Annotated in this window: 48 protein-coding genes and 1 pseudogene (1 of these 49 running past the window's edge); 16 read left to right on the forward strand and 33 right to left on the reverse strand. The window is 69.8% G+C overall.

Annotated elements, in window-relative coordinates; genetic code table 11:
* Positions 1-1199, reverse strand: a 1199-nt coding sequence (locus Amac_RS42955; protein ID WP_170322945.1) for a beta-ketoacyl [acyl carrier protein] synthase domain-containing protein, incomplete at its 3' end; no start/stop codon positions are given.
* Between the two features lie 593 nt (positions 1200-1792).
* Between Amac_RS42955 and Amac_RS42960 the strand changes: the two genes are divergently transcribed.
* A complete protein-coding gene (locus Amac_RS42960; protein WP_155360203.1) occupies positions 1793-2356 on the forward strand; it encodes a hypothetical protein in 564 nt (187 codons plus the stop codon).
* An 8-nt stretch (positions 2357-2364) separates the two neighbouring features.
* Positions 2365-3735 (forward strand): condensation domain-containing protein, encoded by a 1371-nt coding sequence (locus tag Amac_RS42965; RefSeq protein WP_155360204.1) that lies wholly within the window; start codon positions 2365-2367, stop codon positions 3733-3735.
* Here Amac_RS42965 and Amac_RS42970 read toward each other — a convergent pair whose 3' ends face one another.
* From Amac_RS42970 to Amac_RS42980, 3 genes are read right to left on the reverse strand one after another with little or no spacing between them, the layout of a single operon-like run.
* A complete protein-coding gene (locus Amac_RS42970) occupies positions 3736-4938 on the reverse strand; it encodes a pyridoxal-dependent decarboxylase, exosortase A system-associated (RefSeq protein WP_155360205.1) in 1203 nt (400 codons plus the stop codon). It abuts the gene before it with no gap.
* Positions 4938-6569, reverse strand: coding sequence for an AMP-binding protein (locus Amac_RS42975; protein ID WP_155360206.1), 1632 nt, complete (start codon positions 6567-6569; stop codon positions 4938-4940). The genes Amac_RS42970 and Amac_RS42975 overlap by 1 nt, the downstream gene beginning before the upstream one ends.
* A gap of 3 nt (positions 6570-6572) precedes the next feature.
* On the reverse strand, positions 6573-6830 hold the full coding sequence (locus tag Amac_RS42980; protein ID WP_155360207.1) for a phosphopantetheine-binding protein: 258 nt from the start codon (positions 6828-6830) through the stop codon (positions 6573-6575).
* Between the two features lie 186 nt (positions 6831-7016).
* On the opposite strand from Amac_RS42980, the gene Amac_RS42985 reads away from it, so the two are divergent.
* From Amac_RS42985 to Amac_RS42995, 3 genes are read left to right on the forward strand one after another with little or no spacing between them, the layout of a single operon-like run.
* A complete protein-coding gene (locus Amac_RS42985) occupies positions 7017-8366 on the forward strand; it encodes a condensation domain-containing protein (protein WP_155360208.1) in 1350 nt (449 codons plus the stop codon).
* Positions 8363-9253 (forward strand): LPD16 domain-containing protein, encoded by an 891-nt coding sequence (locus Amac_RS42990; protein ID WP_155360209.1) that lies wholly within the window; start codon positions 8363-8365, stop codon positions 9251-9253. Before Amac_RS42985 ends, Amac_RS42990 begins: the two co-directional genes overlap by 4 nt.
* Position 9254: 1 nt before the next feature.
* The gene (locus tag Amac_RS42995) at positions 9255-10421 is read left to right on the forward strand and encodes a cysteine desulfurase family protein (protein ID WP_155360210.1); all 1167 of its coding nucleotides are present in this window, start codon (positions 9255-9257) and stop codon (positions 10419-10421) included.
* 37 nt (positions 10422-10458) lie between these two features.
* Here the strand turns inward: Amac_RS42995 and Amac_RS43000 are convergent, their stop codons facing one another.
* The 18 genes from Amac_RS43000 to Amac_RS43085 are packed head-to-tail and all read right to left on the reverse strand — an operon-like array spanning position 10459 to position 26772.
* The gene (locus Amac_RS43000) at positions 10459-11460 is read right to left on the reverse strand and encodes a hypothetical protein (RefSeq protein WP_155360211.1); all 1002 of its coding nucleotides are present in this window, start codon (positions 11458-11460) and stop codon (positions 10459-10461) included.
* Positions 11461-11471: 11 nt separating this feature from the next.
* On the reverse strand, positions 11472-12614 hold the full coding sequence (locus tag Amac_RS43005) for an ABC transporter permease (protein ID WP_155360212.1): 1143 nt from the start codon (positions 12612-12614) through the stop codon (positions 11472-11474).
* The gene (locus tag Amac_RS43010; protein WP_155360213.1) at positions 12611-13789 is read right to left on the reverse strand and encodes an ABC transporter permease; all 1179 of its coding nucleotides are present in this window, start codon (positions 13787-13789) and stop codon (positions 12611-12613) included. Before Amac_RS43010 ends, Amac_RS43005 begins: the two co-directional genes overlap by 4 nt.
* A 1-nt stretch (position 13790) precedes the next feature.
* Entirely contained in the window at positions 13791-14729 is a 939-nt protein-coding gene (locus Amac_RS43015; protein WP_155360214.1) for an ABC transporter ATP-binding protein, read from the reverse strand.
* On the reverse strand, positions 14726-15730 hold the full coding sequence (locus Amac_RS43020; protein WP_155360215.1) for a right-handed parallel beta-helix repeat-containing protein: 1005 nt from the start codon (positions 15728-15730) through the stop codon (positions 14726-14728). Before Amac_RS43020 ends, Amac_RS43015 begins: the two co-directional genes overlap by 4 nt.
* Positions 15721-16182: a 4'-phosphopantetheinyl transferase family protein gene (locus Amac_RS43025; protein ID WP_155360216.1), complete on the reverse strand. Its 462-nt coding sequence runs from the start codon at positions 16180-16182 to the stop codon at positions 15721-15723. The genes Amac_RS43020 and Amac_RS43025 overlap by 10 nt, the downstream gene beginning before the upstream one ends.
* Positions 16179-16964: an alpha/beta fold hydrolase gene (locus tag Amac_RS43030; protein ID WP_155360217.1), complete on the reverse strand. Its 786-nt coding sequence runs from the start codon at positions 16962-16964 to the stop codon at positions 16179-16181. The genes Amac_RS43025 and Amac_RS43030 overlap by 4 nt, the downstream gene beginning before the upstream one ends.
* Before the next feature lie 11 nt (positions 16965-16975).
* Positions 16976-17809 carry an ester cyclase gene (locus Amac_RS43035; RefSeq protein WP_155360218.1) on the reverse strand — a complete coding sequence of 278 codons (834 nt, stop codon included), beginning with the start codon at positions 17807-17809 and terminating at the stop codon, positions 16976-16978.
* Positions 17809-18219, reverse strand: coding sequence for a holo-ACP synthase (locus Amac_RS43040; RefSeq protein ID WP_155360219.1), 411 nt, complete (start codon positions 18217-18219; stop codon positions 17809-17811). The genes Amac_RS43035 and Amac_RS43040 overlap by 1 nt, the downstream gene beginning before the upstream one ends.
* On the reverse strand, positions 18216-19121 hold the full coding sequence (locus tag Amac_RS43045; RefSeq protein WP_155360220.1) for an ACP S-malonyltransferase: 906 nt from the start codon (positions 19119-19121) through the stop codon (positions 18216-18218). The genes Amac_RS43040 and Amac_RS43045 overlap by 4 nt, the downstream gene beginning before the upstream one ends.
* The gene (locus Amac_RS43050; protein WP_155360221.1) at positions 19121-19990 is read right to left on the reverse strand and encodes an alpha/beta fold hydrolase; all 870 of its coding nucleotides are present in this window, start codon (positions 19988-19990) and stop codon (positions 19121-19123) included. The genes Amac_RS43045 and Amac_RS43050 overlap by 1 nt, the downstream gene beginning before the upstream one ends.
* Positions 19987-21216, reverse strand: a complete 1230-nt coding sequence (locus Amac_RS43055) for an FAD-dependent oxidoreductase (protein ID WP_155360222.1) — start codon at positions 21214-21216, stop codon at positions 19987-19989. The genes Amac_RS43050 and Amac_RS43055 overlap by 4 nt, the downstream gene beginning before the upstream one ends.
* Positions 21213-21935 carry a nitroreductase family protein gene (locus Amac_RS43060; RefSeq protein WP_155360223.1) on the reverse strand — a complete coding sequence of 241 codons (723 nt, stop codon included), beginning with the start codon at positions 21933-21935 and terminating at the stop codon, positions 21213-21215. The genes Amac_RS43055 and Amac_RS43060 overlap by 4 nt, the downstream gene beginning before the upstream one ends.
* Positions 21932-24133 (reverse strand): beta-ketoacyl-[acyl-carrier-protein] synthase family protein, encoded by a 2202-nt coding sequence (locus Amac_RS43065; RefSeq protein ID WP_155360224.1) that lies wholly within the window; start codon positions 24131-24133, stop codon positions 21932-21934. The genes Amac_RS43060 and Amac_RS43065 overlap by 4 nt, the downstream gene beginning before the upstream one ends.
* 27 nt (positions 24134-24160) lie before the next feature.
* A complete protein-coding gene (locus Amac_RS43070) occupies positions 24161-25225 on the reverse strand; it encodes an aminomethyl transferase family protein (protein WP_155360225.1) in 1065 nt (354 codons plus the stop codon).
* A 3-nt stretch (positions 25226-25228) separates the two neighbouring features.
* Positions 25229-25702, reverse strand: a complete 474-nt coding sequence (gene fabZ, locus Amac_RS43075) for a 3-hydroxyacyl-ACP dehydratase FabZ (protein WP_155360226.1) — start codon at positions 25700-25702, stop codon at positions 25229-25231.
* The gene (locus Amac_RS43080; protein ID WP_155360227.1) at positions 25699-25989 is read right to left on the reverse strand and encodes an acyl carrier protein; all 291 of its coding nucleotides are present in this window, start codon (positions 25987-25989) and stop codon (positions 25699-25701) included. Before Amac_RS43080 ends, fabZ begins: the two co-directional genes overlap by 4 nt.
* 30 nt (positions 25990-26019) lie before the next feature.
* Positions 26020-26772, reverse strand: coding sequence for a 3-oxoacyl-ACP reductase family protein (locus Amac_RS43085; RefSeq protein ID WP_246269068.1), 753 nt, complete (start codon positions 26770-26772; stop codon positions 26020-26022).
* A gap of 139 nt (positions 26773-26911) precedes the next feature.
* On the opposite strand from Amac_RS43085, the gene Amac_RS43090 reads away from it, so the two are divergent.
* On the forward strand, positions 26912-28465 hold the full coding sequence (locus tag Amac_RS43090; protein ID WP_218041636.1) for an FAD-dependent monooxygenase: 1554 nt from the start codon (positions 26912-26914) through the stop codon (positions 28463-28465).
* Here Amac_RS43090 and Amac_RS43095 read toward each other — a convergent pair.
* A complete protein-coding gene (locus Amac_RS43095; protein ID WP_218041637.1) occupies positions 28446-29912 on the reverse strand; it encodes an AfsR/SARP family transcriptional regulator in 1467 nt (488 codons plus the stop codon). The two genes, Amac_RS43090 and Amac_RS43095, sit on opposite strands and share 20 nt — an antisense overlap.
* A gap of 315 nt (positions 29913-30227) precedes the next feature.
* On the opposite strand from Amac_RS43095, the gene Amac_RS43100 reads away from it, so the two are divergent.
* Positions 30228-31139, forward strand: coding sequence for an aldo/keto reductase (locus Amac_RS43100; protein ID WP_170322946.1), 912 nt, complete (start codon positions 30228-30230; stop codon positions 31137-31139).
* Here Amac_RS43100 and Amac_RS43105 read toward each other — a convergent pair.
* The 3 genes from Amac_RS43105 to Amac_RS43115 form a co-directional block, all read right to left on the reverse strand.
* Positions 31115-31783 (reverse strand): response regulator, encoded by a 669-nt coding sequence (locus Amac_RS43105; RefSeq protein WP_155360229.1) that lies wholly within the window; start codon positions 31781-31783, stop codon positions 31115-31117. The two genes, Amac_RS43100 and Amac_RS43105, sit on opposite strands and share 25 nt — an antisense overlap.
* Positions 31764-32723: a sensor histidine kinase gene (locus Amac_RS43110; RefSeq protein WP_155360230.1), complete on the reverse strand. Its 960-nt coding sequence runs from the start codon at positions 32721-32723 to the stop codon at positions 31764-31766. Before Amac_RS43110 ends, Amac_RS43105 begins: the two co-directional genes overlap by 20 nt.
* 217 nt (positions 32724-32940) lie before the next feature.
* Positions 32941-33873 (reverse strand): UbiA family prenyltransferase, encoded by a 933-nt coding sequence (locus tag Amac_RS43115; protein WP_155360231.1) that lies wholly within the window; start codon positions 33871-33873, stop codon positions 32941-32943.
* Positions 33874-34084: 211 nt separating this feature from the next.
* On the opposite strand from Amac_RS43115, the gene Amac_RS43120 reads away from it, so the two are divergent.
* The 3 genes from Amac_RS43120 to Amac_RS43130 are packed head-to-tail and all read left to right on the forward strand — an operon-like array spanning position 34085 to position 39279.
* Positions 34085-34831, forward strand: a complete 747-nt coding sequence (locus Amac_RS43120) for an AfsR/SARP family transcriptional regulator (protein ID WP_155360232.1) — start codon at positions 34085-34087, stop codon at positions 34829-34831.
* The gene (locus tag Amac_RS43125) at positions 34828-36567 is read left to right on the forward strand and encodes a 2-isopropylmalate synthase (RefSeq protein ID WP_155360233.1); all 1740 of its coding nucleotides are present in this window, start codon (positions 34828-34830) and stop codon (positions 36565-36567) included. Before Amac_RS43120 ends, Amac_RS43125 begins: the two co-directional genes overlap by 4 nt.
* 12 nt (positions 36568-36579) lie before the next feature.
* Positions 36580-39279 carry a helix-turn-helix transcriptional regulator gene (locus Amac_RS43130; RefSeq protein ID WP_246269069.1) on the forward strand — a complete coding sequence of 900 codons (2700 nt, stop codon included), beginning with the start codon at positions 36580-36582 and terminating at the stop codon, positions 39277-39279.
* Here the strand turns inward: Amac_RS43130 and Amac_RS43135 are convergent.
* Entirely contained in the window at positions 39276-40682 is a 1407-nt protein-coding gene (locus Amac_RS43135; RefSeq protein ID WP_155360234.1) for an acyl-CoA carboxylase subunit beta, read from the reverse strand. The two genes, Amac_RS43130 and Amac_RS43135, sit on opposite strands and share 4 nt — an antisense overlap.
* Positions 40683-40938: 256 nt before the next feature.
* On the opposite strand from Amac_RS43135, the gene Amac_RS43140 reads away from it, so the two are divergent.
* The 3 genes from Amac_RS43140 (at position 40939) to Amac_RS55605 (ending at position 44862) form a co-directional block, all read left to right on the forward strand.
* Complete coding sequence (locus Amac_RS43140) at positions 40939-44130, forward strand: GH92 family glycosyl hydrolase (protein WP_155360235.1); 3192 nt, start codon at positions 40939-40941, stop codon at positions 44128-44130.
* Positions 44131-44283: 153 nt separating this feature from the next.
* Positions 44284-44616, forward strand: a complete 333-nt coding sequence (locus Amac_RS43145) for a DUF6247 family protein (RefSeq protein WP_155360236.1) — start codon at positions 44284-44286, stop codon at positions 44614-44616.
* On the forward strand, positions 44617-44862 hold the full coding sequence (locus tag Amac_RS55605; RefSeq protein WP_218041638.1) for a hypothetical protein: 246 nt from the start codon (positions 44617-44619) through the stop codon (positions 44860-44862). It begins immediately after the preceding gene.
* Positions 44863-44993: 131 nt separating this feature from the next.
* On the opposite strand, the gene Amac_RS43150 is transcribed toward Amac_RS55605, so the two are convergent.
* A complete protein-coding gene (locus Amac_RS43150) occupies positions 44994-46313 on the reverse strand; it encodes a type 2 periplasmic-binding domain-containing protein (protein WP_155360237.1) in 1320 nt (439 codons plus the stop codon).
* Between the two features lie 572 nt (positions 46314-46885).
* Between Amac_RS43150 and Amac_RS43155 the strand changes: the two genes are divergently transcribed.
* Complete coding sequence (locus tag Amac_RS43155; protein WP_155360238.1) at positions 46886-47989, forward strand: serine hydrolase domain-containing protein; 1104 nt, start codon at positions 46886-46888, stop codon at positions 47987-47989.
* 836 nt (positions 47990-48825) lie between these two features.
* Here the strand turns inward: Amac_RS43155 and Amac_RS58485 are convergent.
* Positions 48826-48897 (reverse strand): annotated as a pseudogene (locus Amac_RS58485) (PIN domain-containing protein); the annotation flags it as partial.
* Between the two features lie 475 nt (positions 48898-49372).
* On the opposite strand from Amac_RS58485, the gene Amac_RS54105 reads away from it, so the two are divergent.
* The gene (locus tag Amac_RS54105; protein WP_246269070.1) at positions 49373-51544 is read left to right on the forward strand and encodes a tetratricopeptide repeat protein; all 2172 of its coding nucleotides are present in this window, start codon (positions 49373-49375) and stop codon (positions 51542-51544) included.
* 46 nt (positions 51545-51590) lie between these two features.
* On the opposite strand, the gene Amac_RS43165 is transcribed toward Amac_RS54105, so the two are convergent.
* Genes Amac_RS43165 through Amac_RS43180 form a run of 4 tightly spaced genes read right to left on the reverse strand, consistent with a single transcriptional unit; the run spans position 51591 to position 56655 of the window.
* Positions 51591-53579: a glycoside hydrolase family 2 protein gene (locus tag Amac_RS43165; protein WP_155360239.1), complete on the reverse strand. Its 1989-nt coding sequence runs from the start codon at positions 53577-53579 to the stop codon at positions 51591-51593.
* A gap of 21 nt (positions 53580-53600) precedes the next feature.
* Positions 53601-54434 (reverse strand): carbohydrate ABC transporter permease, encoded by an 834-nt coding sequence (locus tag Amac_RS43170; protein WP_155360240.1) that lies wholly within the window; start codon positions 54432-54434, stop codon positions 53601-53603.
* Positions 54431-55300, reverse strand: a complete 870-nt coding sequence (locus tag Amac_RS43175) for a carbohydrate ABC transporter permease (protein ID WP_155360241.1) — start codon at positions 55298-55300, stop codon at positions 54431-54433. The genes Amac_RS43170 and Amac_RS43175 overlap by 4 nt, the downstream gene beginning before the upstream one ends.
* A complete protein-coding gene (locus Amac_RS43180; protein ID WP_155360242.1) occupies positions 55300-56655 on the reverse strand; it encodes an ABC transporter substrate-binding protein in 1356 nt (451 codons plus the stop codon). Before Amac_RS43180 ends, Amac_RS43175 begins: the two co-directional genes overlap by 1 nt.
* A gap of 138 nt (positions 56656-56793) precedes the next feature.
* Here Amac_RS43180 and Amac_RS43185 point away from each other — a divergent pair, with 138 nt between their 5' ends.
* A protein-coding gene (locus Amac_RS43185) for a LacI family DNA-binding transcriptional regulator (RefSeq protein ID WP_155360243.1) crosses the window boundary here: on the forward strand, positions 56794-57671 show its 5' portion. The gene runs 136 nt beyond the window's last position; 878 of the gene's 1014 nt are visible here — the first part of the coding sequence; it begins with the start codon at positions 56794-56796; its stop codon lies beyond the right edge, outside the window.

Genomic DNA, 57671 nt, shown 5'->3' on the forward strand with positions numbered 1-57671 from the left:
GGCCATGGGCGGGATGACTCGACGACCTGGAGGGCTAGGTCGGTGAGCGGGATGTCGGGGTTCGGGGTCTCGTAGTTGAGGCTGGGTGGGAGTTCGCGGTTCTTGAGGCTGAGGACGGTCTTGAGCAGGCCCGCGATGCCCGCCGCGCCTTCGAGATGGCCGATGTTCGTCTTGACGGAGCCGACCAGCAGCGGGTCGCTCGCCGGGCGGGATCCGGCGTGGGCGGCGCCGAGGGCGGCGGCTTCGATCGGGTCGCCCACCTTCGTGCCGGGGCCGTGCAGCTCGACGTACTGGACGTCGGCGGGAGCGACCCCGGCGGAGCGGCGGGCCAGCGTGATGACCTCCTGCTGGGCGCGGACGCTGGGCACGGTCAGGCCGTCGCCGCCGCCGTCGTTGTTGACGGCTCCGCCGAGGATCACGCAGTGCACAGCGTCCCCGTCGGCGAGGGCTGCCGCGAGCGGCTTGAGCACGACGAGCGCGCCGCCCTCGCCGCGCACGTACCCGTTCGCGCGGCTGTCGAAGGTGAAGCAGCGCCCGTCGGGCGAGAGCGCGCCGAAGCTGCCGATGGCGGCGGTCGTCTGGGCGAGCAGGTTCAGGTTGACGCCGCCGGCCAGCGCCAGGCCGGTCTCGCCCCGGCGCAGGCTCTGGCACGCCAGCTCCACGGCGACCAGCGACGACGACTGCCCGGCGTCCAGGGTGAGGCTCGGACCGCGCAGGCCCAGGAAGTACGAGACGCGGTTGGCGATCATGGCGCGGTTGGCGCCGGTGTAGGTGTGCCGCCCGGGTTCGCCGAGCAGGGCGGCGTGGTCGTTGGAGATCGCGCCGAGGAACACGCCGGCCGCCGCGCCACGCAGCGCGGTGGGGGCGAGCCTGGCACTTTCCAGCGCCTCCCAGGCGAGTTCCAGCACGAGCCGCTGGTGCGGGTCCATGGCGGCGGCCTCGTTCGGGGAGATCCCGAAGAAGGCGGCGTCGAAACGATCCACACCGTCGACGAACCCGCCCCGGCCGTAGTCGAGCGCGCCGGCGTCCGTCCACCGGCCGGCGGGGACCGCGGTTACCGCGTCCACGCCGCCGGTGAGCAGGCGCCAGAAGCGCTCGGGGGTGTCGGCCTGGGGGAGCCGGCAGGACAGGCCCACCACAGCGACCGGTTCGACCGGCGAATCCCGCCGGGCGTCCGATTGAATCGACTCACCAACCATGAATGCGCCACCTCAAGCCTCGGGTGTCTCCGGCATACCTCGCCGGTTTCTCTAAACCCATCAGAAGAAAATGAGGGTTATTCAAATAGTCACCGCTGGAAGTTACTGCGACCCTAAGGGCGGCTCCCGGCCCCGGGCCACGATCGCGTGCTGGCACCTTGTTGCCAGTAGCTAGCTGTCATCGCCACCCCGTGGTAGCGCCTTGACATCGCGGGGGGCGAGCTCAGATGCTGGTACGACACGCTATTATTGGCCGAAATCGAATACGCGCTATTCGCGAAATTCATCTCTTTGGAGCAGAGGCCGGGATGAGCGACCAGCAGAACGCACCGGACTCCAGAATGGCAACCCCTATTTTCGATCCGGCCGATGTCGCCGATCGGTTGGAAGAGCACGTGCTGCCAGCGTGGCGGCCCCCACGCGTCGGCGAAAATCCTGTTCTCGAACCGGCCGATGCCACTGATCGGGCGGAAGAGCACGTGCTGCCAACGTGGCAGCCCCCACATGTCAGCGAAAATCCGCATCGCCCCGGCCGAGGTTCGCTTCGCCCAGGTCACCGCCTTGGGCTCGCCGGTGCCACGACCGCGGGCCTCGTGCCCACCAGGTCCGCGCTGATATGGGCCGGTTTGGCCGGAGTGGGGCTGGTCGGGGAGAGCGTGCTGGTCCTGGTTCGCGGGATCGATCCGGTCGGGGTGGCCGCCTGGGTGGTCGAGCTGGTGGTCGTCGGGCTGCTGGTCTGGACGCGGCGGGCCGAGCCGGAGCCGGTGTCGGCGATCCGCTGGGGTTCCTTGGTCAGCCTGGCCGGGGGTACGGGCGCACTCGCTATCGGCGGAAATTTCACGTTGTTTCTGGCGATGCAGGCGCTGCCGGTGGTCGTGCTGAGCGCCGCGGTGCTCCGGCCGCTGGCCCGCCGTACCGGCTGGGTGTGGTCTGGCCAGGTCAGGGTGCGGCTCACGTGGACCGTCACCGGGACGTACGCCGGCCTGATCGCGTTCAGCCTGATGCAAGATCGGCGGGGATTGCCGCTGATCCATCCCGATGTGGCGAGCCTGGTCACGCTCGGGACCATGTTCGAGACGGCGGTCACCGTCGCCATCGCCGTGATGTGGCTGGGGCGGCGGCAGCCGCGCCAGGACCCGGCGGAAACTACTCGCTAGGAGAATCGATGCCCGCCGACGCCCCCCTCAGCCACGGACAGCTTTTCAGCTGGCGCGAGATCGCACGGTATCCGGACGACTGGATGCAGGACGCGAACCTTCCCACCGTCTGGGACCTGCGGGGGCTCCCGCTGGCCCGGGTCGAGAACGCGCTGCGCGCGCTGATGGACCGGCACGAGGCGCTGCGTACCACCTACCACGTGGTGGACGGGCAGCCGGTGCAGCGCGTGCACGAATCGGCGGAGCCGCCGATCGAGCGGGTGGACCGGGTGGTCCCCGACCGGCAGGACCCGGAGGACACCAAGGACGCGCTCTGCGCGGTGCCGTTCCCGATGGAGGGCGGCCTGTGCTGGCGCGGGCAGCTGGTCACCACCGACGGGTCGCCGGTGTTCCTGGCGCTGTCCTTCTCGCACCTGATCCTGGACGTGTGGTCGATCAACCACCTGACCGACCAGTTCCGCGCCCTGGTCGCCGACCCGGAAGCGGTCGCAGAACTCGGGCCGACGCCGAGCGAGCTGGCCCGCGAGCAGCGGACCGAGCTGTGGCGGGAACGCAAGGAGGCGTCCGAGCGGTACTGGCGGCGCACCCTCGGCGACGTCCTGGCCGACCCGCTGCCGACCCTGCCGGCCCGGGTGAAGCGCAACCGCGTCGAGGCGACCCTGCACTCGCACCGCCTCGGCGGGCTGGCCGCGCTGGCCGCCAGAAGGCTCGGCGTCACGCCGCCCGCAGTGGTGATGGCGCTGGTCGCGGCCGGTCTGGCCCGGCACACCAACACCGACACGGTGACGATGAGCCTGATGGCTTCCAACCGGTTCGCGCCGGAGCACCACCACGTGATCGGCACGATGAACCAGCTCATCCCGGTCGTCGCGGCGGTCGACCCGGGGTCGTCGCTGGGCGAGCATGTCAAGCGCCTGCACTGGGCTGGGACCAGGGCGTACCGCTACTCGTCCTATGACTTCGACCGCATCGCCGCGCTGGCGGCGGAGGCCGCCGCGCAGCGCGGCGACGAGCCGGCCCACGACTGCTGGGTGAACCAGCTGTTCCGCTGCTGGTTCAACTACGTGCAGCTCGACCGCCAGCTGTCCGACCCCGTCGCCAAGAGCCCGGCCGAGCTGCTGTGGACGCCCCTGGCCCAGCAGTACGGCCAGCCGTTCCGGGTCAGGGTGTCGGTGTTCAACGGCCGGACCAGCATCCTGATGCTCGCCGACCCGACGATCATCCCGGCCGAGGGCATGGCGGACATGCTGCGCGTGATCGCGCTCGGCGTCCAGGTCGCCGCGACCGACCCGGAGACCAGCCTCAAGGACCTGTGGAACAACGACCACGACACCCTGGCGCCGTCCCTGTTCCCTGCGGTGGTCCCCCTGCCGGAGTAATCACACGAGCACTTCGACCGGCGCCGGATGGCCGAGAAAGGCTGTCGGGCTCGCCGTCAGGCCGTACGCGCCGGCCTGGAACAGGACGATCAGATCGCCGATCTCGATTCGCGGGAGTTCCACCCGGTCACCGAGCAGGTCGAGCGGTGTGCACAGGCAGCCGACCACGTTCACCGGCGCGTCCAGGGGCTCGCCCAGACGGTTGGCCACGGCCATCGGATAATTGCGCCGGATCACCTGCCCGAAATTCCCGGACGCCGCCAACTGGTGATGCAGCCCGCCGTCCACGACCACGAAAGTCGTCCCCCGGGATTCCTTCCGGTCCACGACCCGCGTGATGTACACGCCGGCCTCGCCGACGAGATAGCGCCCGAGCTCGATGACGACGCGGGCCTGCGGCAGGTGGGGCTTGATGCGCTCGCGCATGAGCCGCGCCAGATTGTCGCCGATCGGGTCCAGGTCGAGGGGATGGTCGCGACGCGAGTACGGGATGCCGAACCCGCCGCCGAGATTGAGATACCGAACCGGCGGCGACGCGGCGGCGAGTTCGAGAATCAGATCCACGGTGCGGTCCTGCGCCTCGCAGATACTGTCGGCGCGCAGGTTCTGCGAACCGCCGAACACGTGAAACCCCTGGAAATCAACGTCATCGCCCAACCCGGCGAGCACCTCGGGCACACGTTCCGCGTCGATCCCGAACTGCTGCGGCCCACCGCCCAGGCGCATCCCCGAGCCTCGTACGGTGAAATCGGGATTCACCCGCAGCGCGACTCGCGCCTGAACCCCGGTGGCGGCGCTGATCGCACGCACCCTGGCCAGTTCGGTCTCCGATTCCAGCTCCACGGTCACACCGGCCGCGATCGCCTGAGACAGCTCGTCGACGGTCTTGCCCGGCCCGGCGAAACTGATCCGCTCGGCAGGTGTCGACGTGTCGAGCGCATGCCGCATCTCCTGCGCCGAGGCCACGTCGAAGCCGTCGACCAGCCCGCTCACATGCTGCAACAGCGCGGGCATCGGGTTCGCCTTGACGGCGTAACTCAGCTGGATTCCGTCCGGCAGGGCGGCGCGAACGGAGGCGACCCTGCGGGTGACGAGGTCGCGGTCATAGGCGAAGAACGGCGTGCTCCCGACCCGGGCGGCGAGCCGCTCGACCGGGACTCCCCCCACGGTCAGGTGCCCGTCGCGGCGGCCTTCCCAGGTCATCAGGTCGCCCTCCGGCGGATCTCGGCGCGGTCGAACTTGCCGTTTCCGGACCGGGGCAGCGCGGTGGCGACCACGATCCGGCGCGGCACCATATACCGGGGCAGATCGCGTTCCAGCGCTGCGCGCAGCTCATCCGGAGCCGCGGCGGTGAGCACCACGTGGAGCACCACGTGCTCCCCCAGGTCCTCGTCCGGCACGCCGACGGCGACAGCCTCGGTGACCAGGCCGGTCGCGTACGCGGCCTCCTCCACCTCGGTCGGGCTCAGCCGATACCCGGACGTCTTGATCATGTCATCGGTACGCCCGACGAAGTAGATAAACCCCTCTTCGTCCCGGTACGCCACGTCGCCCGACCACACGGCGATCTCCTCGGCGCCAGGAGGAAACGGCCGAAACCTCTCCGCTGTACGAACCGGGTCATTCCAGTAGCCGAGTGACACCAGCGCCCCCCGATGCACGATCTCCCCTTCCTCGCCCGGGTCGCACGCCGAACCATCCGCCCGCACGACGAGGACCTCCGCGTTCGGAATCGCCTTGCCGATCGACCCCGGCCGGCGGTCGATCTCCGCGGGCTCCAGGTACGTGGATCGGAACGCCTCGGTCAGGCCGTACATCAGAAAGGGCGTGGCCTGCGGGAACGTCTCGCGTAGCCAGGCCAGAGTGGTCTTGGGCAGCCGCCCGCCGGTGTTCGCGAAATACCGCAGGCTCCGCGTCGCCTCGGCCGGCCACCGCTGCGTCGCGAGCTGCGCCCACAGCGGCGGCACGCAGGTCAGCGCCGTCACCCCATGCTTGGCGCAGAGCCGGACGACGTCGCGGGGCAGCAGGTAGTTGACCAGCACCACCTGCGCTCCGACCAGGAAGGACGTGGTGAGCTGGCTCAAGCCCGCGTCGAAACTCAACGGCAGCGCCGCGAGCACCACATCGTCGGACGTGTGACCGAGGTAGCCAGCCACGCTCTCCGCGCCCGCGAGCAGATTGCCGTGACTCAGCACGACACCCTTCGGCGGGCCGGTGCTACCAGACGTGTAGAGAATGGCTGCAATACCCGATATATCCGGATCGGTGGGGGTGGACGCGGCCGGATCAGTGAGGGTGGGCGCGGCCGGATCAGTGAGGGTGGTGGACGCGGCCGGATCAGCCGCAGCGGTCGCCCCGGCCTGGCCAGGGCGGTTCGTGCCCGAGTCCCCGACCGGCCCTGCGTCTCTGACCAGCCCTGCGTCTCCGACCAGCCCCGTGTCTCCGACCAGCCCTGCGTCTCCGACCAGCCCTGCGTCTCCGATCAGCAGCGTGGGCACCGAACCGCTCAGCGTGCGACCCCGCTCAGGAGTAGTGATCAGCAGCGCGGCGCCACAGTCCTCGACCACATACTCAACCTGCCGAGCCTTAAAAAGCGGATTTATCGGGACAAAAACCCCACCAGCCGCCGCCACCGCGAACATCGCCACGACCGTTTCGAGCCGCTTCTCCGCATAAATCGCGACCCGAGCGCCCGACTCCAGCCCACGCAACCCCTCAGCCGCCCGAGCGACCCGATCACGCAGCTCACCATAGGTAAGAGTCGCGTTCTTGTACGTGACAGCCGCATGCTCAGCGACCCCGAACCGCAGCAGATCCTCGAAGCGCGTCACCATGACTCAGAGCCCGACCCGCGCCGACTCCAGCAGCACCGCCAGCGCCGCCCACAGCGACCCCACCGTCGCGAACGTCTCCTCATCGAGGATGTCGTCAGGCAGTTCGAGGTCGTACCCGTCCTCCAGATCGACCAGCAACTGCACGACCCCCATCGAATCCAGCCCGAGCGCGGTGAGCTCGTCACCGGGAGCCAGCTCACCCGGCTCGGCATACGGCAGATGCCGGCGAAGAATGGCCTGGAACTCGTGAGGTATTTCCATCAGGGGTCTCCTCACAATACCTGCGCTGAATTACCTCGTTTCAGAGTCGTTGAATTCCGCGACAGGTGTCAAGCAAGCACTCTGGCAGCTTTTACCCGAAGACAATATGCCAGCGCCAACCCGGTACGGCGACCATATTCTCATTTAGCCTGAGTGGGCTGGACTGTTCAACCGTGGGAGGCCGGGATGTCCGGTGCGAAGAACGCGAATCTCGGCTGGGGCCAGCGTTATATCTGGCTCCGCTATCACGAACTGCCACCACACGCTCGCCACGATACACATATCATTCTGAATCTAGAGATTCCACCCGGCCTGACGATCCAGAACTGCCGGGCGATCCTCAACCAGCTGGTCCGCCGCCACGAGACGCTACGCACCACCTACCACGTCGACCCCGACGGCGACCCGTACCGGGTGGTGCTCCCACCGACCCCGTGTCCCCTCACCGTCATGTCCACCGAGAAGGACGGCACGCCCATGCCGGCCGAGGTCGTGGACCAACTCGGCCGCGCCGAGTTCGACATCGCCGCGGACCTGCCGATCCGGACCGCCATCAGCACCACCGCGGGCGAGCCCCGGCGGATCGTGCTGGTGCTGAACCACCTCGCGGTGGACATGTGGACGGTCCGCGAGCTCAAGCGCGAACTGCGGCTGAACTGCGCCGCCCTGGTGGCCCGCCGACCCGCCGCGATCGCACCGGTCCGGCACCGCCCGTCCGACCTCATCAGGTACGAGGCGACCCTGGACCCAGGCCCAGCGCTGGCCTATTGGGAGAAGGAAATCGAGTCCATGCGGACGGACGCGTTCGCCGACCGCCGCAGACCCGACGAGCCCCCGGAGACCCGGCGGGCGACACTGGTCTCCCCGGCCCTGCTGGCCGCCTCGCGCAGGATCGCGGCCCGCCACCGGGTGTGGCCGTCGCAGGTGCACCTGGCGGCCTACACGGCGCTGATGGCCACCTACACCGGCGGCCCGTCCTTCGACCACCTGACGTTCACGGGCAACCGCGAGACCGGCCCGTACGCGACGGTCCTGACCTGCATGTTCTCCCCGCTGCTCATGCGCGTCGACGTAACGGACGACCCGAGTTTCGCCGAGCTACTGGCCCGGGTCGCCGACCGATTCGAGCAGGCGCGAGCGCACTCCTACGTCCCGTACGACAAGGTCGTCGAGCTGCTCGCCAAGAAGGGCACGCGCCTGGCGTCGGAGTTCAACTTCATCAAGCAGACCAGCCGCGAGTCCCGCGCGCGGCGCAGCCGGGTCACCTGGCAGGCGCCATCGGAAGATCACGGCGCCGACACCTACGTCCGGATCGACGAGTGGAAGGACGCCGTCGTGATCGCGCTGAGCGCCGCGTCCTCGGTCATGGCCGCGGACACCATCGAGCGCTTCCTGCGCGCCATGGAGACCGCGATCCTCACCTACGACGCGACCCCGGACGGCCTGCGGACCAGCGACATCGCCGCGCTGGCCGGTTTCCCCCCAGCACCTCCGCCCAGCCAGCAGACCGAACCGACGACCGGAGTCCGATCATGAGTGAAGTGTTCGCAGAGACCATAACCAAGTCCCAGCAGCTCGTCGGTTCGGAGCAGGAGCTCCGCGCCGCCATCGACCGCGAACTCGCGTCGGCCGCCCTGGACGAGCTCGTCGTCATGGGCGGCCATTTCATGCTGTTCGAGGAGGAAGGCACCGGCAAACTCGTCCCCGGCGTCATGGAGGAGCAGTCCTCCGCCACGATGCGCCACCGGATCGCGGGCCGGGTCGGGATCTTCCCGAAATACACCTGGCAGCTGTCGGTCGACCTGATCACGTCGTACGCGCAGCTCGTCAACGACGCCAAGCTGCTGCTGCTGATCAACGACTGGCAGTACGTCCCCACCGGCGGCCGCCCCGCCAGCCAGCTCCGCGCCGAGTTCTTCGAGGGCTTCACCGCGCTGCCGGACGGCTACCAGCAGGTCCTGCGCGACGCGGGTCTGAACGCGGACAGCGTGCTGCCCAGCCGCAAGCACGCGCTGGCGTTCCCGGAGACGTGGCTCAAGTACCGCTTCCAGAAGGCCGCCGACAAGTTCGTCAAGCAGGGCAAGCTGGAAAAGCGCGTGCTGGAGTCCGGCGCCAAGGACACCGAGGTCGCGTTCCTCGACGAAGCAGGCAACTACCGCACGCTGATCAGCTGCGGCATCACCGGCTGCGCCGGCGAGATCACCGAGATGATCTCGGAGGTGTACCTGGCCGGCTACCGGACCATCGTGATCTTCGCCCCGGGCGAGTGCCTGTCCCCGGTGCGCACCGGAGTGGAGATCGCGCTCAGCCTCTACCGGCTCACCGGCATGGTCGTCGTCATCGCCGACCCGGGCGGCAGCGGCGAGATGTCCACCGACGAGATCTACTCAAAACTGGTGACCGTCAGCACCTTCCGGAGCTGAGATGGACGTCATTTACCTGGACAACTGCGCCACCACCCGGGTGGACGAGGCCGTGCTCGACGCGATGCTGCCGTACCTGCGGGAGGAGTTCGGCAACCCGTCCTCCCCGCACCTGCTGGGCAAGCGGGCCCGCCGGGCGGTGGACGCCGCCACCGAGTCGGTCGCCGGACTCCTCGGCGCGGAGCCGGCCAGCATCGTGTTCACCTCGGGCGCGACCGAGAGCAACAACATCGCGCTGCTCGGCGCGTTCGCGCACGGCGACCGCGCCCCGGTCAACGCGGTGTTCTGCCCCACCGACCACAAGTCGTCGCTGTCGATCGCCCGGGCGCTGCGCGAGCGCGGCGTCGACATCCGGACCATGGCGGTCCGGGCCGACGGCGTGGTCGACCTCCCCCAGTTCGCCAACCGGCTCGACTTCGACACCCGGACAGCCACGGTGGCCTGGGTGAACAGCGAGATCGGCACGATCCAGCCGGTCCGCGAGATGGCCGCGCTCTGCCACGAGAGCGGCGCGCTGCTGCACGTCGACGCCGCCCCCGCGGCGGGCCGGATCCCGATCGACGTGGCCGGCACGGCCGTCGACACGCTGGCCATGTCCGCCCACAAGATCGGCGGCCCGAAAGGCATCGGCGTCCTGTACGTGCGCCCGGAGATCCGCCGCCGGATCCGCCCGATCACCCACGGCGGCGGCCAGTACGACCTGCGCAGCGGCACCATCCCCACCCACCTGGTGGTCGGCCTCGGCAAGGCCTGCCAGCTGGCCGCGGCCCGGATGGAGGAGGACAGGAAGAAGGTCGCGCTGCTGCGCTCGATCGCGATGGAGCTGCTCACCCGCCGCATCCCCGGCCTGCGGATCAACGGGCACCCGCGGGCCGGCGTCCCGCACGTGCTGAACCTGGTGCTGCCGGGGGTGCGCGGCGAGAGCCTGGTCGCGAGCCTGCCGTCGGTGGCGCTGTCCACTGGCTCGGCGTGCAACTCCGACTCCCAGGAGCCCTCGCCGGTGCTCACCGCGATCGGAGTGAGCGCCGAGGACGCCAACAGCTCCATCAGGATGTGCCTGAGCCCCAGCATGTCGGCCGAGGAACTGGTCAGGGGTCTGGACCTGGTCTGCGACCGGGCCCGTGGCCTCGCCGACGTCGTGGTGGCGATGCACGGCGCTGTCCTCTGACGACGCGGGGCCCGCCGGAACTACGGCGGACCCCTCCTCACGCGCCGCTGGCCAGGAACTTTCTGGCCGCCTGCACCCCGGCCTGAAACCTGCTGGTGGCGTCCAGATCCCGCATCAGGGTGGCGATGTGCCGGCGGCAGCTCCGTACCGACATGCCGAGCTTTCGGGCCACCACCTCATCGGTGTAACCCTTCGCCATCAGCCCGGCGATGGCCTGCCGCAGGTCGTCGGCCACATTCGCGTAGCCGGACTCGGCGCCCTCCAGCGGCATCGCGGTGTCCCACAGATGATCGAACAGGTCGAGCAGGAACCGGACGATGCCGTCGTGGTGCACCCGCGCCACGTTGGTCTCCCCATCGGCCAGGCCGAACAGCACGACCAGCGACCGGTCGAAGACGACCGCCGAGCGCGGGATGTGGCTGACCGTCCCGATCGCGGCGCCCGCGTCGGTAAGCTGCTTCAACTTCATCCGGGTGGACAGATCGGCCCGGTTCCGGTGCTGGCAGATGATCCGCACGGTGACCCCGCGCGCGAGCAGCGGCAGGTACGCCTGCGCCAGCTCCTCGGCGTCATCCTCACTGGACTGCAGGACCAGCACCTCGGTACGGCACGCGTCACCGGCCATCTTGAGAAAGCCCCGCACCTCCAGCGACCCGACCAGATACTCGATCTGCGACGGCGCCGCGACAGGTCCGCCGTAGTCTTCTCGGAACACGTCGATCCGCTCCCGGATCTGGTCGATCAGCTCCCGCCGCTGGTAGATCTCCCGCTCCACCGAGGAGACCAGCGCGTTCGCCGCGACCTGCGGGTCCACCGGGATGAACCGGCGGGCCGCGCCGTCCACGGCGCGTAACAGGCGGCTCTCGACGAGCTGGTCCACCGCCTCGTTCAGCTCGCGCATGCCGATGCCGAGCTCGACGGCGGCCACGTCGAGAGCGTCGATGGCGCCGTTCCTGGTCGCGTAGCGGTAGACACCGGTGACGTGGGCGCCCCCGGCGCGGACGGAATCGGCAAGCCACGTGGTGGTCGAATTCTTCATGGACTGTCTCCTCAGAGGGTTCTCGTGCGTCGGCTGAACAGGACGAGGGACAGGCTCAGCAGGGCGGCGGCCATCAGGGCCAGTACGGCGACGTCGAGCAGCACGTCGCCGAGCCCGGTGCCGGGCCGGGACAGGGTCAGCAGGGCGTCCATTCCCCAGGCGTGCGGGAAGAGGCGGCCGATGGCGTTGAGCACGTCGCCGGCGGCCTCGCTGGGCCACAGGCAGCCGCCGAGCATGCCGAGCACGATGCCGAGCGGCGGCCCGATCGCGGACGGCTGCGCGGACGAGCGCACCAGGCTGCCCATCAGGATCGCGGCGCCGGTGGAGACCAGCGCGAACACGCCGACGACGGTGGCGACGCCGAGCGGCTCGCCCCAGGAGACGCCGAACAGCAGCGAGCTCACCACCATGATCAGCACGGCTTGGGCGGCGGCCACGAGGAACCGGCTGAGCGCCTCGCCGAACAGGACGGCGCCGCGCCGCACCGGGGCGGTGAAGGCCCGCTGCAGCATGCCGATGCGGCGGCTCTCGGCGAGCGCGGCGGCGACGGCCATGGAGTTGATGAACGTGAACAGCAGCAGGTTGGCCGGGGCGGTGTAGGCGAACCCGCGCGGGGTGCCGGACGCGGTGTCGGAGTTGACCACTTCGACGTCGGCGGAGGCGTCCTGCGCCTTCCGTACCAGCGCGGCGGCCTCGGCCGGGGTCGCGCCGGCCGACGTGGCGGCGCGGGTGGCCTCGAGGACGGCCGCGACCTTGCCGACGGCGACGTCGACGGCGCTGCGGGCGGCCATGCCGCTGCCGTTGGACTGGGTCATGACCAGCTCGAACCTGGTCGAGCCCGGCGGGATGACGAGCCCGGCGGCCAGCGAGCCCTCCCGGACACCGGCCCGCAGCTCTTCCTTGTCGCCGACCGTGGTGATCTCCAGGTCGGGGTGCGCGCGCAGTTCCGTCAGGACGGCGGCGGCCACCGGGTCGGAGCCCTGGGCGACCACGCCGACCGGCAGCCGGGACGCGGCGGTGCCGCCGCCCAGCGCCATGCCGACGAAGATGATGCTGACGAACGGCATCACCACGATGAAGAACAGGCCGACCCGGTCGCGGGAGTGGCGGCGCAGGTTGGCGGCGACGAGCGCCAGGACGGGGTGCGGTCTCATCCGAGTAGTCCCTTCCTGAAGCCCATCGCGGCGAGGCAGAAGGCGGCCAACGCGATCGCGCACAGGACGCCGATCGGCGCGGCCACCGAGGCCAGACCCGCGCCGGAGCCGGCCAGGCCGGTCAGCCCGGTGGTGGTCCAGGCGTTCGGGGTGAACAGGGCGATCTTCTGGAGCAGGTCGGGCAGGTTGTAGAGCGGGACCAGGCTGCCGCCGAAGAACGCGGCCACGAACGAGATCACCATGATCACCCCGTCCGCCTGGGCGTCGGTCCTGGCCCGGCTGGCGACCAGCATGGTGATCGCGGTGGCGGCCAGCACGTGCGCGAGCAGGAGGGTGAAGACGGCCACCGGATCACCCCAGGTGGAGCCGAAGATCAGCACCGAGGACGCCCAGGTGACGCAGACGCTGACCATGGCGAGCGCGAACCCGACGACGGCCTTGCCGGCGATCGGGACCCAGGCGTGGATCGGCCCGGCCCGCATCCGGTCCAGGGTGCCCTGCTTGCGTTCGATCAGCAGGCTGCGGAAGGACGCGCCGACCACGAAAAAGGCGAACAGCGCGGCCATGCCGGCGCCGTAGTAGACCGACAGGTCCACCTTGCCGCCGGCCATCGGGTCGTTCTCCAGGGTCAGGGCGGGTCCGGTCGCGCCGTTGCGCTCCACGAACTCCTTGACCTCGGCGGCGGGGATGCCCGCGTCCAGGGAGGCGCGGACCGCGAGTGTGCGGGCCCGCACCAGGGAGGAGATCCGGTCCACGACCGCGTTCGCGACCACTCCGGCCAGCGGCGAATCGGCCGAGGTGAGCACGCCGACCTGGCCGCCCTCGCCCGCGCCGACGCTGGCGCTGAACCCCTTCGGGAACACGATCGCGGCCCCGATGTCGCCGGCGTCCAGGGCGGTCTGGGCCTGCTCGCGGCCGGGCAGGTCGCGCAGCGTCAGCACGCCGTCGAGCTCGGTGGACGCCATGACTTCGCGGCGGACGCCGGCCGGGAACTCGCCGCCGTCCAGGTCGACGAAGCCCACGGTGGCCCGCAGCGGCGGGTCGTCGCCGCCGAGCGCCACCCCGAACAGGGTGGCCATGGCCACCGGCACGATGATCGCGATGACCAGGGCGGTGCGATCCCGCACCCGGGTGCGGAACTCCAGGGCGCTCACGGTGAGCAGCGGTCGCAACATGTCAGTCCCTGAGCGTGCTGCCGGTGAGGTGCAGGAAGGTGGCCTCGAGGTCGGGTTCGACGACCTCGACGGCGGTGACGGTGGCGATGCCGTCGACGGTGGCGATGATCGCAGGCAGCAGGTACCGGCCGCCTTCGGCGATCAGCCGGACCGACCCGGCCGCGGTGCGGGCCGCTTCGGTGACGCCGCCCACGCCGCGGAGCTTGGCGATCGCGGTCTCGACGTCGCCGTCCAGGGTGAGCTCGATCCGGTCCGCGCCGCCGACCAGCTCGACCAGCTCGTGGCGGGTGCCCTCGGCGACGATGGCGCCGTGGTCGATGATGGCGACCCGGTGGCAGATCCGCTCGACTTCCTCCATGTAGTGCGAGGTGTAGAGCAGGGCCATGCCGTCGGCGACCAGGCGTTCGACGCCGTCCAGGATGGCCTTGCGGCTCTGCGGGTCGACGCCGACCGTGGGCTCGTCCAGGATGAGCAGTTCGGGGCGGTGCAGCAGGGCGGCGCCGATGTTGATGCGCCGCTTCATGCCCCCGGAGTAGGTGTCGAGCTTGGCGTCGGCGCGGTCGGCGAGGCCGACCAGGTCGAGCACCTCGTCGATGCGCCCGCGCAGCTCCTTGCGCGGGAGGCCGAACAGGCGGCCGAAGAAGCGCAGGTTCTCCCGGCCGGTCAGGTCCGGGTAGAGGGCGATCTCCTGCGGGACGTAGCCGATCTTCGCCTTGGCCGCCATCGGGTCGGTCGCCAGGTCGGTGCCGCCGACCACGACCGTCCCGGTGTCGGGCTTGAGCAGGCCGACCAGCATGGAGATCGTGGTGGTCTTGCCGGCGCCGTTCGGGCCCAGCAGCCCGTACGCCTCCCCCGGCGCGATGGTGAATCCGACATCGGCCACCGCCACTACGTCGCCGTACTTCTTGCTGAGATTTTCGCAGTTCAGCGTGTTGGTCATGGCCGCCACCCCGCCACTTCGTCCGGTTCTCCCTTGGCGGCGACGTTGCCGGCGAAGGTCTGGAGTTCGAGGTCGACGCCGAGCTGGTAGTCCAGCGGCGTGTTGCCGGTGACCCGGTTCCAGAGGATGTGGTTAGCCACCGCGTCGTCGCCGCCCCAGCCCTTGGACGAGCCCATCACGAAGGCGGCGCCCATCACGGACTCGCCGCTGGGGTGGTTGTCGTGGATGTGGTTGTCGACCACGCTGATCCGCTCGGTGCCGATCAGCGCGATCCCGACCCCCGAGATCGGCGGGCCCGCCGCGCCCAGCGAGCCGGGGTCCTCGCCGCCGGCGGCCAGGTCGTTGCCGTAGACGTCGTTGCCGGCGATCAGGCAGTCCCGGACCCCGCCGTCCGGTTCCCCCTTGTAGGTCTGGTTGAGCAGCATCAGCCCGATCGCGTTGCCGTGGCTGGTGTTGCGCAGCACCCGTACGCCGCTGGAGTTGTCGACGAACACGCCGAACGCGTTGGCGAACGTCTCGTTGCCCTCGATGAGCGCCCCGCCGCGGGCGCAGAAGCTGACCGCGACACCGGCGTACTGGCTGCCGGAGGCCCGGCACCTGAGCACCTCGCAGCCGGTGGTCTCGCGCACGTAGACACCCCAGACCGCGTTGTCCACGACGGTCGCGTCCCGGACGGCGAGGCCGGTGACGGAGTGGGCGTAGAGGCCGGCGCCGGAGAAGCCGCGCACCGTGAGCCCGGTGACGGTGAGGTCGCGGACGCCGTGCGCGACGACGCCGGAGACCACGTCCTCGCTCGCGTCGTGCAGCTTGGGGATGTCGGCTCGGACCCCTGGTCCGGGGACCAGCACGGCCCCTTCACCGTGCAGGGTCACCCCGTCGTGCCTGATCCAGGCGCTCCCCGGGTACGTCCCGGCGGCGAGCAGGATCGTCGCGCCGGGGCCTGCCTCGTCCAGGGCGGTCTGGAGGGACTCGCCGGGCTGGACCGTTCTGGTTATGGACATCGGGCGTCCTTCCTGTCGACGTAGACGACGGCGAGGGAGACGAGCAGCCCGTCGCCGCTCCCCCAGCGGGCCGCGCCCGCCACGGGGCCGGCCAGCCGCAGGCGGGCGGCGTCCCGGCAGGCGCCGCGCAGGGTGTAGGCCGCGCCGCCGGTCAGGGCCAGGCCGGTGGCGGCGGTGAGCTCGGCCGCCGCCTCGTCGAGCAGCTCGCCGGTCCAGGCCGGCGGCGGTTCCGGCGTGGCCTCGAAGTCGTGCCAGGTGAAGCCTGGTGGACGACCGCCGACCGCCTTGATGAAGCTCTCCTTGACCGAGAACGTGGCCGTGCCCGGGCCGAGGTCGCGCTCGGCGACGGTGGTGAGGTGGCGGGTGAAGGTCGCGCCGCCGCGCGCGGCGGCCCTGGCCAGCCGGTCGGCTGCGACGATGTCCACCCCGATCAGGACGGCCGGCGTGGTCATGCGGGGACCCGTCCGCAGCGGTCCAGGAACGGCTCCAGGATCGCGGTGTACTCGGCGGCCCGCTCGATCATCGGGATGTGGCCGCTGTCCGCCACGACGACGACCTCGGTCTCGGGGTATTCGGCGAGCAGCTCCAGCCAGGGGTCGACGGGGGTCATCCGGTCGTGCCTCCCCCACACGTACGCGGACGGGCAGCGCACCTTGTCCAGCGCGGGCCGTACCTGGTAGCGGCGGGTGGCCTTGATGCTGCGGGCCATGCTGACCATCGCCTCGGGCCGCAGCAGCATGGTGCCGACGCCGTCCATCTGCTCCTGGGTGAAGAACCGCTCCTCGCCGTGGAACAGCGCGGCCATCATCCGGTCGCCGAACTCCGCGCCGACCGGCCGCACGCTGGCTCGCCGGTCGAAGCTGAGGCCGACGTCGGGGTCGGGGGTGAGGCCGGGGGCGCCGCTGACCGCGATGCCGCGCACCCGGTCGGGGTGCCGCCCGGCGAGGTCGATCGCGACAAGACCGCCGAGCGAGTTGGCGCACACGATCACATCGCCCACGCCGGCCTCGTCGCAGGCGTCGAGGAGCGCGTCGCCGAGCCGTTCGATCGACCCGGCCACCCGCCGGTCCAGGGCGCAGATGGCCTCGTGGGTGCGGAGCACCGGCCGACCGGCCGCCGCCAGATGCCGGTAGGGGTGCTCCCAGATCCAGCCGCCGGCGAACAGCGCGGACATGAACACCACGGTCGGCCGGTCGCCGTCCCCCGGCGCGTGCTCGAAGGTGAAGACGGTCATCGCTGCTCCAGTCACAGTAGGGGGACGTCGTCAGGGGTCCACCCGCAGCCGCAGGCGGCGCCGTGCTTGACGACGGTGCCGCAGTCGGCGCAGCGGGCGTACTCGCGGATGGCCTCGGGGATCAGGACGCTGGTGAGGGCCCGGGTGCAGAGTCCGGCCTTGAAGAATCGGCGCATCGCCCGCTGGTGCGGCCGCGCGTGCACGGCGCGCACCGACTCCGGCCGGTCGAACGCGGTGAGCGTGTACTTGCGGTCGCCGATGTCGAACGTGGCGACCCCGAGAAAGCCCTTGGAGGTCCGCAGCCCTTTGACGATCTCCACGCTGAGCAGGTCCACGTCGGCCGCCTCCGCCTCGTCGCGGACCTCCAGCCAGGTCAGGGTGAACGCGCCGGGCCGGTCGGTACGGCTGCTCGCGGCCCGCGCGCTGACCCCGAACTCGCGCACCTCGTCGGCGGCGGGCACGAACCTGGCCGTGTACCCGAGCGCCTCGGCGACGGCCAGCCGGTCGAAGCAACGCCGGACCCGCCCGTCGGCGGTGACGAGGTCGGTCCCGGCGAATCGGACGGCGCGGCCGACGGCGGGCATGCCCAGGTAGGTGGCGCGGTGGTCGGCTTCGATGGTCCACCAGACGGTCGCCGCGTCCGCGTCGCCGGTCACCTGCTCCACCTGGAGGCGCAGGTTCCTGAAGCGGTCCAGCACCGCCGCCGCGTGCGCGGCCAGCGCGTCACCGGCCAGCGATCCTGCGGTGTCAGGGTCCTGGAACCCGGTGACCGCGGCGGCCACGGCGGCGGGGTCGGCGTTCCGCCAGGCCTCCAGATGCGCTTCGGCGATCTTCCTGGCGTCCATCACGCGTCCTCCGGGAGCCCGGCCGACGCCACGGCTACCGCCAGGGCCCGGCCGGAGGTGTGGCTGAGCGAGAGCCGGATCCGCTGGTCGGTCCGGGCGGCGAGGGCCGGGCTGAGCCGTACGAAAGGAGGGTGGCCGTCGTTGCAGGCGGCGGTACGGGCGCAGGCGGCGGTGGGCTGGGGCAGGACCTCGACCTGGGCCAGGTGCTCGGCCGTCGGCGGCACCCCGAGCAGGCGCAGGACGGCGCGTTTGGCGGCCAGCCGACCGGCCCAGTGCTGGAGCGACCGACCGGCGCCGGAGCGCAGCCGCTCCGCGGGGGTGTAGACGTCTTCGATCCGCATGCCGTCCAGCAGGTCATGCGGCAGGGTGAGCCCGGCGAAGCCGACCACGGCGCTACCCCACCGGTTCATGCCGCCGGCTCCCTGGCCAGGCGGCGCAGCGTGCCGGGGTCGGCCATGCTCAGGCAGCGCGCGCCGACCCGGCGGGACAGCCCGGCCAGCACCTTGCTGTCGCCCACCTCGACGGCGGGCCCGAACGCGTCCACCACCGCGACGGTGTCCGTCCAGCGGACCCGGCCGGTCAGCTGGGCGATCAGCGAGTCCTTGATCAGTTCGAGATCGGTGGTGGGCCTGCCAGTGACGTTCGGGACGACCGGCACCTGGGGCGGACTCATCGGCGCGGCCCGGACCGCGTCCGCCCACCCCGGCACGGCCGCGGCCATCAGCGGCGAGTGGAACGCGTTGCCCACCGCCAGCTGCACGATCTTGCTGGCGTCGGTGGCCAGCTCGGCCAGCCGGTCCAGCGCCGCCAGCGAGCCGGAGACGACCACGTGTCCTGGCGCGTTCTCCAGCCCGACCACGAGCGGCTCTTCCGCGGTCCCGGCCAGCGCGGCCAGCTCCTCGACCCGCTCAACCGGCAGGCCCATCACCGCACGCATCCCGCCGGTGACGCCTACCTGCGACATCAGCCGCGACCTGGTCTCCACCAGCCGGACCGTGTCGGCTCGCCCGAGCACCCCGGCCGCGTGCAGCGCGGCCAGCTCGCCAACGCTGTGACCGGCCACAATGCCCGGCTCGAAACCCTCTTCTTCCAGTACCGCCAGCGCCGCCAGGTTGCACGCGGTCACCGCGATCTGCGCATGCTCGGTGGCCACCAGCCGATCCAGCGGCCCGCGCACGCACAGCCCCGAGATCGGCCGCGCCAGCAGCTCGTCCACCTCGTCGAGCACGGCCCGGGCCACCGGCCGGCGGCGCAGCCAGGCGCCCATGCCGACCCGGACGGTGCCCTGACCGGGGAACAGGTAGCCGAGCATCAGAGCCGCCGACGCGGGCGTCGCTCGGCCTGCGCGGAATCCTCTGTGCCGAGGAAGCCCAGCAGCAGCTTGTTGACCACCTCGGGGGCGTCGAGCGGGATCCAGTGGCCGGCGTCCTCGACCCGCTCGTACCGCCACGGGCCCTTCACGAACTTGGCCGACCCGAGCATGCCCTCCTCGCGGAGCGCCCGGTCGCCGGCCCCCCAGATGCCGAGGGTCGGGGCCAGGATGGGCGGGAACGGCCGGGCGGGCCGCAGCTCCGACTCCGGCGAGCGGTTCGCGCGGTACCAGTTCAGCCCCGCGGTCAGCGCGCCGGGGCGGGCCATGTCGCGCAGGTAGCGGTCGTAGTCGCCGTCCCTGCCCATGATCTCCTTGAACAGCCGCCAGCCGTTGCGGCGCAGCAGCTCCTCGCTGATCCCGGGGAACTGGTAGAGCAGCATGTACCAGGAGGCGGCGCGCTGCTCGATGGACGGGTTCGCGAACACCCCCGGGTGGCCGACCGACAGCACGGCCAGGTGGTCGATCCGGCGCGGCATCAGGAACGCGTACATCCAGGCGATGGCCGCGCCCCAGTCGTGGCCGACCACGTGCGGGCGGCGGATGCCGAGCTTGGTGGTGAGCGCGACGATGTCGTTGACGATCGTCTGCATGCCGTACGCCTCGATCTCCTGCGGCTTGGAGGAGTCGCCGAAGCCGCGCAGGTCCGGCGCGATCACCCGGAAGCCGCCCTCGGCGAGCGCCGGGATCTGGTGCCGCCACAGGTAGGAGGAGTCGGGGTAGCCGTGCAGCAGGATGACGGGGTCGCCCTCGCCCTCCTCCACGTAGGCGATGTCGACGTCGTTGACGCGCACCGTCTTCTTCTCAGTCATGCCGTCTCCCTGAACAACCGCTCCGCGAAGAACTCGCTGAATCCGAACTCGGGCACATCCTCGGGGGCCACCATGTTCAGCAGGCCCGTGACCTGGGCGGCGAAGTTCTTCGCCATCAACCGGCGGGCCCGCCGCCGGCGCTCGACCGCCACCTCGCCGAACTCCACGTGCAGCCGGCTGACGATGTCGGCGCCGAACGCGAGCCGGTCCAGCCGGAACTGGCGTTCTGCCACGTACGGATCGAACGCCGCCGGCGACCAGTCGTCGGAGCCGAGCAGGATGTCGCACACGGTCCTGGAGTCGCGCATCGCGCAGGACAGGCCGGTGCCGAGCACGGTGTCGGCGTTGCCGGCCTCGTCGCCGATCAGCACCACGCCCTCGGCCAGCGGCGGCCCTTCCGGCACGCTCGACACCGACGGCCACACCGACAGCGGCCCGGCCGGGATCGCCTCGGTGACGGCCTTGCCGCGATCGGGCAGGCAGTCGAGCTCGAACGCGGCCAGGAATCGTTCGACGCCGCCCTCGCCCCGGTAGCGCAGCTTGTTCTCGGCGGGGAAGTTCAGGTAGAGGCGGGCGCGGCCGTACCCCTGCGGGAAGACCATGAACATCACGTCGCCCTCGGTGCCCATGGCCTGCACGTCGGCCGGCCAGGAGTCCAGGCCCTCGACCATCATGCCGCCGCCCCAGTGGTGCATGGAGTTGCGCATGGTGACGCCGATCTGCCGCCCGACCGTGCAGCCGCGTCCGGTCGCGCCGAGCACCATCCGGGGGCGGATCTCGTGCTCGCCCTCGGGGGTCTTGTAGGTGACGACGGGTTCCCGGCCGGCGGTGACGTTGATCCGGGACGCGTCCATCACCAGGCGGGCGCCGGAACCGGCGGCCTGGGCGGCCATCAGCTCGCACACCGCGTGGTGCGGGAACGACATCGGGCCGCCGATGCCGGGGATGAACCGGGTCATGTCCACGGCTTCGACCTCGTCGTCGGCGACCGCCTCGTCCCAGGTCATCCACTCCCGGATCTCCCAGCCGCCGCCCGCGCCGAAGCAGTCGTACACGCCGAGCCGCTGCGCCTCGCGGATGCCCCAGGGGGCCAGCCACTCGCCGCGGACCAGGTCGTGGTAGGCGGCCTGCTTCTCCAGCAGCACAACGTCCAGCCCACCGGCGGACAGCTTGCAGGCCGCCGACGCGCCCGCGATGCCACCTCCGACGATCACGACATCGGTCATGCCTCCCACCTCTCCCAGTACGTGCGTTCCTTCGCGCTGGCCCGATCGGCCGGGCGGAACCCGGTGCCCACCGTGTAGGCGACCGGGATCATGCAGACCTGCGTGACCCCGGACGGGATGCCCAGCAGCTCGCCGACCTGCCGCTCGTGCGGGACGTGCATGCAGGTGATCGTGCTGCCGAGGCCACGGCTGCGCAGCGCCAGCTGGAAGGACCAGATGGCGGGGAAGATCGAGCCGTAGAAGATGCTGGCCCGCATCGGGCCGAGCCGGACGTGGTGGCCCGGGTCCTGCGGCGGCTTGGTCGACATGCGCTCCCGCCAGGCGGCGTCGATCGCCTCGGTGTCCGGCGGGCGGCCGAGCACGCACGGGATGACCAGGATCGGCACCCGCGCGATCGTCTCGGCCAGCACGACCACCGACTCGTTGTTGCGGCGCGCCTGCGCCGTGTTCCGCCGCCGCCCGGCGTTGGTCCACACGTCGTTGCGGTGGAACAGCCAGGACGACAGCGTCATCTCGGCGATCTTCTCTTTGACCGCCGGTTCGCTGATCACCATCCAGCGCCAGTTCTGGTGGTTGTTGGCGGTGGGCGCCTGGACGGCGACCTCCAGCGTCTCCTCGACGATCTCTCTGGGCACCGGGCGGTCCAGATCCAGGCGGCGGCGTACGGACCGGGTCGTGGTCAGCAGCCGGTCCGTCTCGCCCACGTCGAAGGGGGTCATACCGCCCCCAGCAGGACCGCGCCGCGCACCGATCCCGGCGCGGAGCTGAGCACGAGCGCCCGCTCGGGCGGTTCCGGCAGGTTCGGTTTGCTGAGGTAGTCCGCTAGCCCGCCCGCCGCCGGAGTGGTCAGCCCGGTCAGCGCGGGGGCGACCCCGTCCCTGATCGCGAGCGCGGCCAGCGCGATGTTCAGCGCCCCGGTCGCGGCCTGGCAGTCGCCGGTGAGCCCGGCCGACGCGGTCAGCGGCACGCCGGGCAGCGCGGCGAGTACCGACGCGGCCTCCTCGGCGTCGCCGCCACCGATGACCAGCTCTGGCCGCTCATCCCAGGTGAGCCCGTCGGCGTGGCTCGTGCCCAGCACCCGCGCGTAGGGCGTGCCACCCCGCGCCGCGCAGTGCTCGGCCGCCTCCACCACGAACGCCACCGCCGCGGAGCCGGGCACGCTGGCCGAATCCCGGTCGTACGGCGACACGAACGAGCCCTCGGGAACCACCCCGACATGCTCGTCCGCGGCGACCACCAGGACGACCTCCGCCTTGCCCGCTCTGATCATCTCCAGCGCGCAGTCCAGCGCGATCGACGCCGACGCCCCGCCGTTGCAGATCGTCGTGGTCGGCCCGCGCAGCCCGAGGGTCTGGCAGACCGCGCCGCCGGTGGCGTTCAGCACCACGTTGGAGAAGCTCAGCACGGCCGGTTTGTTGGGGTTGGCCGCGATGCTGTCGTCGAACCCGCCGGTGCTCTCGGCCGACCCTGCACCGGTGGCGAACACCAGACCGACGTCGTCGAGCTCCTTGCGCGGCAGCTTCAGCCCCGCGTCCTCCCAGCTGAGCCGGGAGGCCGCGATCGCCATCCTGGACAGGTTGTTCATGTGCCGCCAGAGCGAGCGGGGCGCGAACGTCCTGCCCTCCAGGGAGGGCCGCGCGCCGAGCGCCTGCCGTCCGGCCAGGATCGCCTCGGTGGTCTCGGCGATCCCGACACCCAGCCCGCTGACCGGCCCGAGCCCGGTGATCACAGCCTCCCGCCGGGGCAGCTCCTCGTACGCCCGATCCGGTCCTGGCGTGGTCAGGATCAGCGAGACGTTGTTCCCGCCGAACGCGTAGTTGTTGGACACGACCGTGTCAATCGGGAGCTTCCGCGCCACGTTGGGCACGAAGTCCAGATCACCCGGTACGGCATCCGCCGCGAAGCCGATCGTGGGCGGCGCGATGCCGTCCCGCAGGGCGAGCACCGCGGCGACCGCCTCGACCGCGCCGGCCGCGCCCAGGGTGTGGCCGACGAACGACTTGATGCTGCTGGTCGGCACCTGCCCGGCGCGCGGCCCGAAGACCGTGCGCATGACCTTGGCCTCCATCGCGTCGTTGGCCGGGGTGCCGGTGCCGTGCCCGCTGACATAGCCGACGTCGCCGGTGGTCAGTCCGGCGTCGGCGAGCGCCCGCCGCATCGCGGACGTGCCGCCCCGGCCGGTGGGGTCGGGGGCGGTGGCGTGGTAGGCGTCGGCCGACAGGCCGTACCCGGCGACCTCGGCCAGCGGCACCGCGCCCCGGGCCAGGGCCAGATCCAGCGGCTCCAGCAGCAGGAACGCGGCTCCCTCGCCGAGGTTCAAGCCGTCGGAGTGGCTGTAGGGACGGCAGGGTCCGGTGCTCAGGGCCTTGAGCCCGGCGAAGCCGGCGTAGGTGCCGAACAGCAGCGGGTCGACGCCGCCGGCGAGGACGGCGTCGGCCGCACCGGTGAGGATCTTGTCCTTGGCCAGGCCGACCGCGTTGCCGCCGGCCGCGCAGGCCGTCGACACCAGGATGCGCGGGCCGCGCAGGCTCAGCCGGTCGGCGAGCACGTCCTGGGTGCGGTGCATGGGCTGGTAGTGGCCGGCCGCGTCCGGGGTGGCCTGGCATTTGCCGAGGATCATCCCGAACCGGGCGGCGTCGATGCTGGTCAGCCCCGCCTGGGCGACCGCCTGGCGGGCCGCGATCAGGGCCAGCCGGGCGGTGCGGTCCAGGGCGGCGTCGGACTCGGGCAGCTGTCCGGTAATCCACTCGTCCGGGACCTGGCCGGCGTACCTGGCCTCGAAGACCGCGAAGGCCGGGTCCTGGATGGGGGTGAGGCCCCCCTGGCCGGTGGTGAGCCGGTGCCAGAATTCGGCGGGGTCGCGGCCGATGGCACAGATGACTCCAAGGCCGGTGACGACGACGGGCCGCAGCGCCATGCTGGTCTCCTTACCTGGCGGAACCGATCAGATGATCGGGATGCTCCAGCTCTTGGGCACGATGTAGGGGCTGGTCAGCGTGGTCACACCGGCGCCTTCGACGGTGAACTCCAGACCGGCGGCGGCCAGCTCGGCGTCCACCCTGGCCAGGCCGAGGGTCGCGCCGAGGCCGACGCTGCGGACCGCGAGCACCACCTCGCCGACGTCCTCGCCGCCGGCCAGGACGCGCGCGCCCGGCTCGGGCACGGTGTCGCCGCCGGAGAAGCCGACGGTCCGGCGGCCCTGCCCGGACTCGAACGCGGCGAGCACGGCCTCCTTGCCGACGAACTCGTCCTTGGTGACGTCGACCAGCCAGTTGGCGCCGATCTCGATCACGTTCGCGCCGCCGGCGGTCTCCAGCCGGGGGATCGGCTGGCGCACCTCCAGCATGGCCAGCTCCAGCGCCTCCTGCCCGGCGGCGGTGACGTGCTCCAGGGAGGCCTGCCACAGGTCGGCGGCGGACTCGATCGGCACGATCATCTGGTAGCCGTACTCGCCGGTGAACCCGGTCCTGGCGAAGATGATCTCGACGTCGTTCCAGACGGTGTCCGCCACCGCCTCGAACGGCAGCGAGGCCAGCTCGCCGTCGATCAGCCGGCCGACCACGCCCCACGCGTACGGGCCTTCGAGCCCGAGCACGGTGAGGTCGCCGGACCGGTCGGTGATCTCCACACCCTCGTCGTTGTTGGCCCGCAGGTGCTCGATCAGCCGGTCACCGGCCCCGACCGAGCTCTCCAGCAGCAGTCCGTTCTCCCGGCCGAACGCCAGGACCTGGTCGACGACCTGCCCGCTGTCGTCCAGCACCAGGCTCATCATGCAGCGCTCGGAGGTGAGGTATTCGACGTCGCGGGCCAGCAGCCGCTGCGCGAAGTCCACGGCGGCCGGGCCGCTGATCTCGATCAGCCGGTGCCCGCTCAGGTCGAGCAGCGCGGCCCGATCCCTGAGCACCTGGTACTCATCCGGCAGGTCGCCGAAGCGGAGCGGGACGGAGGCGTCGCCGACCTGGCCGTAAACGGTGTCCCCCGGATGCACATGCGCGAGGACGGTAGTCATTGCTCACACCTTTCGTACGGCGGTGTTGCCCGCCGGATCAACGATCGTGAGGATTCCTTCGGCCGCGACCTGGCCGTCGACCCGGGCCGAGACCCGGAACTCGGCGAAGCCCGTGCCGCCCCCGGTCCGCTCGGCGGTCAGGGCGAGCTGGTCGCCGGGCACGACGGGGCGGCGGAACCGCATCGACCTGACCCCGGCCAGGTAGCTGATCCGGCTGGCCCCGGACAGGGCGAAGACCAGGCCGGCGAGCTGCGCCAGCGCCTCGATGATCACCACGCCGGGCAGCACCGCCTCGGTCGGGAAGTGCCCCTGGAACCACAGCTCGGTCCCGGTGACGTTCTTGGTGGCCGTGCCCTTCGTGCCCGGCTCGACCTTGCCGACCCGGTCCAGCAGCAGCATCGGCCAGCGATGCGGCAGCACGTCGCGGATCTGGTCGTTGCTCAGCCCGGTGATCGGGGCCGCCTCCGTGATCGTCATGCGGTCACCTTGAGCTGCGGATTGACCTCGTCGGCGAGGCGGGAGACGGACCCGAAGACGGCCATCTCGCTGTCGTACAGGGCCACCCCGAACTCGGCCTCGATCGCGACGTACAGCTCCAGCACGTCCAGGCTGTCGAGTTCGAGGCCGCGCCCGAAGAGCGGCTGGTCGTCGGTGATCCAGTCGGGCTCGATCTCCAGGTCGAGGCGGGACACGATCATCTTCTTGATCTGGGTGCACGTCTGCTGGCGCTCGGCGGCCTTGGCGCGCAGCTCGTCGATGGTCATCTGTCCTCCAGGTTGGGGGTACCGGGGTCTTCAGCCGAGGCCGCCGCCGTGGGCGACCACGACAGCGCCGGAGATGTAGGACGCCTTGTCCGAGGCGAGGAAGCTGACGATCGAGGCGATCTCCTCGGGCCGCCCCATCCGGCCCAGCCGGATGCGGGACTCGTACTGCTTCCTGATCTCGGCGGGCACCCTGCGGGTCATGTCGGTGGCGACGAAACCAGGCGCGACGACGTTGGCGCGCACCCCGTGCGGGGCGGCCTCGTTGGACAGCGCCCGGGTGAACGCGATGATCGCGCCCTTGGACGCCACGTAGTTGGTCTGGCCGGGGAAGCCGCCGTCCAGGCCGCTGGTCGAGGACAGCGTCACGATCGCGCCGCTGCGCTGGTGCTGCATGAGACGCAGGCCTTCCCGGCAGGTCAGGAACGTGCCGGTCATGTTGATGTCCATCGGCTTGCGGAACTGCTCCAGGTTCATCGCGACGAGGTAGCGGTCCAGGGTGATGCCGGCGCTGGTCACCAGGACGTCCAGCCGGCCGCGGGTGGTGCGGATGTCGCGGAACATCTGCCGCACCGCGTCCTCATCGGTCACATCCGCCTGTACGGCCGTCCCGGTGCCGCCGCGCTCCTCGATGAGGGCGACGACCTCCTTGGCGTCCGCCTCGGAGCGGGCGTAGTTGACGATGACGTGCGCGCCCTCGGCGGCGAGGTCGAGCGCGACGGCCCGGCCGATGCCGCGGGAACCGCCCGTAACCAGGGCCACGGAGCCTTCGGCAAAGAGCATCATCGTCTCCAGATTCGCGGGACAATCACACTGCAAATAGTCCGTATCTTCACGAATCAAGCTACTAAGGCGCGATATCACGCCTGTATCACCGAGTTATCCCAGGATTGACGTGCATTAGCGGATATATGACTCTGGCGCAATGGACGAGCTGCGCAGCGAAAAAGTTGAAGTTTTGATCGTCGGCGGCGGCCCGGTCGGGCTGGCCGCGTCCATCGAGCTGTCCCGGTACGGAATATCGTCGCTGCTCGTCGAAAGGCACCCGGGCACCTCCCTTTTCCCGAAGGCGCGGCTGGTCTCCACCCGGACCATGGAGATCCTGCGCGCCTGGGGCCTCCAGGAGGAGGTGGAGCGGGCCGGCATGCCGCGCGAGGACGTGCTGGCGGTCGGCGTCGGCACCTCGCTGAGCGCCGACGACTACCTCCGCAAGGCGGCGGCCATCGCCGAGGACGCCGCGCAGAGCCCGACCTACACCTATCTCTGCTCGCAGGACATCCTCGAAGTGATCATGCGCAGGCTCGCCGAGTCGGCGGGTGACGTGCGCTTCGGCACCACCATGACGGACCTGTGCGTCGACCGGGACGGGGTCGAGGCGGTGCTGGAATCCGGCGGTGCCGCCACCAGGGTCAGCGCCCGCTACCTGATCGCCGCCGACGGCAGCCGCAGCGGCATCCGCGAGCGGCTCGGCATCGCCGTCGAGGGCCCGCCCCCGCTCGGCCACATGGTCAGCATCATGTTCGACGCCGACTTCGACTTCCTGCCCCCCGGCCGCCGGGCCGCCCTCTCCTTCGTCCGCAGCACCCCGGGCGGCGCGATCGAGGCGGTCGACAACCGCCGCCGCTGGATCATGCAGACCGGGTACGACCCCGCCAAGGGCGGCAGCGCCGACGACTTCACCGAGGAGTACTGCCTGGCCGCGGTGCGTTCGGCGATCGGCATCCCCGATCATCCGGTCCACATCGTCGGCGTGATGCCCTGGCTCCAGCAGGCCGTGGTGGCCGCCGAGTTCGCCAGGGACCCGGTCTACCTGGTCGGGGACGCCGCGCACGTGGCCACCCCGCAGGGCGGGTTCGGTATGAACTGCGGCATCCAGGACGCGCACAACCTGGCCTGGAAGCTGGCCGCCGTCCTGCGCGGCACGGCCGGCCCGGAACTGCTGGCCACCTATGCGGTGGAACGCCGTCCTGTCGCGGTCCGTACCGTGGACGAGAGCCTGGTCAACGCCATGATCACGTTTCGGATGATGGCCGGGCGGCTGTCCATGCACGAGGCGATCGAGCAACAGGCGGGGCGGCGCGGGTCGGAAGGGCTGGTGCTGGGATTCCACTACGAGTCGGCCGGCGTCGTCCCGGATGGCACGCCGGAGCCCGCGCCGGCGGATCCGTACCGGACATATGTGGCGACCGCCCGGCCGGGGCACCGCGCGCCGCACGTCTGGGTGTCGCCGGGGGTGTCCACGCTCGACCTGCTCGGCCCATCGTTCACGCTGCTCACCGCGCCGGGGAGCGGGTGGGCGCGGGCCGCGGCGGGGGTGGCGGTCGTGGAGATCGATTCGACCGAGTGGGCCGAGGAGTACGGCGTCGGCGCCGACGGCGCGGTTCTGGTGCGCCCTGACGGTCATGTCGGCTGGCGCACCCAGAACGCGGATTTCGCCGAGCTGGAGAAGGCGCTGAGCGTCATCCTGGCCAGGTCGTGACGTGCCTGCCCCGGGAGCGCATCCGGGCCGCGCCCATCCGCAGCCGCAGCGGGTTGCCGAAGGAGTGCGCCAGCAGGTCGGTCACGGCCTGCGCCTCGACCTTGCCGACCAGCAGATCGGCCAGTTCCCTGGCGGCCTCGGTGCCGAGCGGGCGGACGAACTCGCGGTGCGCGCCCTGCCGGGCCACCAGCTCGTCCAGCGGATTGGTGCTGGTCACGAGCACCCGGCAGTTCGCGCCGCCGGGCAGCAGCGGCAGCACCTGGGCGCCGTCCCTGGCCCGGTCCAGCACCACGACCAGCCGGCGGCGGGCCGTCCAGCTGCGGAACAGCGCGACCTTCTCGGCGCGGTCGGCGGGCAGGTCGGCGCGGGGCACGCCGAGCGCGCGCAGGAACCGGTCCAGCACGACGGCGGGCTCGGCCTCGTCCAGGTCGGCGAAGAGGTGGCCGTCGGGGAACCAGTCGGCCCGGTCGTGCGCCCACTGCAACGCCAGCGCGGTCTTGCCGACGCCGACCGGGCCGCTCAGCACGGTGGTGCCGGGCAGCGCCACCTCGGGGTCGGGCCGCAGCACCGCGTCCAGCGCGGCCATCTCCTCACCCCGGCCGACGAAGGGCACGACCCGCGGCGGGAGCTGGGACGGCACGACCATCCCGGCCCGGGGCACGGGCTGCCGCATCAGGCTGGACTCGTCGCGCAGGATCTGGTCGTGCAGGTGGCGCAGCGCGGGGCCGGGCTCCAGGCCGATCTGGTCGCGCAGGTAGCGGCGGGTCTCCTGGTAGGTGCGCAGCGCGTCGGCGCGGCGGCCGGCCCGGTAGTGGGCCAGCATGAGCAGGGCCCGGACCCGCTCCCGGAACGGGTGCTCGGCGACCAGCGCCAGCAGTTCGGGAATCACCTGGTGGTGCTGGCCGAGCTCGATCTCCAGCTCCAGGCAGGCCTCGGCGGCCTCCAGCCGGGACTCCTCCATCCGGGCCACGTCGTAGCGCAGGCCCCGGATGTCCTCGAACGGGTTCCCGCGCCACAGCGCGAGCGCCTCCCGCAGCAGCCGGACCGCCTCTTCCCGGTTCTTGCCCGCGACCTCGCGACGGGAGCGGGCCACCAGGGCCCGGAACTGCAGCCAGTCGACGCTGTCGGGGGCCGGGCGGATCAGGTAGCCGGGGCTGGACGTCTCGATCGCGCCGGCGCCCAGGATGCGGCGGAGCCGGGACACGCAGATGGCGATCTGGCGGCGCGCGCTACGCGGGGCGGACCCGGCCCAGACCGTCTCGATCAGGCGGTCGACGCTGACCACGCGGCCCGCGTTGAGCACCAGGCTGGCCAGGATCGCCAGCTCGCGGCTGGCGCAGATCTGCAGCTCGGCGCCGTCCCTGAGCACCTGCATGGGGCCGAGCAGGCGGAATCTGAGGCCCTCGTCCATCATCGGGCCCGCACAGGTATCGGGAAATTTCCACATGGTAGGGAAATTGCTAGTAGGGAAGGTATTACACTGCCGTCATGCGGAGGTAACATGAAGCGATATTTTTGCGCCATTTAAGAATCTCTCCCGCAGATTGCTGGAGGGGGATCCGCTACTTCCGAACCTAATGAATAGGCCTGCCATCCCGGCACCCCTAGGCGCCCCCTGACACCCCCTGACGCCGGCGCCCGATAAGGGTTCCCCTATTTCTCCGGGAACCAGCGGCGTTCAGACCGCCGCTTGTACGCTTTTGACCGGGCTTTGACCGGCGCAGGCTATCAATGGAATCAACCGGCGCGCTAAGGGGGGCAATTGCGTTACACGAGGCTCGGGCGGGACGGCCCGATGATCTCCAGTATCGGGCTCGGCACGCTCGCGCTGTCCGGGGCGTACGGGCCGGTGGACCCCGGCGACGCGTTCGACCTGATCGGCCGCGCGCTGGACGCGGGCGTCAGCTTCGTCGACACCGCCGACCGGTACGACGACGGCCAGGTCGAGCGCCTGATCGGCCGGGCGGTCGCGAGCCGCCGCGAGGAGATCGTCATCGCCACCCGGGGCAGCGGCACCGCGCAGGCGTGCGAGGCGTCGCTGAAACGGCTCGGCGTCGACGCCATCGACCTCTACTACCTGAGCCCGCACCAGGACGCCCCGATCGAGGAGGGCATGTCCCAGCTGGCCGACCTGGTCAAAGCCGGAAAGATCCGCCATGTCGGCCTGTCCAACGGCTCGCTGCGGCAGCTCCGCCAGGCCCATGCCGTGCATCCGGTCGCCGCGCTCGCGGTGGAGTACTCGCTGTGGGGGCTGCGCGCCGAGCCCGATCTGCTGGCCGAGGTCCCGCAGCTGGGCATCAGCGTGGTGGCCGCGCGCCCGGTCGGCCGGGGTTTCCTCACCGGCCGCATCCGCTCCGCCGACCAGCTGACGCCCGGCGACTGGCGGCACCGCGACCCCCGCTTCCAGCCCGCCAGCCTGCACCGCGAGCTGGGCCCGCTGCGCGAGGTCGAGGACGTCGCCGCCCGGCTGGACCTCGGCGCGGGCCGGCTCGCGATCGGCTGGCTGCTGTCCCAGGGCGAGCACGTCGTCCCGGTGCCGAGCACCCGCGACCAGATCCATCTGGAGATGAACCTCGCCGCCTCCGAGGTCACCCTCGCCCCCGACATCCGGGACAAGCTCGGCCGGATCTTCCCGCCCGGGGCGGCGGATCAGTCCGACTCCCTCCTGCTCTGAGCCGGGATCAGCGACGCGGCCAGCGCCTTGTTGACCGCGTCGATCCGGGAGACCGCGTTGAGCTTCACGAAGATGTTCCGCATGTGCCGCTTCACGGTCGCCTCGGCGAGCCCGAGCCGGCGGGCGATCTGCAGGTTGCTCAGCGCCTGCGCCGCCAGCTGCAGGATCTCCTTCTCCTTGTCGGTCAGCACCCCCGCCTGCGGGCCTTCCACCTGGGCCAGGCTGGTCCGGGACACGGCGAGCACGACCCGGCCCGGGTCCTCGTACACGCTCCGGACGGCCGCGATCAGCTCGTGCCGGTGGATGCTCTTGAGCAGGTAGCCGCTGATCCCGGCCGCCAGCAGGCGGGTGAGCAGCTGCGGGCCGTCGTACATGCTCAGAATGATGATCTGCGTGCACGGCGACAGCGCCCGGATCCGGGTGACGGTCTCGGTCACCTCGTCACCGGGGATCTCGACGTCCAGCAGCACCACGTTCGGGCGGGTGTCCTCGACCAGCTGTACGGCGTCGGCCGAGTTGCCCGCCTCGCCGACGATGGCCAGGTCGGCGGTGGATTCGAGGATCTCCCGCAGGCCCTCCCGGAACAGGGCGTGGTCGTCCACGAGCGCGACCGAGATCTTGCCGTCAGAGCTGCTCGGACTCACGGGACTGCCTCTTGAGCGGGATGAACAGCTCGACCAGGCAGCCGTTGCCCGGTTCGCTGGTGATCGCCAACCGGCCGCCGAGCAGCTCGGCCCTTTCCCGCATCGAGGTCAGCCCGACCCCGCCGTTGCGGACCCTGGGCCGGGACGGCTCGAAGCCCCGGCCGTTGTCCTGCACGAACGCCTGGAGCACATGCGGGGCGATGTCCACCCGCATCAGGATCACCGTCGGCGTGCCGTGGGTCAGCGCGTTCCTGGTCGCCTCGCGGATGATCAGGAAGGACTCGTCCAGGACGCGCGGCTCGGCCCACGACTCGTCGCCGTTCACGTCCAGGCCGACCGAGACCGTGTCCTCCTCGACCGCTTCGAGGAAGCCGAGCAGCGCCTTCTCCAGGCTCTTGACCGGCACCTGCGGGTGCAGCTCCGAGGTGATCTGGCGGAGGTTCTCCATCGCCTCCCTGATGGCCTGCTGGGCGACCCCGATCTTGATGGCCGCCCGGGCCGGGTCGGTGCCGCGGTGCAGTTCCGACAGCGCGAGCTGCTGGTGCGCGACGCTGATGCCGTGGCCGATCCGGTCGTGCAGCTCGCGCGCGATCCGGCGCCGCTCCTCCTCCTGCACCTCCTGGACCTGGTTGAGCAGGAACCCCGTGTAGCTCTCGGAGGCCTCCCTGACCCGGCGCGACAGGCTCTCCTCCATGCCGGTGGCGACCAGCGCGAACGTGTCGGAAGGGCGATCGGAATCGGCCGCTATTCGCCGCGCCAGATGCGTCAGCGCGGACTTGAAGAAAAGTGAGCCCGCCTCAAGAGAGGCCCTCGGATGAACTCCGGAAGCGGCCCTACTGATGCCGACTTCCCAGGCGTGAAATTTATAAAGGTCGTTGACCTGCACTTTTCCGGTGCGTAGCGTCGCGGCCACGTCGTCGAGGACGTACTGGGCGGTCATAAGAGCCTGGCGGATGGCGCTCGGATCCGCGGAGAGCGCGTTACCGGTGGCTTGCAGCTCCGACTCGAATTCCGAAAGGATTTCGGCCCGGCACGCATCTACGAATCTCGCTGGATCGCTCCCGGCCCCGAATTCAGCACCCAAGGAAGCCCCTCCGCTTTGGGACGCGTGAGACCCTTACTATCTCTCACTTACGTCTGCAAAGCAACATATCCTGTCAGATATTGGAGAACAGGACGGTAATGTGAACGATATGTTGTGTGGCCATGAACGCTCGGTAAGGTCTACGTCGGCGACTCCGGTCGGCGCCGGCATCCGCCGCGCGGCCGGCCAGGGTGACCGCCACCGCGCCGACGAGCATGGCCAGCGCGGCCCAGGCGAGCGGCACCCCGAGGGCCAGGCTGACCACGCAGAATGACGCCGCCAGGATCAGCGCGGCGGCCGACATGACATTGCTGGTCACCCTCGCGCCGCAGGTCACGGCGATGGTGCGCCGGCCGGCGGCGGCGTCCCCCGCGATGTCGGACAGGTCCTTGGCCGGCACGCCGACGAGCGTCATCCAGCAGGTCGCGGCCACCGCGAACATGATGAGCGGGATCGGCGTGGACTCGCCCGCGCCGCCGATGACCACGGTGAACCCGCCCCAGTAGGCCAGCAGCCCCGACCCGCAGAGCACCACGATGGTGCCGCCGGACCGGCTCTTCAGGTGGAACGGCGCGCCCGAGTACAGGTACCCGAGGACCAGGTTGGCCGCGATCACCCAGGTCATCGCGCCGGGCAGCCCGGCGGTGACCACCAGCGACACGACCGCGGCGGCCGCGGCGACCCAGGCCGCCACGCGCGGGTCCAGGTCGCCCCGGGCGATCGGCCGGCGGGACCCGTTCACCTGGTCCTCGGTGACGTCCGAGACCCCGTTCCCGACGTAGATCGCGAAGATCGACAACACCCAGGCGGCAGCGCCCTGCAGCACCTCCGCCGGTGCCGGGGCGACGGCGACCGGCAGCGCCAGCATCGCCCCCGCCAGGAACCTCAGCATGGACACGGCCAGCACGGCCGGCCGGGCCTCGACCACGCAGAATCGCAGCACTCGCGCCGCGCTCATGAGGGCGGAGGTGCCGGACGCCCGGCCCGATGCCCATGTACTTGCCATGACCGGATTGTTACGCCGGGACGGTCATCCGTTAAGGGGATAATCCGAGAGTTGTAGGCCGCAATACAACTTTTGATACCCCCCCTTACCACTCCGGGCTACTTTCCCTGAACTGCTGATTCCCGGTCTTGTCGGGTGGGGGTGACCCTTATTAGCTTGGGGCCAGCGGAATAAGGGTCGTACAACTTTCAACAAGACCTTAGGGAATCAGATGCCGGATTTCAAGCTGCTGGGCCCGACCGAGGTGCTGGACGGCGACGGCCATTCTCACACCCCCGGTGGCCCCAAGCTCCGGCAGGTGCTGGCGCTGCTGGCGCTCAATGCGGGAAAAGTCGTCAGCGTCGACGTCTTCGTCACGGAATTGTGGGGCGAGGTCGCCAAGAAGGCCGAGATAAAGACGCTGCAGACGCATATCTACCATCTGCGCCAGGTGCTGGCCGGCGGCATCGTCGCCACCCAGGCGCCCGGCTACGCGCTGCGGGTCGATCCGCACCGGGTCGACGCCCTGGTCTTTCCCCGCCTGGTCGACCGGGCCGCCGAGCACCAGCAGGTGGGCGACCACCGGGCCGCCGAGCTGGTCCTCCGCGACGCGCTGGCCATGTGGACCGGGCCGGCGCTGGCCGATGTGCGGCTCGGGCCGGCGCTCGCGCCGTACGCGACGGCCCTGCACGAGCGGCGGCTGCGCGCGCAGGAGATGCACATGGACGCCAGGATCAGCCTGGGCCTGCACGGCGAGGTCATCGAGGAGCTGCGCATGCTGGTCGCCGCCCATCCACTCAACGAGAACTTCCACGCCCAGCTCATCACCGCGCTCAGCCACACCGGCCGGCGCACCGACGCGCGGCACGCCTACGAAGGGCTGCGCGCGCTCCTGCACGCCGAACTCGGCGTCGGGCCGTCATTCGCCATCCCCGATCCGCACGTCAGGAGCCATCCAGGAAAGGAAATCCGACGATGAAGGGTGTCGAGCGTTATTCCGGATTCACCCCCCTAGCTCTGACCGACCGCACCTGGCCGGGAAACCGCATCACCGCGGCGCCGCGCTGGCTCTCCACCGACCTCAGGGACGGCAACCAGTCGCTCGCCGATCCGATGACACCCGAGCGGAAACTCCTGATGTTCGACCTTCTGGTCGGGATCGGCTACAAGGAGATCGAGGTCGGTTTCCCGGTGGCCAGCCGGAGCGACCACGACTTCGTCCGGATGCTGATCGAAGGCGACCGCATCCCGGACGACGTCCGGATCACCGTGCTCACCCAGGCCCGCGAGGACCAGATCCGGCGCACCGTCGAGTCCGTGCGCGGCACGAGCCGGGCGCTCGTGCACATCTACAACGCGACCTCCCCCCTGTTCCGCCGCACCGTGTTCAACCTGGACCGGGCGGGCGTGCGGGACCTCGCCGTCCAGGGCACCCGGACGATGCTGGACCACGCCGAGCGGGTGCTGCGCGACTGCGACCTGGCCTTCCAGTACTCCCCCGAGCTGTTCAACGAGACCGAGGCGGACTTCGCCCTCGAGGTGTGCGAGGCCGTCATGGACGTCTGGCAGCCCGAGCGCGGGCGCGGCATCATCCTCAACTTCCCGACGACGGTCGAGCGGTCGCTCCCGAACGTCTTCGCCGACCAGATCGAGTGGCTGCACCGCAACCTGTCCAGGCGCGAGCACGTCTGCCTGTCGGTGCACCCGCACAACGACCGGGGCACCGGGGTCGCCGCCGCCGAACTGGCCCTGCTGGCCGGCGCCGAGCGGATCGAAGGCTGCCTGTTCGGCAACGGCGAGCGCGCCGGCAACGTCTGCCTGGTCACGCTCGCGATGAACCTGTACAGCCACGGCGTCGACCCCGGCATCGACTTCTCCGACATCAACGCGGTCCGGCGCACGGTCGAGCGGTGCACCGGACTGCCGGTCCATCCGCGCCACCCCTACGGCGGCGATCTCGTCTACACCGCGTTCTCCGGGTCGCACCAGGACGCCATCAAGAAGGGCTTCGACGCGCTCGAAAGGCAGGCCGCCGAGACCGGCGTGCGCCCGGACGCGCTGCCGTGGCAGGTGCCGTACCTGCCGGTGGATCCCAAGAACGTGGGCCGCACGTACGAGGCGGTGGTCCGGGTGAACGGGCAGTCCGGCAAGGGTGGCGTGGCGTACATCATGAGCGCCTGGCACGGCCTGAACCTGCCGCGCGGTCTGCAGGCCGACCTGTCCGCGCGGGTGCAGCGGCAGGCGGACGCGGGCGGCGGCGAGCTGAGCCCGAGCCGGATCGGCGCGCTGTTCGCCGAGGAGTACCTCTACCACGGCGACCCGTCCGACCCGCTCCAGGTGGGCCGCGAACCGCTCGCGACGGCCCTGCACGTGGACGGCGGGTTCGACGTCAGCGGCGATCAGGCCGACGCGTTCCGCACCCTCGGCTCGGTGCTGAGCCCGTGGGGCATCCAGGTCGGCGTCGTGCACCGGACCGGGCGGCCGCTGGACCACGCGGATCTCACCCCGAACCAGGCGGTCCGGTCGGGCGACGAGACCGTGATCTACGCCGAGTGCCGCAGCGGCGGAGCCGTCGCCTGGGGCGCGGGCATCGACAGGGACATCGCGGCGGCGGCCTTCTCCGCCGTCCGCGCGGCGGCCGACCGGCTCGCCCGCGACGGTCATCTGGACGGCGGCGAACCCGCCTCCCACCGGCTAGCCGCTGCCGGGCACTAAGGAGGAAAGACGGTGGACGACAGACGTGAGGGTATGGCGACCCTGCGGGCGCTGCTGGCCGAGGCGGTCGCGGGCAAGGGCAGGATCGCGATGGTCACCGGCGCGGTGGCGACCGGCAAGAGCGAGCTGCTGTACGCGATCGCCGAGCGCGCCTTCGACCTGGGCGCGCTGCACCTGACGGCCACCGGTTCACCGGCTGAGAGCGGGCTGCCGCTGGGCGTGCTGTCCCAGCTCCTGCACCACGCGCCGCTGCTGGACCAGCAGCGGGTCACCACGCTCAGCCTGCTGGACGAGGGCGTCCGCTCGCAGCTGTCCAGGGACCCGGCGGCCACCGAGTCGATCGAGCACGTGGACGTGCAGATCGTGGACGCCCTCTGCACGGTCCTGCTGGAACTGGCCGAACGCTGCCCGCTGGTGATCGCGGTCGACGACGTGCACCACGCCGACCGCGCCTCCCAGCTGTGCCTGGCCTACCTGGCCAGGCGGGTCAAGTTCGCCAACGTCATGCTCGTGCTCAGCGCCGCGGAACACAGCCCCCACCTGCGCACCCTCTTCCACACCGAGATACTCAGGCAGCCGCACTGCCGGCCGGTACGGCTCACGCACCTGTCCCGCGACGGCGTCGACGCCCGGCTCGGCGAGGACGCCGCCCGCCGGTTCGGCGCGGTCGTGCACGCGCTGAGCGGCGGCAACCGGCTGCTCGTCGACGCCCTGCTGGAGGACCTCCAGACCACCGGCGCCCCCGGCGACCGCTACGGCGAAGCGGTTCTCGCGTGCGTGCGCAGGCTCGGACCGTACGTCCAGGAGACGGCCCAGGGCCTGGCGGTGCTGGGCGAGCCCGGCTCGATCGGCCGCCTGCTCGGCCGCGGCGAGAGCGAAGCCGCCGTCGCCAAGTCGCTGCAGGCGCTGGCCGGGGCCGGGCTGCTGGCCGACGGCCGGTTCCGGCACGAGGCGGCGCGCTCGGCCGTGCTGGCGGAACTGGACGCCGCCGACCGCATCCACCTGCACCGCCGCGCCGCCGAACTGGCCCACCGCGACGGCGCGACGGCCGATGTCGTGGCCGGCCACCTCCTGCACGCCAGCCACGCGGGCGACCCGTGGGCGCTGTCGGCCCTGGAGGAGGCGGCCAGGCTCGAGTTGCGCGACAACGGCGTGGAATCCGCCATCGAGTACCTCAAGCTGGCCTGGCGCACCTGCGACGACGAGCGCCGCCGGGCCAGAATCGCCACCACGCTGGTCCGGGCCGAATGGCGGATCAACCCCAGCACCCCCGTCGGCCACCTGGCCGGACTGACCGACGCCCTGCACAAGGGCCACCTCGGCGGCGGCGACACCGTCATCCTGGCCAAGGCACTGCTCTGGCACGGCCACACCCAGGACGCCATGGACGTCCTGGGCCGCCTGCGCGAGCTCGGCGAACCCGACCGGGAGACCGCGGCCGAACTCGCCGCCGCCCGCCCGTGGTTCCGCGCCCTCTACCCGTCGTTCCTGCCGCACCTGCCGGAGGTCGGCGCCGTCGTGTCCTCCTTTGGCGTCGGCCGCCGGATCCAGTCGGCCGGAGCGCTCGCCGACGTGCTCACCCACGGTCCGCGCGAGGAGACCATGGCCACCGCCGAGCACATCCTGCGCGGCTGCCGCCTGGATGAGATGACCATGGACACGGTCGAGACGGCGCTGCTGGCCCTCACCTACACCGACCGCCCCGGCCGCGCCGCCCCCTGGTGCGACGCCTTCATCGCCGAGGCCGAAACCCGCCGCGCCCCCAGCCGCCAGGCCCGCCTGGCGGCCATCCGCGCCGAGATCGGCCTCCGGGGAGGCGACTTGGCCGCGGCGGCCGCGGACGCGCGGCACGCCTTGGAGATCATCCCGGCGGGGAGCTGGGGGGTGGCCGTGGGCGGACCGCTGGGCACCCTGCTGCTGGCCGGGGCCGCGATGGGCCGACTGGACGATTGCCTGGCCGAGTTCAACCTGCCCATTCCCGACGCCATGCTGGAGACTCGGTTCGGCTTGCAGTACCTGCGGGGCAAGGGCCGTTTCAACCTGATGGCCGGCCAGCCCGATCAGGCCCTGCGAGACTTCTTGCTGTGCGGCGAGCTGATGACCCGGTGGGAGCTGGACGTCCCCAGCTTCATCGCGTGGCGCTTGGACGCCGCCGAAGCGCTGATCGCGTTACGGAACAACGATGAGGCCCGGCGGCTGGTGAACGAGCAGCTCTCCCGGTGCGGGCGCCAGTCCCAGCGGGTGCGGGGTTCGGCGTTACGCTTGCTGGCCGCCGTCAGCGAGGTTCGCCACCGGCCGATGCTCCTGCGGCAGGCCGCCGATCTGCTCCAGGCGGGGGGCGATCGGTACGAGTACGCCCGGTTGCTGTTCGACCTCACCGAGGCCTATCACGCCACGGGCGAATATCGCCGGGCCGGGATGCTCGGGCAGCGCGCCCGCGCCCTGGCCAAGGAGTGCCACGCCGAGTCGCTGCGCCGGGCGCTGCCCCGGATGGATCGGGATGATCCTGCCGGCGTTCCGGTGCTGCTCAGCGACGCCGAACGCCGGGTGGCGGAGCTTGCCGCCGAGGGGTATACGAACCGGGAGATCTCCGCGCGGCTGTTCATCACGGTCAGCACGGTCGAGCAGCATATGACCCGCGTGTTCCGCAAGCTGAAGGTGTCCCGCCGGACGGAGTTGCCGGAGAGCCTCGGGCATGACGCGCGAACTTAGAGCGGAATGTTGTTGTGTCGTCCTCGTGCGTAGGGGGCTTGGTCGAGAGCCTCGGCCAGGCGGAATCGGGTGGAGTCGGGGGAAATGACCTCGTCGACGACGCCGAGCGCGAGTGCGCGTTGGACGCCGCCGGAGACGCGGAGGTGCTCCTCGGTGAGGTGTGCCTTCAGGGCGGCGCGCTCGTCGTCAGGGGCGGCGGCCAGGGCCTTGCGGTGCAGAATGCCGACGGCGGATTCGGCGCCCATGACCGCGACTTCGGCGTCCGGCCAGGCGAAGACCGCGGTGGCGCCGAGGGAGCGGGAGTTCATCGCGATGTACGCGCCGCCATACGACTTGCGGGTGATCAGGGTGACCCGGGGGACGACCGATTCGGCGAAGGCGTGCAAGAGTTTCGCGCCGCGACGGACGACACCGTCCCATTCCTGGGCGATGCCGGGCAGATAGCCGGGTACGTCGACTAGCACCACCAAGGGCACGCCGAGCGAGTCGCACATCCGTACAAACCGGGAGGCCTTTTCGGCGGAGAGGGTGTCCAGGCAGCCGCCCTTGCGGATCGGGTTGTTGGCCAGCACGCCCACCGAGCGCCCGCCGAGGCGGCCGAGGCCGACCAGGATGTTGGCGGCCCAGCGGGGCTGGAGCTCCTGGAATCCTTCGTCGACGATCGCGTGCACGAGCGGGCGGACGTCGTACGCGCGGCGCGGCGAGTCGGGCAGGAACGCGGCCAGGTCGCGGCGTTCGGACAGCGCGCCGAGGTCGAAACCGCCGGGCCGGGTGAAGATGCCGGTGAGGCGGCGGGCCTGCTGGTACGCCTCATCCTCGCCGCCGACGACCATGTGGGCGACGCCGGATTTGGGGCCGTGCGCCTCGGGGCCGCCGAGGCCGGCCATGTCGATGCGCTCGCCGGTGACGCTGCGGACGATCTCGGGGCCGGTGATGAAGATCCGCGCGTCCTCGGCCATGATCACGATGTCGGTGAGGGCGGGCCCGTACGCGGCGGCTCCAGCGGCGGGGCCAAGGACGACCGAGATCTGCGGGATCACGCCGGAAACCCTGGTCATCGCGGCGAACATGCGGCCCACGCCGTGCATCGACTCGACGCCGTCCGCCAGGCGCGCGCCGCCCGAGTGCCACAGGCCGATCACCGGGCAGCCGAGACGTTCGGCCGCGCCGATGGCCTCCACGATGTGCTCCGCACCGGCCGCCCCAAGCGCGCCGCCCATCCGGGTCGCGTCGGTGCAGTACGCGACGACAGGCGAGCCGTCCACCCGCCCGCAGACGGCCTGGACGCCGCTGTCATCGTCCGCGTGCAAGGGCACCGGCGAGTCGGGGTCAAGCAACCGGCCCAGCCGGACCTCTGGGGCCCGGTGGTCCATCTCGATTTCGACGATCGGCATGGCAGTCATTCGCGAATCCCAACAGCTCGGCGATATCGCCGAATGTGCCAAGCCGCGCCCGCGGCGGCCAACCCCTATTTTCCCCTATCCCTATTTCCAGCCCGTACGGCCCGGCCCGGCAGGCCGGTGACCCGCGAAAACACGGCAATGGCAACTTGTGACCGGCACTTCTCCTGATTGACCGCCATCTCACATTCCCGTTTTCTCGTCGTGATCACGATGATCGCAACGATGGAGGAATCCCTTGTCCATATGGTCAGCACCGATGGTCGCCACCCTCCTGGCGGCCATGGCATTGCCAGCAGGCGCGGTGCACGATCCCGTGCCGACCCCGGTCACCGACGTGGCCGCATTGGTCAACCCCTTCCTCGGCACCAAAGCGGGCGCCGCGGACTTCGGGCACGGCGGCGGCGCGGGAATGAACTTCCCCGGCGCGGTCGTGCCGTTCGGAATGATGCAGTGGAGCCCCGACACGATGGAGAACGCCGGGGGCGGCTACGCGTGGGAGGACAACCGCCTGCGCGGTTTCTCGATGACACACATCTCCGGGCCGGGTTGCACCGGCGCGCAGGATTTCCCCGTGATCCCGATCTCCGGAAAGATCGGCCGGTCGCCCGCGACGCACGGCGCCGATTACATTCAGACGTTCAAGCATGAGAATGAGAAGGCCTCCCCCGGCTTCTACAGCTCGGTTCTCGACACCGGCATCAAGACCGAGCTGTCGGCGAGCACGCGCGGCGGCGTGGGCCGGTTCACCTTCCCGGCCGGCAAGCCGGGCACGCTCCTGCTGAACACCAGCGGCTCGGTCAACGGCGTGGACGACGGCGAGACCAGGATCAGCGGCAACACGGTGACCGGCTGGGTGCAGACGGGCGGCTTCTGCGGCCCGCCGATGCGGTACAAGGTGTACTTCCACGCCACGTTCGACCAGCCGATCCTCGGTTACGGCACCTGGAAGGACGGCACCGTCACGCCGGGGGCCGCGACCGTGCGGAACGCCTCCGAGGCGAAGGTCGCCAACGCCGAGGTGGTCACCGCGGGCGACATCACGGTGAACGGGCCCGGCTCGGGGGCGTACCTGGAGTTCGATCCCGCCCGGCCGGTCCAGATGCGGGTGGGTCTGTCCTACGTGAGCCTGGCCGGCGCGAAGAACAACCTGGCCGCCGAGATCGGCCAGGACGGGGTGGATCAGGTCGCCGCGAAAGCGCGGGCCACCTGGAACACCCGGCTGGGACAGGTGAAGATCGGCGGCGGCACCACCGAGCAACGGCGCACCTTCTACAGCAACCTCTACCACGCGCTGCTCCAGCCGTACGTGTTCGAGGACGTGGATGGCACCTACACCGGCATGAACGGCCAGCCGTACAAGGTGGCGCCCGGAAAGCACCACTACGCGACCTTCTCCGGCTGGGACATCTACCGCAGCGAGGTACAACTCCTCGCCCTGCTCGCGCCCGATGTGGCGAGTGACATCGCCCAGTCGATGTACGACAACGCGCAATCGGTGGGGAATGTCTGGGACCGCTGGTCACACCAGAACGCGATCACCGGCGTCATGGTGGGCGATCCGTTCCACTCGATCCTGTCCAGCATGTACGCCTTCGGCGCGCGCGGTTTCGACGCCCCCGCGGCGCTGGACGCGATGGCCAAGGCAGCCCGCAGGGTCGGCCCGCAGGACATCGGCCACCCGCTGCTCGGCTACGACGAGCGCCCCGGCAACGCCGACTTCATGGCCAAGGGCTACGTCCCGATGGACCCGTCGACCACCCTGGAGTACGGCGTCGCCGACTTCGGCATCGCCCAGCTGGCCGCCCGCCTGGGCAACACCGCGCTGGCGAGCGAGTTCATGAAACGGTCGCAGTCCTGGCAGAGCACCTACAACCCGGCGAACACCTGGATCCAGCCGAAGATGGCCGACGGCGCGTTCCGGTCGCCGTTCGACCCGGCCTCGATGAACTCCTACATCGAGGGCAACGGCGCGCAATACCACTGGCTGGTGCCGCACAACGTGCGCGGCCTGTTCGACTCGATGGGCGGCAACGCGGCGGCGATCTCCCGCCTGGACAACTTCTTCAAGGTCCTCAACGCGGGCCCGAACCAGCCGTACGCCTACCTCGGCAACGAGCCGTCGGCGGCCACGCCGTGGCTGTACGCGTGGGCCGGCCAGCCGTACAAAACCCAGGATCTGGTACGGCGAGTCCAGAAGGAACTCTTCACCTCAGCCCCGGACGGACTGGTCGGAAACGACGACCTCGGCGCGATGGGCTCCTGGTACGTCTGGTCCGCGATCGGCCTGTTCCCGGCGATCCCCGGCCGGGCCGAACTGCTGGTCAACACGCCCCTGTTCGACTCGATCACGATCAAGCGCCCCGCCGGCGACCTGATCATCAACGCACCGGGTTCGGCCAACCGGTACGTACGGACGCTGAAGGTCAACGGCGTGGCCACGACGAAGGCGTGGCTGCCGGAGACGATCGCCCAGCGCGGCGGCAAGCTGGACTTCACCACCGCGACCACCCCGAACACTGCGTTCGGTTCGGCCCCCGCGGACGCACCGCCCGCGTTCAACGAAGGCGCGAAGCCGCTGCTGCTCGGCCTGAACCCCGGCAGCGGCCCAGTCGAGCCAGGCAAGACGTTCGAGACCACGATCACGGCACGGTCGACCGGAAGCGTCGGAGGGTCGGTGCGCTGGGAGGCGAAGCCGCCGCCCGGCATCTCGGTCACCCCGATCAGCGGCACCCTCTACCCCACCTCCGGCGGCGGCGCGGCTTCGCAGAAGATCACGGTGACCGTACCCGCGAACACCCCACTCGGCATGGTCAGCATCCCGATCCTCGGATCCGGCCAGATCAACGCCGGCATCCGGCTGAACGTGGCCAAGCCCGGCACCCCCGCCTGGCACCACAACAACGCCAGCATCGGCGACGACACCAAGCCCGGCAGCGCCAACGTCGACGGCGCCAACTTCAGCTACTCCGCCCAGGCCCTCAGCGCGGTCGGCCTCACCCCCGGCGCGACAATCAACTGGAACGGCTTCACCTTCACCTGGCCAAACCGCAACCCCGGCGAATGGGACGACATCCAGCCCGGCACCAAACCCCTGGACGTCACGGCCCCCACCGGCGCCACCAAGATCGCCTTCCTCGGCTCCGGCACCGGCGGCTACCCCGAGGTAGACGCGACAATCACCTACACCGACGGCACCACAACCACCACGAAACTCGGCATGAGCGACTGGCTACTCGACTTCGGCGGCGGCCAACCCCAGTACGGCAACGAGATCATCGCCTCCAGCCCCTACCGCCTGTACGGCGGCTCCTGGGCCATGCAGCCCATCCCAGCACACGTGTTCGCAGCCCAACCGATCGCCCTGAACCCGGCAAAAACCCTGAAGACCATCAAGTTCTCCCCACCCGACGACGGCATCCTGCACATCTTCACCTGGGCCTTCCTCTAGGCACCCGGCGCTAAGCGGGTCACCCCAAACCGGGGTGACCCGCACGCGGGTCCGATTCCCCTCATTCACTCCGCGACAGGTCTGACTTCTCGCCTGTGCATGAAGGATGTCTCCCCCTCTCTGTAGTCTTAGGGACAGGGAAGGGAGCACGGTATGACCGCACAACCGCAGGACTTCATCTCCCTCGGTGCAGCTCCGCCTGAGAGGAACCTGCGAGCCATCCGTGCTGCGCTGGTCGTCCCAGAAGATCGCGAGGCTTTCGACGCCGGACTAAAGGCCGTGCTCGATGAGGTCAGGGTGAGCCTGGATCTTGAAGCCCTGCACACCTTCGTGCACCGCTGGTGGATCTCCGCCTGTGACACCACGAAGGACCCCGAGGGGCGCCGCCAGATGCATGTCCGAGCCCAGCAAGCTCTGGCTGGCGAACCAGTTCCCCAGGGGAGGCCGTGGCGGGAGATCCTTGCTGCTCGCGGGATCGATGTCTAGGTGTTCAAGCTCATCATTGACCCTGTAGCCGAGGAACAGATCGCTGCGCTACCTGCTCACGCATTGCGGCCCCTCGCTGAGCTGTTCGCGCTCCTGGAGACCGCTCCTTGGAGCGGCAGCCCATATAACTCCAAGAACCCTAGAGCGAACATGCTTACGCATCCGTTCGGAGAACGTGGTCTCGCCACCTATGTGGTCTTGGACCAGCAGCGTGAAACCTATCTTGTTCGCATTGAATGGCCGTAGGCACGCGCTCGTTGTGGGTTCATCCGAACTCGCGCCGGATAGGTGGAACGAACCATGGAGAACAAGAACGCTGCCATGGAACTGGCGGCACGATCGAGGCCGCCAGTTCGCACAGCCTGACCAGTGCGCCGTCAGTTGATGTTGAAGGACACGCACTTGTCTCCATCGGGGAGCGGGTTGATCCTGACGAAGCCCGCGTCATCGATGATCTTGTCGATGGCGAGACCGTAGTTGCGTTCGGCGCCCGCATGTGGGACGCCCAGGCCGGGGTCGCCTACAGGCTTGATGTGCATGGAGTTGGAGCGGCAGAGCCATCCGTGCGGATACTCGCCGATGTAGGAGCGGATCCGCCATCTCAGTACGGGGTCGCCGGTGACCGGGCGGCGGTACACGTTGTACAGGAAGTTGGTGTACTGATAGGTGGAGCTCTGGATCGAGGGGGCGCTGGGAGCCACGCCGTTGACGCCGATCAGGTCGGTCGCGGCATCTGTGCAGTTGGTGGCTCCGGTCGCGTACTTGCCGTACGACACCCACCAGATCGACCGGCCCCTGTCTCCGGCCGGCAGATCGTTGATCGGGGTGCAGTCGTTCTCTGGCAGCAACTGGCCGCCCGTTTCCAGGGCGCAGTAGTTGGCATTGCCGCCGAGATAGGTCTGGAAGGTGCCGAAAGAGGAGGTGAGGGGCTCAACGCCATGGACCAGGATTTGCTCACCCGGCGTGCCGCCGAAGTCGCCCCAGTCCTCGGCACACCCGTCCCCGGAGATATCAGTGAAGATCTCCTTGATCTGGGAGTGGCTCAGACTGGTGACGGGTTCGCTCGCTCCGCCGAGCCACTTGGGGATCGCGATAGCGTCCTTGGCCCAGCCGACGTAGGTGAGCTTGTCGCTCACGTTACAGATCGACGGCAGGCTGCTGGGCGACGTCGAAGAACGCGCGTAGCCGATATCCGTGGTGCCGGGGGTGCCGTCGTTGCCTTGGCAGAGCATGCGCAGCCCCGCACTGGTGCCCTGAGAGAACATCGAGGCCGCGACATCGTGGTAATAGTTCTCAGTCGTCACCACGCTGGTCGGCTGCGGTGACACGCATGTCCACTGCGGGGTCGTCGGCGGGACCACCAGATCACAGCCCGCCGATTCGTTGTAAATGATGTCCATCTCCTGCATCGCGTCGAACGTGTTGAGCGAGCCCGCGCCCAACATGACGGCGGGCTGATCCGCCTGCGCGACTCCGGCCATCGCCACCACGCTGACCAGCGCGCCGACGACCACCGCCACTCGTCGGGCGAACCCGCGGCGTCGCGCCTTTCCATCGTTCCGAATTTTGCTGGACATGAATTCCTCGATCCTGCTGCGACGAAACAAAGGCCGCGTCGTTTCGGCCGCAAGGCCGAAGATCGGGCGCGTGCCAGCAGCGATGATCCGCGCGCGAGGGTCCCCGCCAACCAACGGCACATGTCAACGGAAGGAACGGCCGCTGAGTGATTTCTTCGCAAAAGCGCCACTATTATTTCTCGACCGGTTCACCGTTCCTGCATTCTCACGATCGACTGCGGGCACAAGACCACGAAATGATGGCGGCAATTGCGTCACCACAAATTTCGGCCAATAACGGACGAGAACCGAAATATATCTGTCCAGTGCCGGGGAACCGCGGCCTTTCCCGCCGGGCCTCCGTGCTGGTCTTCGGTGGGAGTGGCGGCTCCACTCGGCGTCACCGGGGTCATGTCGAGGTGGATGGCCCGGACGTGCCCCGGTAGCAGCGGGCCACCCACGAATCGCGCGGGACGACAAGGACCGCGAGCGGCTCACCCTTAAGCAACTCGTGTTGACTAATCCTAGATTAGTCAACTAAGGTTGCTTACATGCCCGCGAGTGACACCCCGCCCCCCAGAACCCCACCAACGCGCTGGCAGCCGTAGTAGCGCGCTTTCCGTAGCCTTCGGCGATCTTTCGCGCTCTTTTTGGTATGCCCCTTTCCGTATGGCCATGTCTGACCCCTTCATGCCCAAGGAGGCAAAATATCAATGTTTCGCGCCCGTACGGGCCTGCTCGTCGTTGCCCTGACTGTGGCAGGGACCGCCTTAACGACCCCCGCCGCCTCCGCGGCCGACCGCGACCGAGGTCACGCCAAGCTCCAGCGCGCGCTCGACCAGGCCGTGGCCAACGGCGGCGGCCCTGGCATCGTCGCCGAGATCAGAGACGGTCGCACGACGCCGTGGTTCGGCACGGCGGGGGTGGCCGACATGACGACCGGTCGCAAGCGCAAATCGGGTGAGCACTTCCACATTGGAAGCTTCACCAAGGCGTTCACCGGGACGGTGGTCCTGCAACTGGTGGCCGAAGGCAAGCTGAGCCTGGACGACACGGTGGCTAAGTGGCTGCCCGGCGTGGTGGAGGAGTATCTCGGCGCGGACGGTATCAAGATCACCATTAGGCAGCTGCTCAACCACACCAGCGGACTCCCCGACGCCATCCTCGGCCAGGAGACCCCGCGTCCCGAAGAACCCGGGAAACGCTTCATCTACTCCAAGGTCAACTACAACCTCGCAGGAATGATCGTCGAGCGTGCGACGGGCTCGACCCTCGCGGGCGAGATCGAGCGCCGTATCGCCCGCCCGCTGCGCCTGGCGGGAACCTACCTCCCGGGCACCGACAGGACGATCCGCGACCCGCACGCCCGCCACTACTCCAAGCTGGGCGAGACCGGCCCCGACGCGGAAATCCACGACGTGACCGGGATGGACTTGAGCTGGGCCTGGGCCGCCGGCGGCATGATCTCCACGACCTCGGACCTGCACCGGTTCCTGAGCGCCCTGCTGCACGGCCGCCTCCTCCCGCCCGCCCAGCAGAAGGAGATGTTCACCGCCGTCTCGACAGAAGGCTCCGGCTGGGTCCCCGGCACCAGGTACGGCCTCGGCATCTACTCCCAGAAACTCCCCTGCGGAGTCACACTCTGGGGCGGTGGCGGCTACATCCAGGGCTCAACGTCGTACGCGATGGGCAACCGCCGGGGCACCCACATGCTGGTCAGCAACCTGAACGGCGACTGGAACGACTTCCAGAAGACCTTCACCACCCTCTTCACCCCTTCCTTCTGCCCAACGACCTCCCCAAACCCGGCCTCATAACCTTACGAACGCGATAGCCGCTGCCGGATGGCCACCCCCGCGCCTCTGGTAGGTACGGCATGCGCTGAAGCCAACACGGCCCTGGAGGCGAACCACAAACAGGCAGCCTGCTCGAGATCCAATGACATGGCGAGGCGGCTCACCTTGCAGGCGATGCCGTGACAGTCATGGAAACGCCCCGCAGGAGTTGGGGTTATCTCCATGACGAGGCTCATGCCTTTTCATGACGCCAATAGCGGGCAGATGGCGCAACCGGGCGTCACACACCGCCGGAGGGGTTCGCCCCGATGACCCGCCGAGCAGCAACATGAATATAACCACCGTGCAAGAAGGGGCACATGACTTATATCTGAAGGGGTGAGCTGGCTGACCGAATTCCCGCGCTGCCGGGTGGGAGGCGGCACTCACAAGCGATCTCCTGATCGTGGGAGACCGGGTCTTTCGGGTGGTACGGCGGGCGCGAGCGCCCTGGCCACGCGAGGTGGTGCCAGGACCAAACTGCCTGCTCGTTGTCCTGTCGATCACCAGTGGCGCTGCACAGGCGGTGGAGGCGGCTGGCTGGTCGTGGGCGAGTGACGCGACGGCCGGATCTACCTACGCGGCGTGACCTGCCTGCCGAAGCTCGCGGTGACGACCGAGCGGCCAAGCCGGGTAAGCATAGCCGCCAGGCCAGGCCCCATAGCGCGTGTGCGGGCCTTGGACTCACCCAACGCGGGCGATCTCAGGAAACTGGACGAGGATGCGGTGCGTCTCTTCGCACAGCTCCTCGCGACGGGTCTCGCTATGTAGTGGACATGCCAAACAGCCAAAGATAATGGGACCGACGCGGAACGGCATCAGTCTCGGAGTGCCGCGGCCGATTCCACCAGTCCGGCACGTTCGAGGGCGTCGAGGATGGCCGCGAAGGCCTTGGGCGGTCGACCTCATTGCCGTACAGCACATTCACGTCGTACACCACGGCGAACGCCATCAGTACAGGTCCAGTTCCTCGCTGAGGGAAATGAGGTCATCAGCGGCCTTGCGCCTGTCGGCATCGCTCTGCCGCTTGTAGGCCATGAGATCCTCGAACCGGACACGCCGGTGCCGCGCTCGGTGTTGTACCAGCGCGTCCAGTCGGTGTGGCGGGGTGTTCTCCCAGGACAGCGTCCACGCTATCGCAGATAATGCACCCCTATCTGCGATAACAATCCATGGTCATCTCTACCATCAACTTCTGCGCTCAGTCCCGAAGGCCGGGAGTCACGGTTGAATGTCCGGTCTGTTTGGGGCGATTCAGGATGGGAGTCTGGGTGGTCAAGGCTGCCAGACAGGGGAGCGGGTGGGCAGGTGAAGGGGAACCGGGTGGTGAGGGTCGGGTTCCTAGCTACGGCGGGAGTCTTGCTGGTGGCCGCGCCGTCGGTGCTGGCGGTGGCCGGGGTGAAGGACTGGCGATGGCTGACCCTGGCGGCGATCGTCGCTCCGGTCGCAGCCCTGTTGTCGGGGGTATGGCAGGAGCGGTTCACCAGGGCCGTGCAGGTCCGAGACGAGCGAGCCTGGGAGTTGGCCGAAGGCAGTTACACATTGGGCGGGAAACTGCCACGGGTCCGGGACGTGGATCCGATAGTGCTCGGGGTGCATCCCGCACCGACGAGGGAACCGGGTCCTGGCCGTGATCGGGTTCCGGTTTACATCGAGCGGGACACCGATCGCGGTTTGCGGGCGCGGCTGGGCGGGTCAGGGTTTGTGCTGCTAGTGGGTGACTCCACGGCTGGGAAGTCGCGGGCGGCGTTCGAGGCGATCCGGGCAGTGCTCCCCGACCACATGTTGATCGTCCCGCTGGGCCGGGAAGCGGTGGCAGCCGCGGTACGCGCAGCCGGGTCGGCGCGGCGGTGTGTCCTGTGGCTGAACGATCTGGAGTTCTACCTCGGAGCGGGCGGCCTGTCGTACAAGCAGGTCGCCGAGATGCTCGCCGGAGACGGGCACCACCGGGTGATCGTGGCGACGTTGCGGACCGCAGAAGAGGATCGACTCACCGCCGCAAGCGAAGAGAAAACGGCCCGGCAGCTTCAACGCGACACCCAAGCGGTACTCGATCTGGCTCACCGGATCTTTCTCGAACGACAGTTCACCGCAGCGGAGCGGACCAGGGCCGGAGAGGCGGCAGGAGCAGATCCCCGGATCGCTGACGCGCTCACCCATGCCGACACCTGCGGGATCGCCGAGTACCTGGCGTGTGGGCCGCGGCTGTTGCGGGAATGGGAGAACGCCTGGTCCCGGGGCGCGCATCCACGGGGAGCGGCGTTGATCGCCGCAGCCGTCGACCTGCGCCGCGCGGGCTACCTCTCGGGCGCGCCCAGGCCGCTGCTGGAGGAAGCGCACGCTGGCTACTTGGAGGCGCGTGGAGGGGCACGGTTACGCCCGGAATCCATGGACGAAGCCTGGCGGTGGGCCACCCAGGTTCGGCAGACAGGCAACCCCTTGCTCCAAAGCACCGGCGACGACGACCACGTCGAAGTGTTCGATTACCTCCTGGACGTCACCCAACGCCGCAGCCCGGCAGGGGATCACGTCCCCGCCGAAGTGATCACCGCCGCGCTCCGGTACGGCGACGCCGCCCAAGCCGCTGACCTCGCCACTACTGCCTATAACAAGGGCCGTTATCAACTCGCCGCCACTGCCTACCAGTACGCCCTCAACGCCAACCTCGACCAGCACGGCCCCGAGCACCCCGATACCCTGACCAGCCGCAGTGACCTCGCCCTCGTGTTGTGGGCGTTGGGTCGGCCGGCGGAGGCAGAAGCCGAGAACCGGGCGGTCCTTAAAGTCCGGTCACAGCTGCTGGGTGCCGATCACCCCGACACTCTGACCAGCCGCAGCAACCTGGCCCTGGTGCTTTGGGAGGTGGGCCGCTTGGCGGAGGCGGAGACTGAGAACCGGACAGTCCTGGAGGTTCAGAAGCGGCTGTTCGGGCCTGACCACCCCGACACCCTGACCAGCCGCCATAACCTCGCCAATGTACTGCGGGACCTTGGCCAGTGGATCGAGGCCGAGACTGAGAATCGGGTCGTCTTCGAAGCGCGGACACGGCTGTTCGGGCCTGACCACCCCGATACCCTGACCAGCCGCGATAACCTCGCCTATGTGCTGCGGGACCTTGGCCAGTGGATGGAGGCCGAAGCTGAGCACCGGGCAGTCCTGGAGACCCGGACGCGTCTGTTCGGGGCTGACCATCCCGACACCTTGAACAGCCGTAACAACCACGCCAAGGTGCTGCGGGACCTTGGCCAATGGATGGAGGCCGAAGCTGAGCACCGGGCAGTCCTGGAGACCCGGACGCGTCTGTTCGGGGCCGACCATCCCGACACCCTGACCAGCCGCAGCGATCATGCCGTTGTGCTGCGCGACCTGGGCCGACCAGCCGAGGCCGAAGCTGAGCACCGCGCAGTCCTGGAGACCCGGACACGCCTCTTCGGCGCTGAAGCCCCCGACACCCTGACCAGCCGCAGCAACCTTGCCGTTGTGCTGCGCGACCTGGGCCGATCAGCCGAGGCCGACGAACTAGGCGAACCGAACTGACAGCAGTCGCGGTGGCAACACCAAGAAGCGACGCATGACGGATCTCCTAGAGGGGGTGGTCGTCGCCGATGATCGGGGCCGTGTGGGTGCTCACGTCCAGGGCCGTACGGGCGATGACCGTGCCGCCGGAGACGAGGGCGAGGTGGAGCCGGCCCGCTGGCCAGCCCGCCGGCAGTTCGGCCTCAACCGGTACGGCGGAGCCGAGCACGAACGGTTTGGCGCTCGCGGCGGGCCCTTCGGTCCAGGAGCCGTCCACGGGAGTAGGGGCGAGCAGGCCGGTCCACGCCGTGTGGATGACGCCGTCGACCGGCTCGGGACCGTGGTGCGAGACATGCACAGGGATGGTGAAATTTCGGGACTCGGTGAGCAGGTCGCGGGCGGGCCCCACCGGAACCACGTCAACGACCAGGGTGGTCACCGCGTTCACCTCGGCGGGGCGGACCCCCGCCAGATCCTTGGCACGCCGCTCGAAGTCGAGCAGCCCGGCCGACTCGTGCTCGATGTCGTACAACTCCGTGTACACGTAGCCGGCCAGCCGGTCATACCTGCGCAGTTCCTGCGTCTGCCAGCGCAGGTGCCAGGCGCGTTCGACGCAGGTGAAGCCCCCGCCGTACTCGCTGTTGAGGTTCGGCACGCCCGCCAGCGGCTCGACGGCGAGCACCTTGCGCACCACGAAGTCCGGCCCCAGCTTCACCGGGAAGTCGTCGCGGACGCCGTTCATCAGGTCGGCGACATTCCGCGCCCAGGCCGACGGCGACTCGTCGTAGTAGTGCCAGTCGAGCAGGTCGGTCTTCACGTGGGCCCAGCCCGAGTTCTCCACCACGGGCCTGCTGGCGTCGAGCGCCTTGAGCAGGTCGTACGACCGGACAGCCGCCTCAGCCTTCAGCGGGTCGCCCGGGATGTCCCAGTCCAGCCCCCATTCCTCGTTGTACAACCCCCAGATGACGATCGACGGAGCATTGCCGTGCAGTTCCACCATCGGCGCGATCTGCGCCTCGAAGGCGGCGACGGACTCGGCGGAGAAGCGGCCGGTGGCGGCGGGCTCGGCCCAGACCAGCATGCCCATCGTGTCGCACAGATGGTAGAAGCGCGGATCCTCGAGCTTCAGGTGCTTGCGCACCAGGTTGTACCCAGCGGCCGCGGCGGCCTCGATGTCGGCCACCAGCGCCTCGTCCGAGGGCGGGGTGATCCCGGTCAGCGGCCAGTACCCCTGGTCGAGCACGCCGCGCACGAAGAACCGCCGGCCGTTCAGATACAGCTCCTCGCCGACCGCCTCGATCCTGCGCAACCCGGTGTACGCCGTGACCCGGTCACCCGAGGACAGTTCGGCGTCGACGTAGTACAGCCGCGGATTCTCCGGCGACCAGTGCAGCGGCTCCGCCACCGGCAGCGACGCCCGCGCGACCCCGTCGACCACGGGCACCTCAAGAACGCCGCCCCCGCGCAGGGACAGTCGCAACGTCCCGTCCGAGGCGAGCGCCTCCACCTCGATCCCGTCGAGCGTCTCGTTCGGCCGCAGCCGCAACGCCGAGATGTGGGCGGCGGGCCGCCCCTCCAGCCACACGCTCTGCCAGATCCCCGACGACGGCGTGAAGCAGACCCCGTCGAAGTCGTCACGCGGCACGCTGCGCTGCTTGCCGTGCGCGATGTCCCGCTTGTCGAGCGGCGCGTGCACGCGGACGACGATCTCCTGCTCCCCGGGGACGAGCGCGTCGGTGATGTCGGCCTCGAACGGCGTGTACCCGCCGGCGTGCCGTACCACCTCGACGCCGTTCACCCACACGGTCGCCTCGTGGTGCACGGCGCCGAAGTGCAGGATCACCCGCTCGGTGAAGGCGGCGGGAACGGTGACGGTCCGCCGATACCAGGCCAGGGACACCCAGTGCCGCGCCACCCCGGACGCGGGCGTCTCCCACGCGTAGGGCACCGTGATGCGGCCCCATTCCGCGTCAGTGTCGGCGCGGAAGTCCCACTCGCCGTTCAGGCTCGCCCAGGCGTGCGACCGGTCGAAGTGGGGGCGGGGGTAGGGGGTCATGGTTCTCCGTTCCATGAAAAATCAGCCTTTGACGCTGCCGGCGAGGATGCCGTTGATGAAGTGGCGCTGGAGCAGTACGAAGATCACCAACAGCGGCACCATGGCGACGCTGCCCGCGGCGAGCAGCTCGCCCCAGACGGTGGTGAAGTCGGAGCCGATCCTGTTGCCGGTGATGTTCTGCGCGAGTGTCGACAACACGACCTGCAGGGTCTGGTGCTCGGTGTCGTTGACGGCGACCACCGGCCAGACGAAGTCGTTGTAGACGTTCATGGTGGTCAGCACGGCGAGCGCGGCCAGCCCCGGCCGGATCACCGGCAGCACGACGCGGACGAAGATGCCCAGCTCCGAGGCCCCGTCCACGCGTCCGGCGTCGATGAGTTCGGTGGGGATCGCGGCGATCGTCTGGCGCATCCAGAAGATGCTGAAGGCGTCGATCGAGCCGGGCAGGATGAGCGCCTGGTAGGTGTTCACCCAGCCGAGCGCGCTCATCTCCAGCAGCAGCGGGATGATCAGCACCAGCGTCGGCAACATCAGCGTCAGCAACACCACGCCGAACAGCACGTTCTTGCCGGGGAAGGTGAACTTGGCGAACGCGTACCCGGCCAGCGGGCAGAACACCATGGTCATCGCGCCCTTGACGACCAGCACGAGCGCGGTGTTGGCGAAGCCGGTGCCGATGGGCACGTCGGCGAACATCGCCTGGTAGTTGTGCAGCGTCGGGCCCGAGAGCGTCAGCGGGTCGGTGACGATGTCGTTCGGCGGCTTGAACGAGGAGCTGATCGCCCACCAGATCGGGTAGAGGAAGCCGATCGCGAGCACGCCGAGGATCGTGTACTGGCCGATACCGGGTTTCATGACGTGCCGTCCTTGGGCCGCAGCAGCCTGACCGCGCCGAGCGAGAGCCCGAACACCAGCAACACCAGCAGGAACGAGTTCGCCGCTCCGGTGCCGAGGTCGGACGCGGAAATGTGGTCGAAGAGGTAGAGGCCCGCCGTCTCGGTGGAGCCGTAGGGCCCGCCCTGGGTGACGACGAACGGCTCGGCGAACATCTGGAACACCGCCAGCGTCTGCACCACGACCAGGAAGGCGATGCTGCGCCGTACCAGCGGAACGGTCAGCGACCAGAACTGGCGCCACCGCGAAGCGCCGTCGAGGCTGGCCGCCTCGTAGACCTGTCCGGGTACGGCCTGCAGCCCCGCCAGCAGGATGATGATCGCGAAGCCGGTCGTCTTCCACAGGACCAGCAGCGCCAGCGTCGGCTTCGACCACGTCGTCGAGGTCAGCCAGCCCACGTCAGGCAGCCCGACCAGGTTGAGCAGGTAGTTGACGAGACCGTAGTCGGTGTCGAACACGACGATCCACACCTGCGCCATCGCCACCAGCGGCGTCACGAACGGCGCGATGAACGCCACCCGGAAGAACCCGCGCAGCCGCAGCTTCGCGTTCGCCAGCAGGACGGCGGCGCCCAGCCCCGCCACCACCTGGATCGGGACGATCAGCACCCACATGACGGCCGAGTTGCCCAGCGAGGCCCAGAAGTCGGGGCTGCTCAGCAGGTAGGAGTAGTTGCCGAGCCCGACGAACGTGGCCTCGCCCGCCCCACGCCACCGGGTGAAGCTGAGCTGGAGCGCGAAGATCAGCGGGTAGACGCCGAACGCGGCGAACACCAGGAAGAACGGCGACACGAACACGTACGGCGTCAGCCACGTCCGAACCCGCATCAGCCGCGGTCGACCAGGTTGCGCTGGATCTTCTTGGCCGAGTCGGCGATCACGTCGTCGGGCGACATCTTGCCCTCGATGAGCCGCTGCACGTTGTTGCCCAGGTAGTCGACCGACTGGGCCCACCACCACGGGATCGGCGCGGCGGCGGGGATCGTGCTCGACGCCTCGGTGGCGACCTTCCACAGGTCCTGGCCGCCGAGCGCCTCGATGGGCTGGAAGAGCGGCTTGGCCGGGTCGAGGACCGGGAGGTAGCTGGGGACGGAGGTGGACAGGCCGCCCGGGTAGACGCTGTTGGGGCCGTACACGGCCTGGATGCCCTCGTCCTTGAAGCACAGGTACTCGTACAGCAACCAGGCCAGTTCGGGGTTCTTGGCCTTGGCGGGGATCACGAAGCTGCTGCCGCCCATGACGCCGCTGCGCGCCCCGCCCGGCGTCCACGCGGGCAGCGGGGCGGCGCGCCACTTGCCCTTGGTGGCCTTGAGCAGGTTCTGCGGCGCGAACGACCACCAGATGGCCCACGGCACGAACACCTGCTGGCCATTGTCGAGCGTGTTGACGTCGGCAGGCTCCAGGTAGGGCGCGTGGGTGACCAGGCCGTCGCCGGTCGCCTGCTCGATCCAGGTGAAGATCTTCTTGTACTCCGGGGAGTCGAGGCGCAGCTTGCCGCTCGCGTCGGTCAGGCTCGTGCCCTGCTGGTTGGCCAGCATCTCCAGCCACAGCTGCGACAGGAACGGGTTCTTGTCCAGGTGGATCGGCTTGCTGGCCGGGTTCTTGTCCTTGATGGTCCGCGCCGCGGTGAGCAGGTCGTCGTAGGTGGCGATGCTCGCGATGTCGACGCCGGCCGCTTCGAGGATGTCCTCGCGGTACCAGAGCAGGCCGGGGTCGAGGTCCCACGGAACGCCGTAGATCTTGCCGTCGACGGTGTTCACCGAGATCTTGTACGGCGCCGTTTTGTCCTGGTAGGGCGCGATCAGATCGGTCAGGTCGTACAGGTGCTCGGCCTGGCCGCCGATCTTGGCGTCGTCCCAGAAACTCCCGTCCGGCACGTCGGTGCCGCTGATCAGGGTGTTGGCCAGCTTGGCGTCGATGTCGACCTGCTGGTGGTTGACCGTCACGCCGGGGTAGGCCTGCTTGAACTTGGCGATCGCGGCGTCGAAGACCTTGAACAGGTCGCCCGAGCGGTTCCAGATCGTGATCTCGCCCTTGACGGTCGAGGCGGTGGCGCTCGGGGCTGCCAGCTTGCTCGGTACGGCCTGGCCGCTTCCGCCTGGCGCGCAGCCGGCTACGGCCAGCGCGCCGACGCCGAGCGCGCCTTTGATGAAGCCGCGCCGCCCGATAGGGGGTGTGGACATGTGGTGCTCCTTAACCGTGCCCCGATCCGACCTTGTGAGGGCTCTGCAACGATGTAGACATCATGCATACAGCAATGCAACGATGCAAGAGCGAGTTAAGATCTAGCAAAGCCGAGCAGGGGAAGGTATAGGAGACGCATGGCCGGTCCCACTCTGCGCGACGTCGCCCGGCGCGCCAACGTCTCGATCCGCACGGTCTCGAACGTCGTCAACGGCTATGCCCCGGTCTCCGACGAGTTGCGCACCCGGGTGCAGGCCGTGCTCGACGAGCTCGGGTACCGGCCGAACCTGATCGCCAGAAACCTGCGGCAGGGCCGTACCGGCATGATCGCGCTCGTCGTGCCGGAGCTGGACGTGCCCTACTTCGCCGAGCTGGCGCGTGAGGTGATCACGGCGGCGCGCGCGCACGACTACGTGGTGATGATCGACCAGACCGACGGCGACGCGGAGCACGAGCGCGCCCTGCTCGGCCGCGACTCGCGGGCCGCCATGTTCGACGGCCTGCTGCTCAGCCCGCTGACGATCACCGCCAAGGAGCTGCGCGAACGCGGCAATCGGGTGCCGATCGTGCTGCTGGGCGAGCACATCTTCAACGGCAGTTTCCACCACGTGGCGATCGACAACGTCGCCGCCGCCTTCGACGCGACCTCCCACCTGCTGGACCTCGGCCGTACGCGGGTGGCGGCCATCGGCGACCAGCCGTACGCGACGGGCGAGACCGCGCAGTTGCGCACGATCGGCTACCGGCAGGCGCACGCGCGCCGCGGCCTGCCCGTGGTGGATGAGCTGGTTGTCCCGACGGCCCGCTTCCACCGGCGGCTGGGCGCCGAGGCGATGGACCGCCTGCTGGCCCTGCCCGAGCCGCCCGACGCGGTGTTCTGCTACAACGACCTGCTCGCCCTTGGCGCGATCCGCGCGCTGACCAGGGCAGGAGTCCGGGTGCCCGACGACGTGGCCGTGGTCGGCGTGGACGACATCGAGGAGGGGCAGTACAGCACTCCGAGCCTCACGACCGT

The sequence above is a fragment of the Acrocarpospora macrocephala genome (assembly GCF_009687865.1).
Taxonomy (GTDB): Bacteria; Actinomycetota; Actinomycetes; order Streptosporangiales; family Streptosporangiaceae; genus Acrocarpospora; species Acrocarpospora macrocephala.

Bases quoted from the DNA above. Each gene is read 5' to 3' on its own strand.
- Amac_RS42965 (WP_155360204.1), top strand. From the start codon at position 2,365: ATGCCCGCCGACGCCCCCCTCAGCCACGGACAGCTTTTCAGCTGGCGC.
- Amac_RS42970 (WP_155360205.1), bottom strand. From the start codon at position 4,938: ATGACCTGGGAAGGCCGCCGCGACGGGCACCTGACCGTGGGGGGAGTC.
- Amac_RS42975 (WP_155360206.1), bottom strand. From the start codon at position 6,569: ATGGTGACGCGCTTCGAGGATCTGCTGCGGTTCGGGGTCGCTGAGCAT.
- Amac_RS42980 (WP_155360207.1), bottom strand. From the start codon at position 6,830: ATGGAAATACCTCACGAGTTCCAGGCCATTCTTCGCCGGCATCTGCCG.
- Amac_RS42985 (WP_155360208.1), top strand. From the start codon at position 7,017: ATGTCCGGTGCGAAGAACGCGAATCTCGGCTGGGGCCAGCGTTATATC.
- Amac_RS42990 (WP_155360209.1), top strand. From the start codon at position 8,363: ATGAGTGAAGTGTTCGCAGAGACCATAACCAAGTCCCAGCAGCTCGTC.
- Amac_RS42995 (WP_155360210.1), top strand. From the start codon at position 9,255: ATGGACGTCATTTACCTGGACAACTGCGCCACCACCCGGGTGGACGAG.
- Amac_RS43000 (WP_155360211.1), bottom strand. From the start codon at position 11,460: ATGAAGAATTCGACCACCACGTGGCTTGCCGATTCCGTCCGCGCCGGG.
- Amac_RS43005 (WP_155360212.1), bottom strand. From the start codon at position 12,614: ATGAGACCGCACCCCGTCCTGGCGCTCGTCGCCGCCAACCTGCGCCGC.
- Amac_RS43010 (WP_155360213.1), bottom strand. From the start codon at position 13,789: ATGTTGCGACCGCTGCTCACCGTGAGCGCCCTGGAGTTCCGCACCCGG.
- Amac_RS43015 (WP_155360214.1), bottom strand. From the start codon at position 14,729: ATGACCAACACGCTGAACTGCGAAAATCTCAGCAAGAAGTACGGCGAC.
- Amac_RS43020 (WP_155360215.1), bottom strand. From the start codon at position 15,730: ATGTCCATAACCAGAACGGTCCAGCCCGGCGAGTCCCTCCAGACCGCC.
- Amac_RS43025 (WP_155360216.1), bottom strand. From the start codon at position 16,182: ATGACCACGCCGGCCGTCCTGATCGGGGTGGACATCGTCGCAGCCGAC.
- Amac_RS43030 (WP_155360217.1), bottom strand. From the start codon at position 16,964: ATGACCGTCTTCACCTTCGAGCACGCGCCGGGGGACGGCGACCGGCCG.
- Amac_RS43035 (WP_155360218.1), bottom strand. From the start codon at position 17,809: ATGGACGCCAGGAAGATCGCCGAAGCGCATCTGGAGGCCTGGCGGAAC.
- Amac_RS43040 (WP_155360219.1), bottom strand. From the start codon at position 18,219: ATGAACCGGTGGGGTAGCGCCGTGGTCGGCTTCGCCGGGCTCACCCTG.
- Amac_RS43045 (WP_155360220.1), bottom strand. From the start codon at position 19,121: ATGCTCGGCTACCTGTTCCCCGGTCAGGGCACCGTCCGGGTCGGCATG.
- Amac_RS43050 (WP_155360221.1), bottom strand. From the start codon at position 19,990: ATGACTGAGAAGAAGACGGTGCGCGTCAACGACGTCGACATCGCCTAC.
- Amac_RS43055 (WP_155360222.1), bottom strand. From the start codon at position 21,216: ATGACCGATGTCGTGATCGTCGGAGGTGGCATCGCGGGCGCGTCGGCG.
- Amac_RS43060 (WP_155360223.1), bottom strand. From the start codon at position 21,935: ATGACCCCCTTCGACGTGGGCGAGACGGACCGGCTGCTGACCACGACC.
- Amac_RS43065 (WP_155360224.1), bottom strand. From the start codon at position 24,133: ATGGCGCTGCGGCCCGTCGTCGTCACCGGCCTTGGAGTCATCTGTGCC.
- Amac_RS43070 (WP_155360225.1), bottom strand. From the start codon at position 25,225: ATGACTACCGTCCTCGCGCATGTGCATCCGGGGGACACCGTTTACGGC.
- fabZ (WP_155360226.1), bottom strand. From the start codon at position 25,702: ATGACGATCACGGAGGCGGCCCCGATCACCGGGCTGAGCAACGACCAG.
- Amac_RS43080 (WP_155360227.1), bottom strand. From the start codon at position 25,989: ATGACCATCGACGAGCTGCGCGCCAAGGCCGCCGAGCGCCAGCAGACG.
- Amac_RS43085 (WP_246269068.1), bottom strand. From the start codon at position 26,772: ATGATGCTCTTTGCCGAAGGCTCCGTGGCCCTGGTTACGGGCGGTTCC.
- Amac_RS43090 (WP_218041636.1), top strand. From the start codon at position 26,912: ATGGACGAGCTGCGCAGCGAAAAAGTTGAAGTTTTGATCGTCGGCGGC.
- Amac_RS43095 (WP_218041637.1), bottom strand. From the start codon at position 29,912: ATGTGGAAATTTCCCGATACCTGTGCGGGCCCGATGATGGACGAGGGC.
- Amac_RS43110 (WP_155360230.1), bottom strand. From the start codon at position 32,723: ATGACCGCCCAGTACGTCCTCGACGACGTGGCCGCGACGCTACGCACC.
- Amac_RS43115 (WP_155360231.1), bottom strand. From the start codon at position 33,873: ATGGCAAGTACATGGGCATCGGGCCGGGCGTCCGGCACCTCCGCCCTC.
- Amac_RS43120 (WP_155360232.1), top strand. From the start codon at position 34,085: ATGCCGGATTTCAAGCTGCTGGGCCCGACCGAGGTGCTGGACGGCGAC.
- Amac_RS43125 (WP_155360233.1), top strand. From the start codon at position 34,828: ATGAAGGGTGTCGAGCGTTATTCCGGATTCACCCCCCTAGCTCTGACC.
- Amac_RS43135 (WP_155360234.1), bottom strand. From the start codon at position 40,682: ATGACTGCCATGCCGATCGTCGAAATCGAGATGGACCACCGGGCCCCA.
- Amac_RS43140 (WP_155360235.1), top strand. From the start codon at position 40,939: ATGGTCGCCACCCTCCTGGCGGCCATGGCATTGCCAGCAGGCGCGGTG.
- Amac_RS43145 (WP_155360236.1), top strand. From the start codon at position 44,284: ATGACCGCACAACCGCAGGACTTCATCTCCCTCGGTGCAGCTCCGCCT.
- Amac_RS43155 (WP_155360238.1), top strand. From the start codon at position 46,886: ATGTTTCGCGCCCGTACGGGCCTGCTCGTCGTTGCCCTGACTGTGGCA.
- Amac_RS43165 (WP_155360239.1), bottom strand. From the start codon at position 53,579: ATGACCCCCTACCCCCGCCCCCACTTCGACCGGTCGCACGCCTGGGCG.
- Amac_RS43170 (WP_155360240.1), bottom strand. From the start codon at position 54,434: ATGAAACCCGGTATCGGCCAGTACACGATCCTCGGCGTGCTCGCGATC.
- Amac_RS43175 (WP_155360241.1), bottom strand. From the start codon at position 55,300: ATGCGGGTTCGGACGTGGCTGACGCCGTACGTGTTCGTGTCGCCGTTC.
- Amac_RS43180 (WP_155360242.1), bottom strand. From the start codon at position 56,655: ATGTCCACACCCCCTATCGGGCGGCGCGGCTTCATCAAAGGCGCGCTC.